The sequence below is a fragment of the Janibacter sp. CoH_79_TC_3 genome, from assembly GCF_058197955.1.
The window spans coordinates 1-57671 of sequence record NZ_JBXWIV010000001.1 but is presented as its reverse complement, the minus strand read 5'-3'; the positions used below and the strand labels follow the sequence as shown (position 1 = coordinate 57671).

The window sequence follows — 57671 nt, the reverse complement described above, 5'->3', positions numbered from 1 at the left end:
CTTAAAGAAGGCTTGTTACTCATGGTCATCTCACAAATTTTATAGGGAATGAAGGTCTGTCAGTAGAAAAGCGGATCGGTCGTGTTAATTTTGCAGATAGTGCGCGCATTATACCCAAAAATGACCCTTGCCCGCAAAGCAACTTAGCAATATTTGGCTGATATTTGAAGAAGATTGCTAATAAAGACGGTATCAGGCCCAATAAAAAATTAAGAAACAAAAAATGACTGCTTTTTTGTTGGACTCTGCGATAATAGAACGCCAAAGTCGTTGGCAAAACCTACGACAATGACGCTGCTAAATAACATAATAAATATAAAGTTGCTAACGACATAACTTGATTAAAAAACCATCATAAGCCAGCATTTTACATTGACTTAATCGTAGGGTTACCCTTAATGATAAACCAACCAATAGATCCCTTTTTCCGACGCTTATTCATCGTCGTTGCGATTGTTGTGACCGTGTTTTTACTGTATTTGATGATGCCGGTTATCGTACCGTTTGTCGTTGCCTTTGTACTGGCTTATTTATTCAATCCACTGGTCAAGCGTTTATCAAAATATATCAAGCGTTGGATGGCGATTATTATTGTTTATTCGACCATTACCCTTGGTATGGTGCTGCTGCTTTGGTGGTTAATACCAACCTTATGGCACCAACTGCAAGCGGCGTGGGAATATCTGCCCAAAGTATTAAATTGGTATAACCAAGTTGTGCGTGAGTGGTTTGCCAATAATAGCCGCATTCGTCTGCCAGAACTAGAAGCTAAAGGTTTTTCTGAAACCTTGGTTGATTATATGCAAACCAATTACAAGTTTGCTGATGCCAGTACCATGATGAGTCAAATACTGGCCTCTAGTATGAATTTTATTAATAATGCTGGCTTGATTGTATTAGTGCCGATTTTAACCTTTTATTTCTTGTTTAATTGGGACAAGCGTTTACAGACGTGGCGGCTCGCTATTCCGGCGGCTTATAATGAAAAAGTCGTTCAGATTGCCAAAGAATGTGATCAGGCGCTGATGGCATTTATTAAGGGTCAGCTGTTGGTCATGGTACTACTGGGCGCGATTTATGCGATACAGTTGCAGCTTATCGGACTTGAGCTTGGCTTGATTATTGGTATGGTCGCTGGAGTTGCTAGCTTTGTTCCGTACTTGGGTTTTGGTATCGGTTTTATTTCCGCGATTATAGCCTGTCTGTTCCAGTTTGGCTTAGACTGGACTTATCTAGCGTTGATTGTTGGGGCATTTTTAGTAGGGCAAGCGGCAGAAGGTTATGTTTTGCAGCCACTATTATTAGGTGACAAGATTGGTCTGTCACCGTTATGGGTTATCTTTGCGGTATTGGCAGGGGCAAGTTTGCTGGGCTTTGTTGGTATGCTTATCGCACTACCGGTGTCCGCTGTGCTTAATGTTTTATTCCGTCATCTGTATGCTTATTACCAATCTACTGACTTTTATAAAGGTCGTAAACAGTTGGCTTTATTTGAAGAAAAATAAATTTATAATAAATTAATCTTGTAGCGCTTTTTTTTGCTAGTTAAGTGTGAATTTTAGCACCTCATCAATCATTAAGAGTTTATTGTAAAATGGATAAATAGGGACTGATTGGGCTTAATGGGTAAAAGACTTGTCAGTCATTTTGCAAATATGTTATATATAGGCGCAGTATCAACGGTATTTGCCGTTACTAGGTTGGCTTTGATAAGTGTAAAAGTTAGCAAAGCCAGTTTACAGAATATTAGTCGTTTAGCCTTTTTAGTGATTGCGCTACGCAAACCGAGTTGATGATTCATGGCAGAAGCACAGCTAAGTCTCAATCTGGACATTAAGCATGATGCGAGTCTCAGCGACTTTGCCGGTCCGGGTTGGATGTCTATTATCGATGCAGTGCGGCAGCTCCATGTCGGCCTGATTGGTCAGCTGTACCTATTTGGCAGCCCAGAGACGGGCAAGTCGCACTTATTATCCGCCATTTGTGAGTCGTTTATTGAGATGGACAAATCGGCAATTTGTCTGTCATTGAATGAGCTGATTCATACCGATGTCAATGTTCTATCCTCTCTAGAGAATTTTTCCCTGATTGCGATTGATGATTTAGAGGTGCTTGAGCAAAGCAGTCAATGGCAAGAAGCATTGTTTCACCTGATTAATCGTAGCCGCGAAGGGCAGCGTCAGCTGATTTTTGCTTCTAACAAACCGGCGACCGAATTGCCATTTCAGCTAACAGACTTGCTTACCCGTTTGGCGCAATCGCCAAGCTTTAAAGTGCCGACAGGTCACGATTTGGCAGACCGTCAGGCATTGTTGCAGTCTATCTTACGAAGGCGTGGTTGGCAGTTCGATGAGCGCATTATTGATTATTTGCTTACTGAAGGCCCGCATCGTATCGGCGCTATGATGGACGTGCTGAACTATATTCAGCCGATGTTCTCTAATCTTGGGCGCAGTAATATATCCAAAGCGGTCATCAGTGATGCGCTGCGTACCATCGATGAGCAGACGCTTGCCGCCGAGCTTGCCGATATCGCCCAAGAAACGCAAGTAGATAATGATGTCGCCAATCAAGACCAACATACCATGCCGCTGGATTTTTAATATTTCATTTTTTAACAATCATAACCACGCCCTTTATACCGCCACCTTACTATCTCTGGAATAAATTATGAAACCAAACGCTTCTTTGCTAAAAAAACTGACTGTTGGCTCGTTACTAATGACTGCTGGCTCAGTATCGATGTTATCGCATGCTGCAGTGACCTTGCTTGTCGATGACCATATCAAAGTGACTGCGATTAATGGGCAAGAAATCCAGCAAAGCGCGTTTCAGCCATTGAAGAAGTCGTTTACCTTAGAGCCGGGTCAGCACGCGATTACCGCTAAATATGATCGTTTATATAACTTGCGCCGTGATGAGCATGATTATTTGCGCTCGGGTAATGTGAGTGTGACGGCAGAATTGAAAGACAATCAAACCTACCGTCTCACCATGCCAAATCAGCCAGAAAAATATGAAGCGGCAAGAGAGTATGCTAAGCGTCCAACACTGGCAGTGCAGCAGAATAACACTATCGTGGCAAGCCAGCAGAGTCTAGGCGGCAATCAAGGTAGTTTGTTGTCAGGTTTGGGTAAAACATTGGGCGGCGTATTTGGTGGCGCTGATGATGCCGAGCTACAAAACCAACGTGCGATAGCTGCTTTAGGTCAATCTACTGCCAGCACTGTAAATACAGGCGCAGTGACCACGGTTTCGCAAACCACAAGCGCTGCTGTATCTACCAATACTTTAGATCAGTTTATGCAAATTTGGCTCCAAGCAACCCCAGCTGAGCGCGAGAAAATGCGTCAGTGGATTCAAAAGTAAAAAATAATTAATTAGCAAACAAAGCACAAAAAAAGCACCTAAATTAGGTGCTTTTTTCTTACTTACTCATTCACTAATGACGTTTTTAGAAACGGTAATTTAGTGATAACTGATTATTTAGCAGTTATTTAGCCAAAAAAGCGTTATACATCCAAATCAGCTTTTCTTGCTGCTGTACGTACTCATCAACTAAGTCAGCCGTACCTTGGTCTTCAGCTTTCTGTGCTAACGCTGATACTTCACGTTGCTCTTCAATCAGCGCTTGTAGGCCAGTCACCACGCCTTTCACACAAGCATTACCGTCTTTTACGTTTTTATCTTCTTGAATACTGGTATGTTGGCTAAAGTCGCTATAAGCATGAAGCGGCGTGCCACCCAAGGTTAAAATACGTTCAGCGATTTCATCAATTTCTACTTGTAAATTGGTGTACAGCTCTTCGAACTGTGGGTGCAAGGTAAAGAAATGCTCACCTTTTACGTTCCAGTGATAGCCACGTACGTTGATGTAAAACATATGATAGCTTGATAATAGGCTGTTTAGCTTCGCAATCACTTCGCTCATATCTGCTTTTTCTAGACCGATTTGGTTGGTTGCATTATTAGTATTACTCATAATATTATCCTTATAGTTTGAGTGTTCATTTAATAGGCTGATTATTTTTATAAATGTAAACTTTAACAGCCTGACATAAATGTAGAAGCCTAAGAGTGTAGCAAGTCGTCTCCTGCATTGCTATGCTCGTTATATATCTTCTATGCTTTTTATTGCTTCTACACCTTGTCTGTTCATGCTTATTATAATAGCAAAGGAACCATTATAAGTTAAATTCAATTAATCTAAGTCTGTAATTGATTTACCTAAACTACGATATCTTTGCTATTCAGTCTATAGTGTATAATTCAAGCTATACAATCTATCCTATAAGACTAATACTTAATGCTAACAACCTAGCAGCCGATTTATATTTTTGCAGGTGGTTGCAAGTTTTCAGGGTTTAAGCCTTTAGCAGGAATCACTTCTAATAAATGCTGACGTACCGTATCGATGGGAAACTTCTGCGCTTGTAAGCGTTTCGGAACGATTTGGCTGCCTTGCTGACCTTTCATCTCAAACATCATAAAGATATAGTCATCAGTTTCATCCCAACTTTTAATTGCAGTCCATGGAATAACCGCTTGCTGAGTGCTACCCGGACGCATTTGCATGCCGCGCATCTGATTGCTATTAAACATATCAGGCTGATTGACAGGCACTGCCATCACAAGACCATGCTTTTGTACCCCCAATTTCATTTGGCGCATCTCATCGGGCATTTTTTGGTCAGCGACTTGTTTTTCAAACTCTCTTTTGACATACCATTTAAAGCCAAGGGTACGAACCAACAGATAAATAACCACAGACGCTAGCATGAGCCAAAAAATAATGGTCGAGTAACCGGTCAAAAAAACCAGACCAGCAAGGGCTAAAATGACAGCCACTGCCATAATAATCCACTCTTTCATCTTAATGCTTGACAGACCAAAAGACGGGCTAGCACTGGCAAATAGCTCATACTGTGCTTGGTGAAATTCAGCCTCGGTTAAGTTTAAGGCGACAGGTTGTAGCGTGTAGGGGTACAGGGCCATAAAGGTTTCTCAGATACTTAGATTAAAAGCGTGGGATGAAAAGCGCCAAAGCGAAGCTGCGATGCCGTGCTTGGCTGGCAGTAGAATAAAGATATGCGCTTATCTTACCGAAAACTGCTCTTAAATGAAACATATAAGCGGGTCTGTTGACGGATAGCAGGGTTATTTCTCAGATAGCATCGTTATTTATGGGAGGGTTAATCAGAGGGCTTGGTTAATAAGAGAATTATGCGGCTTATATTATGGCGTCTTTACTTAGCAAAGCTGCTGTAAAGAACAGGCGAGATTTAGCCGAAATATAGCCAAAACATGGTCAAATCTGCTGGGTCTTGGTATGATAGTGACTATTATTTATTCTTATGATTCACATGGCGTCATTGCGCAGCTTTATAACGATATTGTAAGGCTTTGCACGCTATTTTTTGTTTTACCTCATTACTTGGCTACTTAATATAGCTACTTATACTTTGCTACTATTTTTCTCTTTTAATTTCTTACTCACTTTTAGCGCTACAGGCAACTATTATGATTGACCCAAAACTCTTACGCGGTGATTTAACGGATTTACAACAGCAGCTTGCCACTCGTGGTTATACGCTTGATATGGCGTTTTGGCAAAATATTGAAAACGAACGTAAATCCTTGCAAGTCAAAACTGAAGAGCTGCAATCGCGCCGTAATGCGGGTGCTAAGCAAGTGGGTGCGCTAAAAAAATCGGGCGAAGATGCCAGTGAATTATTAGCAGAAATGCAAAGTGTCAGCGGTGAGATTAAGACAGCCGAAGATGAGCTGCGTACTCTACAAGAGCGCATTAGCCAAGCAGCAATGCAAATCCCAAATATCCCAGCAGCAGATGTGCCATTTGGTACGTCAGAAGACGATAACATCGAAGTGCGCAAATGGGGTACGCCGCGCGCGTTTGATTTTGAGATTCAAGATCATACTCATATCGGCGAGACACTGGGTATGCTCGACTTTGAAGCCGCAGCAAAGCTCACGGGTAGCCGTTTTAACGTTTTAAAAGGCCAGCTTGCGCAAATGCATCGCGCTTTGATTCAGTTTATGCTCAATACCCATACCATCAAATATGGCTACACTGAAACCTATGTGCCTTATATTGTGAACTCTGAGAGTTTAAAAGGTACAGGTCAATTACCGAAATTTGAAGATGATTTGTTTAAATTGACCAATCATACTAATAATGAAGGTACAGATTTTTATCTGATTCCAACGGCGGAAGTACCGATGACCAACTTGGTACGTGGTGAGCGCTTAGATATTAAAGAGCTGCCATTAAAATTTACTGCCCATACGCCTTGTTTCCGTAGTGAAGCCGGCTCACACGGTCGTGATACCCGTGGTCTGATTCGTCAGCATCAGTTTGAAAAAGTTGAGATGGTCAATATTGCTAGTGCTGAGCAATCAGATGAGTTGCTTGAGGCGATGACGGGACAAGCGGAGTATATCTTACAGCAGCTTAATCTGCCGTACCGCGTGGTCAAATTATGTACTGGTGATATGGGCTTTGCGGCACAAAAAACTTACGATATCGAAGTGTGGTTACCTAGCCAAGAGACCTATCGTGAAATCTCTAGTTGCTCTAACTGTGGCGATTTCCAAGCACGCCGTATGGGCACGCGCGTTAAAGATGGCAAGCAGACCAGTTTGGCGCATACGCTAAATGGTTCAGGTTTGGCCGTTGGTCGTACTTTACTTGCGGTGATGGAAAATCATCAAAACGCTGATGGTAGCATCACCATTCCAGAAGTGTTGCGTCCATTTATGGGTGGTATTGAAATCATTAGCGCTTAATAAGTCAGTTATCTATCATAATTTTAACAATAAGCGGCGAGTCACTAAGCGGACTCGCAGTTTGTAATTAGCAATCTAACATTGTTTGTCGTTTAACAAAACTGATAGGAGTGATTGCTAAATACAAACGCTCCTGTCAGCGCATTTTTAGTTTGGCTTATGGCAAATATGTTAAAATTGTCATTTAATATGGTCGTTTAATTAAATCCCTAATTCTTAAGAGCGTTTATCGCGTTCTTATTCTATCTATTATTCCATCGATTTTTTGTTTGTCATCCATACTTCTCATTTGAATATTAGGACACTCTATGCCAGCTCCAATTAGCGAACGTAAATTAGCCAATGCCATCCGTGTGTTGTCGTTTGATGCGGTTCAAAAAGCCAACTCTGGACATCCAGGCGCGCCGATGGGCATGGCTGATATTGCTGAAGTTTTGTGGCGTAAGTTTTTAAAGCACAACCCAGCCGATCCACAATGGCATAACCGTGACCGCTTTGTGTTATCAAACGGTCATGGCTCAATGCTCATTTATTCACTGCTGCATTTAACGGGTTATGATGTCAGCGTTGATGACCTAAAAGGTTTTCGTCAGTTGCACTCAAAAACCCCAGGCCATCCTGAGCTTGGCTATACCCCAGGTATTGAAACCACGACTGGTCCATTAGGTCAGGGTATTGCGAACGCCGTTGGTTTTGCAATTGCAGAGAAGACGCTAGCGGCGCAGTTTAACCGTGACGGTCATAACATCGTTGATCATCACACTTATGCATTCCTAGGCGATGGCTGCTTGATGGAAGGTATTAGCCATGAAGTCTGCTCGTTGGCTGGCACGTTAGGTCTTGGCAAGCTGGTATTCTTTTATGATGACAATGGCATCTCAATCGATGGGAATGTCGAAGGCTGGTTTACTGACGATACGCAAGCCCGCTTTGAAGCCTATGGCTGGCAGGTGATTAAAGTTGACGGTCATGATACCGATGAGATTACGCAAGCGACTGAACAGGCGATCAAAGAAACCACTAAGCCAAGCTTAATTATTTGTAAAACTACGATCGGTGCGGGCAGCCCAAACAAGCAAGGCTTAGCGGCTAGCCATGGTGCACCATTGGGTGATGATGAAATTGTCTTAACCCGCGATGCGCTATCTTGGAAGCATGCACCATTTGAATTAGATGACGAAATCTATGAAGCGTGGGATGCTAAAGCGAAAGGTGACGTACAACAAAAGAACTGGGATGCAGACTTTGACGCTTATAAAAAGGCCTATCCTGAACTAGCAGCTGAGTTATTACGTCGCTTAAACGGCGAATTGCCAGCTGATTTTGAAAGCCAAGCACAAGCTTATATTCAGCAAACGCAAGAGCAGGGCGGTGATGTTGCCAGTCGTAAAGCCAGCCAAAATGCCATTAATACTTTGCAGCCATTATTGCCAGAGCTGTTAGGCGGTTCAGCAGATTTGGCTGGCTCGAACCTTACGCTATTTAAAGGCGCGAAAGGTATTGAGACTGATACTGATGGCAACTATATCTATTATGGTGTGCGTGAGTTCGGTATGACCGCGATTGCCAATGGTATCGCGCTACATGGCGGCTTTATCCCTTATGTGGCAACCTTCCTGATGTTTATGGAATATGCACGTAACGCAGTACGCATGGGCGCATTGATGAAACAACGTATCATTCATGTTTATACGCATGACTCTATCGGTCTGGGTGAAGATGGTCCTACTCATCAGCCAGTCGAGCAATTAACCAGTTTACGTACCACGCCTAATCTACGTACCTGGCGTCCTTGTGATGCGACCGAATCTGCCAGCGCTTGGGTTGAGGCTATTAAGTCTGAACACAATCCATCGGCACTTATCTTTAGTCGTCAAAGCCTGCCACATCAAGCACGTGATAGCGAGCAAGTCGCTAACATCACTAAAGGTGGCTATGTCCTAGCGAAAGAGCAAGGCGAGCTACAAGCGATCATCATCGCTACTGGTTCAGAAGTTGGCCTCGCGATGGAAGCGTACGAAACATTGAGCGCAAATGGCGTTGGCGTCCGTGTAGTATCTATGCCGTGTGCAGAAATCTTCGTTGAGCAAGATGCTAGCTACCGTGAAGCGGTATTGCCAGCCAATATACGTGCTCGCGTTGCAGTAGAAGCGGCACATGTGGACTACTGGTATAAGTTCGTTGGTCTAGATGGCAAAGTCATCGGCATGACCACTTATGGCGAATCTGCTCCTGCAGACCAGTTATATAAAGAGTTTGGTATCACGACTGAAGCAGTGGTTGAGGCTGTGAATAGTTTGGTTTAATTCAGGCTTAGTTTTTAAGTCTTGAGTTAAAAAAAGAGCTGTTGGAGTAATCTGGCGGCTCTTTTTTTTGTGATTAATTTTTAGTTTTGAATGATTATAAATGAATCGATAGGTAGGTTGGTGTAGAGGTACGAGACCCAATAACTTATTTAATCGAAACGTTGGGTGTCGCAAGCTCCGCCCAACCTACACGCTTAATCAAGCAGAGTAACGGCTTCAATCAGGATTAAAACACGGCATAAGATAACTATTGTGTGTTAAATTGATTCGAACTAAATTCTAGTATTATCGATGCTCTAAGCTTACCTTACGTACTAATAGGAATAAAAGATGAAATCTCGTTATAAGCTAATGTTAGAGAAATCTATATCAGCTATGTTGTCAGCTATAGAAATATACAATAAACCTGACTTTAAATATCGGGAAGAAACTTTTTCTGTTCTATGTATAAATTCGTGGGAACTTTTATTAAAAGCTAAAGTACTTAACTTATCAAGCAATAGACTGTCATCTTTATATGTAAAAGAACGTAAGACTTTGAAAAATGGTAAAAAGTCTCAGCAATTAACTCCTAAGAAAAATCGTTCTGGAAATCCTATGTCAGTTAGTCTGCAACAAGCTTATAAAATAATAACTGAAGAATATGGTGTCAAAATTGATAAGGCTATCAATGATAACATTCTAGCACTAACTGAAATTAGAGATAACTCGATCCATTTTGTTAATAATGACTTGCTTCTATCACTGAAAGTTCAGCAACTCGGAAGCGCTTCGCTACAAAACTATTTACACCTAGTGTCTTTATGGTTTGGAGATATGCTGTCCAATTATAACTTCTATCTCATGCCGTTATCTTTTTTCAGGAATTTTGACAAAGCCCCGGGTGTTATATTGAACGCTAACGAAAAAAATGTTCTGACTTATATTAAGAGTATTGAAGAAAAGTATGACGATATTGATGTTAGTGACTATAACTTAACCCTTAACATTGATTTGAATTTTCAAAAGGTTAAAAGTGATTCTAGTATCCCCGTTCAATACTCGAATGATGAGAATGCATTAAAGGTAATCTTATCTGAAGAGGATATAATTGGAAAGTATCCTTGGGATTACGATGTTTTAAGTAAACAACTATCAAAGAGATATACTGATTTTAAAAGAAATGCCAAGTATCACGAGATACGTAAAAGTTTTGAAAATGATAAAAGTTTCACTCATATAAGGTTAATGAATCCTAGAAATCCTGAATCAGGGCAAAAAATTTTCTATAGTCCGAATATTCAAAAGGAATTTGATAAACACTATACAAAAAAATAGGCAATACTTCGCCTGAGCATCAACACTAAAGCTATACACGCGAGGGACGAGCGCCGAACGAAACTCTTAAAGAATACCGACCCATACCTCGCATATTTCCCCAATTTTAAAGTATTCATATCTAGAGGCTCATCTTTTTATCTCTTGGCTCCCCGTGATTTTCAAATAAATTAAACTTTTTATAGTTGCCGATGCTTTGCTTTTAAAAGCTTTGCGAAATAATTGATATTAATTAATTCTCGGTTTTAACCAAGCTTAATGTAATGTTCTATAGTGAGCCGTTATTAGTGTTATATCTGGTTTGTTAATTTAAAGCGAGCTTAAGGACGTGTACCTGTTTTGTACTGGGACGTTGATTAGACATGAAGATTGACTTACCATCAAGTATCTAAATGTCTTATATAATATGATTCAGGAGAGTTATCATGTCGAATAAATCTGTTAAAAAACAAGCGAAAGATGATATTACGTTAAGTAAAAAGGTTCAAAAAAAGCTAAGTAAGCTGAATCTGCAGCGTCAAAAAGAGCAAGATAAAGTAGACAAGGTGCGTCAAAAAGAGCTAGAAAAGTTAGATAAACAGCGTCAAAAAGAACAAGACAAAGTGGATAAGAAGATTCAAGGAATGATAGACGATATCAACCAAAAGGCAATTAAAAAGCAAGAAAAAATAGATACCAAAATTCAGAAAAGAAGAAATAAAATAGACAAAGCTGGTATAGCAGAAGATCAAATATGGCAGTACTAAAAATTTTAAAAAATATGGTTTTAATATTTAATAGGTTTTCGATTGATTTTTCAGGTCATAATGATTCTAAATAATAGAGCGTTTCTGTAAAAGAGCGTCTTAAAAATCTATTGTGTTATCTACCCAACTTAGAACTTCTAAGTTGGGTTTTTTTGTCACTTAATTAATTAGCAGCAATCAGCTTACCTGATATCTCAAGTGGGATGATATTACTAATAAGTTTTGGGAAGGCCGTCACCCCGTAGCTATAGCGATCGACCATACCTGTCGCGCGAAACTTTAACGTCGGTTGAGAGGTTGCAGGGTCAATTTCGACATCCGATAGAGTAACTCTCACCGTCAACGGTTTGGTTTGACCTAAAACCGTAAAATCACCGGTTACATTGGCTTCTTTAGGCGTAATCATCGTGACTTTTTTTGAGACAAACGTCATCGTCGGATATTGCTGTGTATTTAGCAGCTCTTTTCGGCGCAAAAAGGCATCGCGTAGACCGCGCTCGGTGTCGATACTATTGGTATGCACGGTAAAATTGATGGTCGTGCTTGCAGGTTTTTTGACATCATAATTGATGGCGCCATTTACCTTACGGAACTTACCATCGGTGGTCGCCTTGCCTAAGTACTTGACCTCAAAATCCACATTGGTCTTTGGTACATCCAGCTTCCACTTTTGTGGCATCGTGCTCGCGGCCAGCCCCATTACCGGTAAGGAGAATAATAAAGAGGTGCTTAACGTAATTTTAAGCCAAGAAGTGGCGCGTGTATTCATACGTATGATCCAAATGGTAGCAATAAAGTTGTCAGTATTGAAAGTGCTTTTAGAGCGGTTTTAAAGTAGTACTGAGCGTTATAGCTTAAATAATAATGCGATAGCGTACTACAACTGTGCTGTTTCAATGTATTATTAAAGTTATGGGTTGTTATAAAAGTAAGCATTAGTAAGGGATTATCGCTTAAAATAAATAATGTAATTCTCTATATAGTAGAAACAATCATGTCGCTAATGTCCAGCTTTAAAGGTGTTTTAGGCGAAACCGTCATTAACATTGCCATGTGGTTAAAACTTGAAAAAGATGTTTATCATCGCCTGAATAATATCACTTTGCCATTGGCAAATGGTGGCAGTACCCAAATTGATCATGTCATCGTCTCTATATATGGCATCTTTGTCATCGAAACCAAAAACTATAAAGGATGGATATTCGGTAATGAGAAACAAAGACAGTGGACGCAGGTCATCATGGGTCGTAAGTATAAATTTCAGAATCCACTGCGGCAGAATTATCTGCATATCAAAACATTAGCAGATTTGTTAGAGCTGGATTTGAGTTATTTCCATTCGATGATTGCGTTCATTGGTGAGTGTGAGCTTAAAACTCGCGATGAGTTACCAGAGCATGTATTGACGAGCGGCATGGCATCTTATGTTAAGAAAAAACAACATGAGTTATTAACCCAAGATGAAGTGAAAGCTATCGTTGAGCAGATTGAAAGCAACAGATTTAGTAAATCTTTGAAAACCAATAGGCAGCATAAAGCCTATTTAAAAGACAAACATAGCCCGTCAAATAAGCAAGCTAGTGATAAACCAAATGCTAAAGCAGTGACTAAACCAGCTAATCAGCCTACGTCTGAGCCATTAGTAAAAGAGTCTCCTAAAAAAACCATCCTTCAAAGCATAGGAGTGCCGCGATGGTCTGGTCAAACAGAAGTGGCGCAGGCTGCTGATATAGTTATTACGCCGTCTACCAGTATTCCGCCTAGCAATAAACAGCCTATCCACAAGCAGTTCAGCAAAAATGATGTTTTTCTTACACCGTTTGAGATTATAGAGTCGGAGCTAAAAACACATAAAACGGCGGCCATTGAGCTAATAGATTATGTAACTATTTTAGCTCAAGCGCCAAATTGCCCTAAGTGCAATAGCGAGATGGTTAAACGCGTTGCCAAAAAAGGTGCTCGCCAAGGTCAGACCTTTTTTGGTTGTAGCCAATTTCCTAAGTGTCGCGGTGTGGTGAATGGTAATTTGGATGTAGTTATCTAGTTATCCTAACCATAGATTTCTTCTAAGCGTAAACACGCAACCAATCGACCGTCCCACTCTCGCAGTTTTGGCTCTACTTCACTACATTGTGGTTTGGCATAAGGACAGCGCTTGTGCAGGGCGCAGCCACTTGGCGGATTAAGCGGACTCGGTAGCTCACCATGTAGAGTTAAATCATTTTTATGACCACTGACAGTCGGTGCGGCTGCCAATAAAGCAATAGTATAAGGATGCTTTGGTGCATTATAGATGGCTTCTTTAGACCCATGCTCAACAGCTTGACCGAGGTACATCACCATCACATCGTCGGCGACATGGCGCACTACTGACAAATTGTGTGAGATAAAAACGTAAGCGGTATAATATTCGTCCTGTAAATCCATAAATAGATTTAACACTTGCGCTTGAATCGATACATCGAGCGCTGAGGTTGGCTCATCAGCGACGACAATTTTTGGATTAAGCATCATTGCGCGGGCAAGCGCAATCCGTTGGCGCTGACCACCTGAAAACATATGTGGATAACGGCCCGCATGTTCAGGACGTAGACCGACATTTCTCATCATATCGTTTATTTTGTCACGCTTTTCGTCTTTAGATAGCTTGGTATGAATATCTAAGGGTTCAGTCAATTGATAGCCAATCGTATGACGCGGGTTTAGGCTGCCATAAGGGTTTTGGAATACCATCTGAATTTCTGTACGCAATTCTTTGAGCGCTTTTCTGCTGTAGCCGGTCGTTGCTTCATCGTTGATAAACAGCTCGCCGTTAGTCGGCTGCTCAATAAGCGTCAACTGGCGGGCAAGCGTTGATTTACCGCAGCCTGACTCACCAACGACTGCAAGCGTCTTTCCCGCTTCAAGCTCAAACGAGATACCATTTAACGCTTTAACATAAGCTTTAGGCTTGCCCAATCCTTGTGAGACGGGGTAATGCTTGTGTAGGTTGTCTGCTTTTAAAACCACTTTATGATTCATGCTGTGACTCCAAAGTAGCAGGGTGAGGGGTAGAGGTGCGAGTAGGTAGATTAGGCAATGCAGAGTGAATACAGCGCACTTTGCCATTGGGCGTATCTAAAATGGGCGGCGGTACTTCACAAGCCGGTTCTTTATACGGACAACGCGGAGACAATAAGCAACCGCTTGGGCGATCATATTGGCTTGGCACCACACCCGGCAAACTGTTGAGCCTGTCTTGTCCAATAGCCAGCTCAGGGATGGCTTGCAGCAAAGCTTCGGTGTAAGGGTGCGCAGGATGTTGAAAAATCTCCGGCACTGTACTGGTTTCGACCACTTGTCCGGCATACATGACGGCGACATCGCGTGAGTTTTGCGCGACCAAACCCAAGTCATGGGTGATAAGTACCATTGCCATTTGTTTTTCGCGTTGTAAACGGCTGAGTAAATCCATAATTTGCGCTTGCACCGTGACATCAAGCGCGGTGGTTGGCTCATCGGCGATAAGTAGTTTCGGCTCGCAAGCAATCGCCATTGCAATCATAACCCGCTGACTCATACCGCCTGATAGCTGATGCGGATATACTTTGAGTCGATTTTTGGCATCCGGCATCTCAACCAATTCTAACAGCTCTAAGATACGTGCTTGTACTGCTGAACCACGTAAACCAAGATGCTTGCGCAGTACTTCACCCAATTGCATCTCAATGGTGAAGCTTGGATTTAGGCAAGACATGGCATTTTGAAAAATCATAGAAATGTCTTTGCCAATGATGCCGCGTTTCTCTTTTGCTGACATACTCAGCATATCTTTATTGTCAAACATAACTCGCTTGGCGCGCACGGTGGCAGAAGGCGGCAACAGTCCCATTAAGGCCATCATAGTGACTGACTTACCTGAACCAGATTCACCAACGACGGCAATGACTTCGCCTTGGGTGATTTTTAAGGACACGTCATCGACGGCGCGAAAAGCACGCGCGCCTTGACCAAAGGTGACCGAAAGGTTTTCAATATCTAACAACAGTGGCGCTTCTCTTATTAACGAGCCATTCATGGAAGTATGGGTAAGCGCTGTTTTATTTAAGGTATCAGTCATCTTAGGTCACCTGCTTCAATTTAGGATCTAGCGCATCGCGTAGGCCGTCACCGGTCAGGTTAATTGATAAAGCAGCTAAAAAAATGGCAACACCCGGCCAAATAGCGAGCCAAACATTACTTTGAATATATTGCCGCGCTGTCCCTAGCATTGCGCCCCATTCTGCATCAGGTGGTTGTACGCCAAAGCCTAAGAAACCAATCGCCCCTGCCTCTAAAATAGCAGAGGAAAAAATCATCGTCGCTTGGACGATAAGCGGTGCCATACAGTTGGGTAAAATGGTGATAAACAATAAGCGCAGCACGCCAGCCCCCATGACTTGCGAGGCAACAAAGTACTCACGTTGTAGCTCTACCATGGCGGTAGCGCGTGTCAGACGGATAAAAGGTGGCGTACAAACCAAGGCAATGGTAATAATTGTATTGGTCATAGATGGCCCTAAGATAGCCGCAATAATAATCGCCAATAGCAAGCTTGGATAAGACATTAAAATATCATTGACTAGCATCACCGCTTTGCCCCAAACCTTTGGCCAAAACGCGGCGCTAAGCCCTAACGAGACGCCGACCAACATGGCAAGGGTCGTCGCGCTAAGACCGATAAATAGGGAATAACGCGCGCCATACATCACTCGAGACAAGGTATCTCGACCGGCATCATCAGTCCCAAGCCAAAACATCTTATCACCGCCACTTAAAAATGCGGGTGGCAATTGCTCTTGACCGGTAAACAATTCATAAGGGTCGTGTGGCGCAAGGGCAGGCGCAAGTATGGCGATAATCACCATCAAGGCCAATACAATAAAACCCAGTACCGCGCCTTTATTGCGGCAAAATGTCGATAAAAATAGCTGCCAAGATGACGGCGGTGTGGCGGCCATTAGCTTAAGATCAGAGGGAAGAACAGAAGGCTTCATGAGCATTTCCTACAGTGACTAGCGCTTTGCTAATATTTAAAGTTTTAGAGTTTTAGCCTTAATAAGTATTAAGAATTTGCTAAAAGATTACTCAAAACCATGCAAACAACAATAGCCACTATTTATAATATGAGTATTTATTAATGTTAAATTAAGAGGTATGTCGAATACGCGGATTGATCAGACCATACAAAATATCAATAAATAAACTAACCAAAATCAAGGCGGTGGCGACCAATAAGATACCGTTTTGCACAATAGGATAATCACGGGTAAAGAAGCCATCGAGTAGCCAATTACCAACACCCGGCCAACTAAAGATAGTCTCAGTGATAATAGCGCCAGCAAGCAAAGTTGCCATTTGTAAGCCAATCACCGTCACCACAGTAATCAGGGCATTGCGCATAACGTGTACCAATATCACGCGGCGCGGCGATAAGCCTTTGGCTCGCGCTGTTCGCACGTAGTCCTCATCTAACACTTCTAGCATGGCCGAGCGCGTCATGCGTGCAATCATCGCGAGTGGAATGGTCGATAAGGCAATAGACGGTAGGATAAAGTGTTTCACCACGTCCCAAAATGCGCCAGGTTCTCCTGACGTCAAAGACCCTAGTAACCATGAACCATATAAAGGTTTGACGTCTAAAAACTGCGCGACAGATATCACCCCAGCGACGGGTAACAGGCCTAAATAGTGGGCGAATATACCGGTTAGGATAGGTCCCAATAGATAGATGGGCATAGAATAGCCTGCTAGCGCGCCTGACATCAAGGTGTAATCAATCCATGTACCACGGCGTAACGCGGCAAAAATACCTAAGCTAACCCCAATGACGCTGGCAATGACAATGGCGCATACCGCCAGCTCTAAGGTTGGTACAAAATGGGCAAAGAAGTCTGGTAATACGGGGGTACGGGTGCGAAAGGAGACGCCAAAATCTCCGGTCAATATGCCGGTTAAGTAATCCCAATATTGGACAATAAGAGGTTTGTCCAATCCAAGTCTTTCTAATGCACGAGCATGTAGCGCAGGATCGACCATACGTTCGCCCATCATAATCTCGACGGCATCTCCAGGTACGAGACGAATCAGAGTGAAGGTCGATAGCGTTAAGCCAAGATAAACAGGAATTAGAATGGCAATACGACGCAAAATATAAAGTAGCATGGGCTGCTCAATAGTTGTGGTTTAATGATTGGAGTGTTAGCAGTGATGAGAGTGTCCGTGACAGAATGCTTAACAAAGCGTTTAACTCATATAAATACGGCTGGAGCAGAGAGTCTGACCCAGCCGAATACAAATTAAACAATCGTGCATGTCGTACCGGACTTAATTAAGCGACGCTATTCAATCTTCACACCATCGAAGCGTATGGCACCAAGCGGACTGATTTTATAATCGACAACATTTGGTGCAGTGAATACGGTTACTACCGAATGCGCCATTGTCGTCCAAGGCAATTGCTCTTTGAATATCTGCTGAGCTTTTACGTAGTCATTAATCCGATCATCTTGATTGGTAATCTGACGAGCACTGGTTACTAAACTGTCAAAGTCTTTATTACACCAGCGCGAGTAGTTATTACCCCCGACAGCATCACAAGACAATAACGAACCAAGCCAGTTATCTGGATCCCCATTGTCGCCCGTCCAACCAGCTAAAATAACATCGGGCTCACCTTTAGCAGCACGTTTTAGATACTCGCCCCACTCATACGTCACAAGTTTGGTATCAACGCCAATTTTTGCCCAATCTGCTTGTAGCATTTCAGCCATAAGTTTGGCATTCGGGTTGTACGGGCGCTGCACTGGCATATACCAGAGATTGATGGCAAGTTTGTCCGCGCCTGCTTCTTTCATAAGCGCTTTGGCTTTTTCGACATCATAAGGTGCATCTTTAATCGATTTATCGTAACCCCACTGCGTTGGTGGCATCGGATTGGTTGCTTTAAGCCCTTCACTTTGATAAACCGCATTAATGATGGCGTCTTTGTTGATGGCCATATCTAATGCTTGACGCACTTTAAGGTCGCTAAGCTTTGGTTTTTCAACGTTATAGCCGACATAACCGACGTTGAAGCCTGGTTGATCAAGAACCGTGACCTTACCAGATTTTTTGACGGAATCAATTTCGGCAGGTTTTGGGTAAGCAGAGACATGACATTCGCCAGCTTGGACTTTTTGCGCACGAACCGCTGAATCTTTGGTGATGACAAAGACTAGATTGTCGATATGAATGTCATCTTTGTTCCAATAGTCTGGATTTTTGGTATAACGAATTTGGGCGTCTTTTTGATAGGAAGTAAAGACGAAAGGTCCGGTACCTACTGGTTTGGTGTTGATATCAGCAGCGTTACCGGCAGCCATTAATTTGTCTGCATATTCAGCAGAATCGATGTAAGCAAAAGCCATCGCTAAGTTTTGCAAAAACGGCGCATTGGTCTCACTTAGGGTGATTTTTACGGTATTTTCATCGACTTTTTCGATATTAGAGATGAGATCAGGCAACCCCATGCCGACAGAGTACGGGAACTCAGCAGGATAAGCTTTATTAAATTCAAACTCAGGATTGGTGATACGTTCTAGCGTAAAGACAACGTCGTCAGCGTTAAAATCGCGGGTTGGGGTAAAGTAATCGGTTTTACCAAATTTGACGCCTTTACGTAGATTAAAGGTATAGGTTTTGCCGTCTTCGCTAATATCCCAGCTTTCGGCTAAGGCTGGCTGAATCTCAGTGCCATCTCTTTTGAATTCTACCAAGCCATTGTAGATAGGATAAGCGCTCGCATCAAAATCAGTACCTGCCGTATACTGTGCGGGATCGAAGCCAGCAGGGCTGCCTTCTGAGCAATAAAGTAATGTTTTTGCCGCTTTAGAGTCTGAGCTGGCAGCAGAGTCATCAGTGGTTTTGTTATCGCCGCTACAGGCGCTGATACCTAAGATAACCGTCGCTAACATGGTCAATTTGAAAAGTGATTTTTGCATTATTACATCCTATGTAATTATAATTAGTTGCCAATCATCTTTATAAGTTCGTTTGCGAACCATAAATATGCTTGACGTACTTTTAATTCCCTTTAAAGCAATTGTTTATATCGTATTATTGATAAGCAGATAAAAAATGCGTCAGGTTCTATAAACCTTCAGTCAGGTTTGCAAAAAATACTGATATAAATAAGTCGTTTAAATATACTCTTTTAATCAGTGTTAATGCAAGGCATCTATAAACTAATTTTGATAGAAAAAATTTCGTTTTAATATCTTTATTGCCGAATTTATTATTCGCCATTGAATTCAGTAAGCTAGCACAGCTTATCGATTTTTTCCGTATTCTAAAAACCAGAACATAGATTGCTAATATAGGATGGTCTAAATAAGTCCTAAAGATAGCAACGAAAAAATATGAGCCGCATTTTTATACAATCAGCTTATTTTCATTTTATCGAATATAAAGTTTTAAATAGATAAGATTGTTAAAGAAAAGCAGCCATAATAAGCTGCTTATCCCATCCTAACGTATTTTATGACGCGGCTAGCTCAATATGATTATGCTTTGCCTTAATCAGATCTGCCATTCTTTCAGCAATCATAATCGTTGGCGCATTGGTATTGGCGCTTATCAAGGTCGGCATCACAGACGCATCAATGACGCGTAGTCCATTGACGCCGCGTACTTTTAATTCTAAGTCGACTACTGAATCGCTATCTGAACCCATACGGCAGGTACCAACAGGATGATAGATAGTATCTGACTTATTGCGAATATACCCGAGCATGCTGTCTTTTTCGATATAAGGGGCAGGGTAGTCTTCAGTAATATATTTGGCGATGGGCGCTTCTTGCATGATAGCCCGCGTACGCTCAGCGCCCGCCACCATATACTCTACATCTTTTGGATGTGAGAGATAATTTGGATCAATCAGCACCGCATCAGAAGGATTTGCAGAATCAAGCCTGACGGTGCCACGGCTTTCAGGGCGCAGATAGCAGCTATGACAAGAAACGGCAAAGCCGCGTCTAAGATCACGACCATGCTCAATCACGCGCGATATGACAAAATGCAACTGAGTATTTGGCCATTCTTTTGGATCATCACCGACACTAAAAAACGCGCCCGCTTCTGCATAGTTGGTAGACAGCAGGCCCGTGCCATCCTTTCTCCATTGGCGAATACTTTTGGTTAAGGTTGAAATACTTGCCATGCCAATACCGATGACATCAGTAGTATTGACCTCGTAATCAAAGACCACGTCTAAATGGTCTTGTAGGTTACCACCAACCTCAGGTGCATCGACTAAGACATCGATATCATGAGACTGCAAATGCTCAGCAGGACCAATACCCGATAACATCAGGACTTTGGGTGAGCCAAAGGTGCCACCTGATAAAATCACTTCATGGTTTGCCATCACTGTATGCTCGACGCCATCTTTTTCATAAGCGACGCCAACGGCTTGTTTGTCTTCAAAAATAACTCGGTTGGCTTGGGCATGGGTAATGACAGTCAAATTGGGTCGGCTTTGTACGGGATGTAGATAGGCGGCCGCCGCAGAGCAGCGTTGACCTTGTTTTTCGCCATGAAAATGGGTGACTTGATATAAGCCGGCGCCGTCCTGTTTTTTGCCATTGAAGTCATCATTTTGATCTAAACCATTGGCAACGGCAGCTTCTACAAATGCTTTTGATATCTCACGCGGACTCAGTAAGTCACTGACGTGCAAAGGTCCACTGTCACCATGTAGTTCATCCGCGCCATGGCTATTGTTTTCTGATTTTATAAAGTAGGGCAACACATCGTCAAATCCCCAACCTTCACAGCCTTGCTCAACCCAGCGCTCGTAATCAAGCGCACTACCACGAGTATAAATCATGGCGTTAATCGCTGATGAGCCACCCAAGCATTGCCCACGTGGTTGGAAGCCGCGCCGGTTATTGAGATGCGCTTGCGGGGTAGTATGAAAGCACCAATTGTTTAATTTCAGCGGCTTGCCTGGTACCAGAAGTATTAGACCTGCCGGGACACGAACGGCGAGGTCTTTGCCTTCACCGCCATATTCCAATAAGCAAACACTGATGTCTGGATTTTCTGTCAGTCGGCTGGCAAGCACGCAGCCTGCAGAACCGCCACCCACGATGACGTAATCAAACTTTGGATCAACTTCCATGTTATCTTCCTTATAGCATCCATGCTTATTAAAACGCGCTTATTAAAGCGAGTCTCTAAAATAGCTTCCGTCTTACAGTATCTATTATTTTGCTCAAATAATGCAATAAAAATGACCAAGTGGTATTTGGTAAAGTTATATTGTTCAAAATGTTATGAAAGATTCAACGGCCAATAAAATATAAAAATGTTCTGATATGACACTGATGGCCTATTGTGAATAAAGTAGCACTTTATACCGCGCATATTTCTGAACGGACGATAAAGCGCTTACCTTCAGGTATCTCTAACGAAAAACTGGCACCGCGTCCATCGATCACGTCTATGGTCAAATCCGTATGTTGCCAGAGTTTATGCTGCGCTTTACCCATATAAAAAGGACAACCAACCAACTCACCGATGAGCACGTCTTGGCCGCCGACTTTAAATTCACCCAATGGATAACACATGGGTGAGCTACCATCACAGCAGCCGCCTGATTGGTGAAACATCAGCTCGCCATGCTTAGATTTTAAAAGCTCGATTAGCGCTTTACAGGATTCTGTCGCCGTGACTTTCATAATTAACTCCTTTCAATTTATGAATCGCTCATTGTTATTACTGCTTTATTAAAGCAAAAATGCAACCTACCTAGCGATAGATTGCATTGATTCATTTATAAAATAACCAAAGACAGATTTAAAAGAAGCCCATCGCTTTAGGACTGTACGATACGAGCATGTTTTTGGTTTGCTGATAATGATCAAGCATCATCAGATGGTTTTCACGACCAATACCAGACTGCTTATACCCACCAAACGCTGAATGCGCAGGATAGAGGTGATAACAGTTCGTCCAAACGCGACCGGCTTTAATGCCGCGACCAAAACGATAAGCGCGAGTGCCGTTACGCGTCCAGACACCAGCACCTAGACCGTATAAGGTATCATTGGCAAGCGCCATCGCTTCTTCATCGTCTTTAAAGGTAGTGACGGCAAGCACAGGACCAAAGATTTCTTCTTGGAACACGCGCATATCATTAGTGCCTTCAAAGATGGTGGGCTGTACATAATAGCCGTTTGCCATATCGCCATCATGTTTGGCAATTTCACCGCCGACAAGGACTTTTGCCCCTTCTTTTTTACCGATATCGAGATAAGAGAGGATTTTTTCTAATTGATCTGAGCTGGCCTGAGCGCCAATCATGGTATCGGTATCGAGCGGGTTACCCATTTTGATGGCTTTAACGCGGGCGATACAGCGTTTCATAAATTCATCATAAATGCTTTCGTGCACGAGAGCGCGTGATGGGCAAGTACAGACTTCGCCTTGGTTCAGCGCAAACATCACCAAGCCTTCAACGGCTTTATCTAAGAAGTCATCGTCTTCATCCATAATATCGGCAAAGAAGATGTTTGGACTCTTACCACCGAGCTCTAGCGTTACTGGAATGATGTTTTCACTGGCGTATTGCATAATTAAGCGACCAGTAGTGGTCTCACCAGTAAAGGAAACTTTATCGATACGGGGGTTAGAAGCGATTGGCTTACCAGCTTCAACACCAAAACCGTTAACGACGTTTAGTACGCCTTTTGGTAAAATGTCCGCCGCGCCTATTAAGTCAAGCATGTACAGAACAGAAGCAGGAGTTTGCTCGGCAGGCTTGAGGACGACACAGTTACCCGCTGCAAGCGCAGGGGCAATTTTCCAAATCGCCATCAGAATAGGGAAGTTCCAAGGAATGATTTGACCGACGACACCTAGTGGCTCATGGAAATGATAGGCGACCGTGTCTTCATCAATTTGGCTAATGCCACCTTCTTGCGCGCGGATAACGCCAGCGAAGTAACGCAAATGGTCGATAGCGATCGGGATATCAGCGGCGAGGGTTTCGCGAACTGGTTTACCGTTTTCATAGCTTTCAGCGATAGCGATTGCCTCTAAATTGGCTTCGATACCGTCGGCAAGTTTGAGCAACATATTAGAGCGTTCAGTGACACTGGTTTTGCCCCAAGCGTCTTTGGCAGCATGAGCGGCATCTAGCGCGGCTTCGACATCTGCTTCTTTTGAGCGTGCGATTTGACAGAAGACTTTACCGTCGATAGGACTTGAGTTGTCAAAGTATTCACCATCGAGTGGCGCGACCCACTCACCATTGATGAAGTTGTCATATTTTTTGCGGAATTGGACGGGACTTTTTTCAGTATTGGGATAGGCGTATAACATGAACGATTCCTTGTTGTGTACTATGGTTATGTAGATAAACATACCTGGCCTTCCTGACCAAGCTATGACTCTATCGTACTGAGCTTTGGCTTTGAGCGATAATGACTTTTTATAATGATATATTTTGTATCACATAACTTTAGGTTATGTAAGCTTGGCGGGTTAAAGTGGTTCGCAAAACCGGCGTAGCTGTTATAATTGTGGACAGCTTTTCCCTCATAATTTGTACTTAAGCTCCTTTTCTTATTACTATTAACTAAATTGGTTTGGATATATGCGTCAATCTTCTGCTCTTGATATCTTAAAAACGGGTCAAAACGTGTTTTTGACTGGCTCAGCAGGTTCAGGTAAGACTTATACTCTCAATCAATATATTGATTATCTGCGCGCGCGCCGGGTACCGGTTGCTGTGACTGCCAGTACGGGTATCGCTGCCACGCACATGAACGGTACGACCATTCATAGTTGGTCGGGCATTGGTATCAAGGATGAGCTAACGGATCGCGACTTAAGCAATTTATCACGTAAGCAGTTTTTGGCAGACCGTTTAAAAGATACGGCTGTACTCATCATTGATGAGATATCAATGCTGCATGCTAAGCAGATTAATTTGGTCAGCCAAGTCCTTAAACATGTACGTAAAAATGATAAAGCATTTGGTGGTATTCAAGTCGTCGTTGCCGGTGACTTTTTCCAGCTGCCACCGATTGGCAGTAAAGGCGAGACCAACCGTGAGAAATTTGCCTTTATGTCTGAAGCTTGGCTCGATGCTAAGTTTCATATTTGCTACTTGTCTGAGCAACATCGGCAAGTCAGCGAGGCTGCGAATGGCGGACTTGATTTGGACGATATTCTCAATCAAATTCGCCGTCAAGAAGTGACGTTTGAAGCGATTGCAGCTTTAGAGGCGACCTTTGATCAAAATGTTGATATCAAACGTACCCGTCTGTATACCCATAATCTCAACGTTAATAGCATCAATGATAAAGAGCTTGCCGCGTTAGATGGCGAAATGATGCGTTTTACCGCCACATCTACGGGCGACACTAAACTGGTTGAGACGCTAAAAAAGACCGTCCGTACCCAAGATGATTTGGTATTAAAAGTCGGTGCCAAGGTAATGTTTATTAAAAACAATACCGAGCTTGGTGTCTCTAATGGCACAATGGGCGAGCTGATAGGCTTTGCCGCGGTTAAAATTGATGACAGTAAAGACAACAGTGATGATTTAATTGAAGATGATGACAGTGCTGAAAGTGATACTGATAAGAATATAAAAGGCAAAAGTAAAAAGACTACCAAAGACAAAGATAAACCAAAAGTTAAAAAACCAAGCACGCAAAAAATGCCTGTGGTTAGGCTAAATTCTGGTCGTGAAGTCATCGCTGAACCGGAAGAATGGATTATCGAAGATGAGACTGGTGACGTGCTGGCAAGCTATGAGCAAGTGCCATTATGCTTAGCTTGGGCGATTACCATTCATAAATCGCAAGGTATGACCCTTGATGCAGCGGAGATTGATTTGTCACGTACCTTTGAGTTGGGTCAAGGTTATGTGGCATTGTCACGACTAAAGTCGCTGGCAGGTCTACAGCTGCTCGGTATGAATGACATGAGCCTGCAACTCGATCCGTTAGCACGCGGCGCGGACAAACGCTTTTTAGCATTGTCTGATGAGGCTGATGCCAATTATGCCATGCTCGATGAAGAAAGCATGACGCAGGCGCATGAAAAATTTATTTTAAAGTCAGGCGGAACTTTGAGCAAGTCGGTGATTGATGCCTATGCCAACCTGCAGAAAAAACGCCGTGAGCAGCAGCAAGCGCAAATAGATAAAAAACAAACACTTGGCAATCAAGTCTCTGATAAGTCGGACAGCACCTTGCTCGCAACCCGAATTTTATTGGAAGAAAGCTTATCTATTGCAGAAATATCGCAAGCGCGTCAGCTGTCGCAATCGACCATTATGCGCCATATTGGCGATCTAAAATCTCAAGACCCAAGCCTTGCCTGTGATCATCTGCGTCCCGATGCTGAGGTGATGACAGGAGTGGGTAATGCCTATGTGGCGATTAAAGTCGCTAACAATCCAAATGACTTTAATGATGATGGCAGTATTAAGCTGCGCCCAATCTTTGACCATCTTAAGCAAACGATTGACTATAATACCATTCGTTTGGCATTGATTTTTATTACACCATAGCACCAAGTCAGTGAGAAAAATCTCTAAATAAATACTGTCACCACGCTGATAATGTTCAATGTAGCGCGCCACTCTTTTTTATATCCCTTTATAGCGATACTTTTTATAGCGATGCTTTGTTATGCCCAATGTTATACCCGACGTTATGCCTGATTTTTCTAGCGCCACCTATCAATTGGACGCGATTTCGCAAGCAGCAACACTTTTGCACGCGACTGGCGAGCACACACGGCCACTGAGAGTGGCTATCAATGGTTTTGGTCGTATAGGGCGCAATGTACTGCGTGCCTTGCTAGAGCGCTTTGAGGTGTTAGGGCGCGCTATTCATGTGGTGGCGATTAATGATTTGGCACCGGCTGATATTCTGCTGCATCTATTAAAATTTGATAGTACGCACGGTCGTTTAAGCCGACTTGGTGTCAGCGCTGATATTGTAATTGGTGAAGTTGATACTGATAAAAATGATAGCAATACCACTATTAACAAAGACACTCAGCTGTGTCTGACTAAAAACAACTTAATGTACTGCATTAAAATGCTCTCGGAATCTGACCCAAAAAACTTACCGTGGCATGAATTAGGCGTCGATGTGGTGCTAGAGTGTACCGGACATTTTCGCTCTTATGAACAAGCGCAATTGCATATCGAAGCTGGCGCGCAGCAAGTCATCATTGGTGCAGCGCCCTTTGATGATGTCGATGCTTGTATCGTTATGGGCGTCAATACTGACGAGCTAACGCGTGCGCTACCGATTATATCGAGCGTTTCTTGTACCACGCAGGCATTGGTGCCGCTGATTGATAGCCTTGATAAAGTGTTTGGCGTCAAGTCAGCGATGATGACTGAGATTCATGCCGTGACTGCGGATCAGACCGTACTAGATCAAGCACATCGCGACCCAAGGCGTGCGCGTGCGTCTGGCCATAATATCATTCCAACCACCTCCAGTAGTATCGCAGCGACTGAACGGGTATTGCCAGCGATGATAGGCAAGATAAATGGTCACTCGATACGTGTGCCCACTATCGACGTGGCTGCGATTGATGTTACTTTTGTCTTTGATACAGCTGGCATCAGTATAGAAGCGATTCGTGAGGTGCTTAAAGCTGCTAGTAAAGGTTATTTGCTTGATATCATGGCTTATACTGATGAACCCTTGGTCTCAAGTGACTTTATCCATCAAACGGAGTCACTCATTATCGATGGACAACAGCTTATGCACGTAGGCGACCAGTATAAAGTCTTTGCTTGGTATGATAATGAATGGGGCTATGCTAATAGGCTGCTTGATATGTGCTTACACTTAGCTTCAGGTAAATAAAATAGCTTTGAGTAAATAGTTTAAGGTCAAAAGCTGAGTAAGGCGTTTTGAGCAAACGGTAAGTCATTGATTTAAAAACATCTGCGAATTAATTTCATTTTTTTAATATGAACCGCTTGCATTATCTAATGATATCTATATAATGATGCACCAATGGAGACGTGGCAGAGCGGTTGAATGCACCGGTCTTGAAAACCGACAAGGGTTAATAGCCCTTCGAGAGTTCGAATCTCTCCGTCTCCGCCAAATTCGGAAAAAGCCCTAATCAGTAATTGATTGGGGCTTTTTTTATGCAATGTTTTTACAGGTTTTATAACCGTCGGCTTATTTCGTTAGCAGCTCATCAAACTCAATTTCTTGCCCATCCACTAACACTATCTTACCTTTACTAATCTCAATGCTTATCCCTGTATTATTTTTAATCGCACGCATGACATTGATGTCTTCAATACTGCTTTCAATGATTATTTTGCCAGATTGTTCCGGCTCGATTGGTGGTTTGAACTGAGTTAACGGCACATTAAAGCTTTTACTTTTAGTCAAATGCTCTTCTTTCATGGTGAGCTTGCCTTTAAAGCTTTTAATCGCTACTTTACCGTGGTTTGAGAGCATAAACGGTAGCTTCACTTGATTTAAGCTATCACTATCACTGGTTTTGACAGGTAGCAAAGCAACAGGGTAATTCTGCGCCTTAGCAGTATCTAATTGTGGACTGGTTACAATCGGGCTTTTTTTGCCGGTTGGATTATTTGGATGTAGGCGCTCATACTCACGCTGTTGGATAAGTGCTTGCTTAATGGTGATACGGGGCATTGCTCCCGATTCATAAGCCCCGCTGAGCTTCATACGCAGCATATAGCGGCTTAGCAGCTGTCTATCACCTTCAGGCAAACGCTCAAACGTATCGCCCAGCTTTTTTTGCCATTGGTCAGAGTTGGTCGGTATGGTCTGCTTGCTTGGATCCGCTGGCGGCTGTGAGCAGCCATTGATAACAGGTAGCATCGCCAAAGTAAATGCCAATAACATGGCTTTTCTTGTATGGCGTGCACGTTTATATAAACCAATCATCATATGCCTCCTTCTCAACCCATATAAATACTAATAACTTTTATACCAATATAGCGCCTATGATAATTTTGTATGTTTGTTTATCGCTAATAGCTACTTGACGTTATTAGGTCCATTGAGGAGGGTATATCTTAAATAGCAAATTAAGTAATAAAAAAAAGACTAAGCGCTATTAAGCAAACTTAGTCTTTTTATTCTGTATGTATGATCAGCCAACCATTAGCGTTACTATTTATCTTGCAATTCAGACAACGGGTGAGTAGTGTTATTATTATGAGTCACTACAATCGCCTCATCAATAATACGTTGGCTGACACCGCGCTTACGCAGACTTTCGATAAAAACTTCATCATGAGCTAGAGTATAATCCTGATGATCGCGATCCAGTCCTTGACGAATATAAAGACGAATTAGTCCTTGAATACGTTTAAAGCCCAACTCTGACGAGGTAGACTCTAATAATCTAATCATCTCTTCAGACAAGCGAATACTGATCGGACGCGTGATTTTTTGCGGGTGATCAGAGAACTTATTTTTTATGCGCACAGGTATCATAATAAACCATTACTTTTAGTGAGTAGGAGTAAAGCACTCAGGGAAAAACTGACTCAGTCATAGCTAACCTTACCATACAACAAAAGCCGCTAAAAGAACACCATGGCCGTATTAATATTGTGCGGCCTTAGACCGATGCGATTAGTGGCTAAAAGCTACGACCATAAAAAAACCTCCATCAGATAAGTGATGAAGGTCTTTTATAATATGGCTCTCCAACCTGGGCTCGAACCAGGGACACACGGATTAACAGTCCGTTGCTCTACCAACTGAGCTATTGGAGAATAAGTTGTTTATAACGGTTACTATCGCAAGTTTTACAAAGGCTTTGGTGAGCGCGATTGCTTGTCTTGTTTGCGTTATGTGGGGCACATTTTAGCCAAGTAGTTACGGACTGTCAACCTTATTAGACGATAAATTATAAATATAATCAAAATCTATAGAAAGTTGAGCATAATTACTTTTAAAGTAGATGCTTTATTGAATGTTTTTATAAACAACCCTAATGCAATACATCTAGAATATATAAAAAATCAAATTGTGATAAAGATTGTAAAGCTTCACTCTTTTAGCCGGTTTAATTAAACCATCTCATTGAAAATAAATAAAATTTTTGCATTGCTTTAAACCTTAAAAACGCTATTTCAAGCACTGATATAAACCTATAAAATAGCCAGCCGAGCGTTTCTTTAGTGTTTTGGCTTTAATTGGCTGTTTTTTAACTTTATTTGCTATCAAGCAACACGTTTTAACCAATGTTTTAACTGATATAGGTACCTTCAATATGAGTCCAACCACGATTGCTTACGGTTACCTTGCTATCGCTATTGTTTGTGAGGTGATTGGCACCACTTTTTTAGTCAAGTCAGAGCAGTTTACGCGCTTTATTCCCACGCTTATTATGACGGTGCTTTATGCAATTTCGTTCTATTTATTAACCCAAACCATAAAAACTATACCCATCGGTATTGCTTATGCGTTATGGGGCGGGCTCGGTATCGTGTTGACCTCATTGGTGGGGCTGTTCTTCTTTAAGCAAACGCTTGATACCGCTGCCGTGGTTGGTATTGCGATGATTGTTGGCGGTGTGGTGGTGATGAACTTGTTGTCTGATTCGGTGGCGCATTAATCATTGATCATACAATATGAGAGCGTGCGCACGACTTAAAAGCAAAAAACATCTATAACTCACAATTTAAAAGATAAAACGTCAAAGATAAAAACGGTGACATATTGACCACATTAAAGTATATCGCTCATTACTCTGAGCAGATTCAAAGCCAAGCGGCGACTCTTATTAGTAGTGGCAGATTGGGCGATTATTTGGATAAGAATTATCCTGATCGCCATCAAATACAAAGCGATAAAGCGCTGTATCATTATATTAACGACATCAAAAATCAGTATATGCGTAAAAGTAGCCCGCTGTCGCAAGTGACTTATAATAGTAAACTTGCTGTGCTCAAACATGCACTTGGCATACATACTTATCAATCACGCGTGCAAGGCAGTAAGCTGAAATCGCACAATAGCATCACGGTGGCAAGCCTATTTAAGGAAGCACCGCCTGAGTTTTTGCGTATGATCGTGGTGCATGAGCTGGCACATTTTAAGGAGCAAGAACATAACAAGGCCTTTTATCAGCTATGCTGTCATATGGAACCTGATTATCATCAGTTTGAGCTTGATACCCGTTTGTGGTTGCATTGGCGTGAGCGCTAATCTATCTTGGTGACATAAAATTTATCCAACTGTTTGAACGCTAGGCCAAAATAATGGGGCTGACTATGATGAATCAAATCGCTTTTTTAAGGTTAAGGTAGTCTATGAATGAGTCAGCGCAGCAAGGTATGGCTGAGGGTAAAAAAGCGTGGCTCATTCCTGTGTTATGTCTCATCGCTGGTGGTGGATTGATCGGTATTTCTACCAATCTAGCAAAGTTTGCCGGCGAAGTAGGTCTGACGCCGCTAGCATTTCTGTTTTGGTCCATTACTGGCGCGGCGTTTATTTTATTTAGTTATGCATTTCTACGTCATGAGCTGCCGCCTTTAAGTAAAGCAACGCTGAGCTATTATTTGGTTGCCGCATTAGTCAGTGTGGCAGGCTCCAATCTAATCTTTTTCTCCGCTATTCCACATGTTGGCGCAGGTTTTGTCGCGCTGATTATTTCGCTGCCGCCGCTCCTGACGTATCTGGCAGCCATCATCTTAAAAGTAGAGCGCTTTACTAAGCTGCGCGCACTTGGCGTGTTCGCTGCACTTGCTGGAGTAGGGGTACTAGCGGCGCGTAAATTTTCCACGCCTGATGCCAGTGTCTTTTGGATTGGTCTTGCGCTTTTTGGCCCGGTACTGCTGGCGATTGGCAATATTTATCGCACCTTATATTGGCCAAATAATCTTTCGCCAAGCGCGCTTGCACCCGGTATGCTCATAGCGGCCTCAATGCTCCTGGGCTTAGTCAGTATCATGCCGCACTTTTCACTGGCAGTGCCGCCGACAGAGATATTACCGTTAGGGTTGATTGTGGTGCAGGCATTCGTTTTTTCTGGTCAGTTCTTACTATTATTCTTACTACAAAAAACGGGCGGCCCAGTGCTACTCAGCTTATTAGGTTCGGTCGGAGCGGTCGTTGGTGTACCTGTTGCCATTTTCTTGCAAGGGGAGAGTCCGCCAGAAGGGCTGTTTTTAGGCGCTTCATTGATAGCGCTAGGTGTCGTATTAGTCACATATGGCGGAGTAAAAATGGCGACATCTATACCAGATAAACGCTAAGATAGTGATATATTAACTAACTTATGTTGGTATTATTAACCACTTATAAAGGTTCTCAGTCTCTTCATTTGCTTTCAAAGCTTTTTACCTGCAAACGTAATGTTCAATAGGTGACATATGGATGTGTTTTCATATTGGCAAGGGTTTTATAACGACCCTTGGTTTTGGCAGTTCCCCATGGCGACGCTTGCAATCAGCACGGTAGCCTTTCTAGCAGTCGCTATTCCGTGGACAATAGTTGCTTGGCGCGACCCCATATCCTTGCGTAAGTATAAGATTCAACAAAAACCGTTTGAGATGAAACAGTTTTTATTACCTTCTATCGGTCGCATCATTGTTAATAACATTGTTTTAGCCGCACTATTGGTGCTGGCTTGGCCGCTATTAGAGCTGACCGGCGTTCATAATGGTGAGATGCCGGTTTGGTATATTATCATCGCCCAGTTGATTTTTTTCGTGCTGCTTGATGATTTTTTATACTATTGTATGCACCGTTATATGCATGAAAATAAATGGCTGCTAAGAAATATCCATAGTGTGCACCACCGCATTCGTAATACTTGCGGTATCAATGGCAATTATATGCATTGGGTTGAGTATTCATTGACGGCGTCGCTGACGTTAGTGGGTCCAATCATTCTAGGGACGCATATCTATGTGGTCTGGATGTGGGTGATTCTACGTCAAATCGAGGGCGCGGATGGGCATATTGGCTACGATATTCCGTGGAATCCCGCGCATTTATTACCTGTGTACGAAGGCCCTGTTTATCATGACTTTCATCATGCCAAATTTAAAGGCAATTATGCGGGGTTTTTACCTTACTTGGATAAATACTTGGGCAAGACCCATATCCCCGCTTATCTTAGCTATCTTAAAGGTAAGAAAAATGGTTTAACGCCGCTAGAAATTGAGCAAAACGAGTTAGCCGCTAAAAAACGCAAAAAGCAGATAAACCGTTGAGTTTTTGGTTTTCAGAAATTATGTTTAAATATTAGTAGTCTTTACCATACGATTGAGCATGGCTGCTAAGCGCGCATTGTTATCGGTGATATATTTATCGCCAAGCGCAATTATCTCAGCCGCTGATTGTACCGTTTTGGGATAGGTGACAAGCCCTTTTTGGATGGCGTTGTTGCCATTTGCTACCATCTTAACAATGCTTTCTTTAGTCACCTCAAAATGACATTGCCAGGCCATGACCCAAGTACCGAGCGCTTTATGCCGCGGCGTTTGATAAAGAAAGCCTTGATTGGGCCATGCTGCTGACGTCGCTAAAGGAATCGCTCCTTGTGGATATTTAAAACCATCGCCATGCCAATGAAAGACGGTAAAGGGCTGTTTTGGCAAGTCTTGTAATAAAGGATGCGCTTGAGCGTCTTTAGTCAACTGAATAGGTAGCCAGCCGATTTCTTTTACGCGCGCTGGCTGCACGTTGGCGCCCAAACAATGCGCAATAAGCTGGGCGCCTAAACACACACCAATCACTGTTTTCCCGCTGTCTATACTTTGTTTAATCAGCCGTTTTTCATCTATCAACCAAGGATGGTCGTCCTCATCATGGACACTCATTGGCCCGCCCATTACGATTAACCAATCAAAACTGTCGCGCGCTGGTAAGGCGTCTTGATTATAAGAGCGGTTGTAGGTAATCGTATGCTGATGATTATTTGCCCAGTGCTTAATATAACTGAGGTCTTCGTAATCTGTATGAAATAAGGCGTGAATGCGTAAAGTCATGTGATAGTCTTTATTAAAAAGTTATGTTTTTATGATATTAAAAATCTACAAGGTATGAGATATCTTAGATAGTGGCGTTTCTATTTAGAAACGCCTGATTTTCTTAAGTGCTTCATTATAAAGCTTAAAATTAAGTATTCTAATAATAACCTAATATTGTGATAGAAAAGGCTTGCAAAGTTTTAAAAACTTGCTAAAATGCATGACCTAAATAGGCGTATAGCTCAGTTGGTTAGAGCGCTACCTTGACATGGTAGAGGTCAGCAGTTCGAGTCTGCTTATGCCTACCAAATTTAGAAAGCCCCAGTTTAACGACTGGGGCTTTTTTTGTCTATAAAATATAGGCTGTAGCAGAAAATCTCTGCTCGTATCACTCTATATTCATAATTCTTTAATCAGCTCTGAATGACTCAAAAAAAGAGGCAGTGACCAATACAGTGGTTTTGAATGGGGTATTTAAAGGGTATACATTGCTCGATGTAAAAAAACGGCGGTCATACATAGAGCACAACCACCGCAGGTAAAGTATTTTTATAATAGAATAGCTAGAACCTAAACAGCAGGCTTAAATTTTCTGCGGTAGATACTGCGTATCACAGGCATAAAGACCATTAAAATAGCCAATAACCATAGTACGACAGTAATAGGACTGCTCCATAGAATACTCAGCTCCCCTTGAGAAATAGACAAGGCGCGTCTTAAATTAGATTCCATTAGCTCACCCAATACATAGCCCAAAATAAGCGCTGACAACGGGAAGTTTAATTTACGTAAGAAATAACCGAAGATACCAAGCGCTACCATAAATACCAAGTCAAAGGTTGTGCTATGGATTGAATATACCCCAACGAAGCTGACGGCAGCGATGCCTGGTATTAATATATAATTTGGCACATCAAGTAATTTGGCAAACAAACCAACCAAGGGTATGTTCATAATTAACAAAATGACGTTACAGATAAACAAAGAGGCGATAAGACCCCAAACGATATCTGGCTGCTCAGTAAATAACTGCGGACCTGGTGTAATGTTATATAAAGTTAGGGCACCCATCATGACCGCTGTTGTACCAGAACCTGGTACGCCTAACGTCAGCATTGGCACAAATGATCCACAAGCTGAGGCATTATTTGCCGCCTCTGGTGACGCGACGCCACGAAGATCACCGTCACCGAAGGTACCGGTATCACCAGCGATTTTACGTTCACTGGCATAGGTCATGGCACTGGCAATGGTAGCCCCTGCACCTGGTAAAATACCAACCACAAAGCCCATTAGGCCACTACGTATCATAGCGCCTAGTGTAAAAGTAAACTCTTTAAAATTTAATAAACTGCGCTTACCTTGTTCAATGACCTTGTGACCAGTAGTAGTTTTTTCGAGCAAGATTAAGATCTCACTCACACTAAAGAAACCAATAACAATGGTGGTAAATTGAATACCATCAGACAAGTTGACAGAATCAAAGGTAAAGCGGTAAATACCAGTCACGGCATCGACACCGACCGTTGCTAGACCAAGACCAATTAACGCGGCAATGCCCGTTTTAACAGGTTGATCACCCACCAAACCGCTTAGGCAGGTAATCGCAAATACCATCAATACAAAGTATTCAGCGGGTCCGAATGAGATTGCCCACTTGGCTAATAAAGGGGCAAATAGTACCACACCGATTGTCGCGATAGTGGCGCCAACAAAAGAGCTAACAGCCGATAAAGACAAGGCAATACCAGCCTTGCCTTGCTTTGCCAGTGGATAACCATCCAAAGTCGTCATAATAGCACCGGCATCACCGGGTACATTAATGAGAATGGCAGAAATACGACCACCGTATTCACAGCCAAGGTAAACGGCTGCAAGCAGAATGAGCGCGCTCTCTGGTGGTAAGCCAAGTGCAAAGGCGAAAGGCAGCAATATTGCCACACCGTTGATCGGACCAAGACCCGGCAACATGCCCACAATCGTACCTAAAAAAGCACCGATCAGTGCAATCAGTAAGTTCTTTGGGGTGGATGCGATAGCAAAGCCATGCATCAAAAAATCGAAAGTATCCATATTGGCTATCCTATTATCCCTGACAACAATCCGAGTGGTAATTTGACATCTAAAAATATGTCAAATAAGACATATAGGCCAATACTGATTAAAACTGAGAAGACAAGACTTTTGAGCGGATTACCTGCAAACAGCAAACCTACTGCAAAAGACATTATGATAGTAGAAAGAATAAAGCCTAAGTCTTCAAAAATAAGACCGTAGACTAATAAAGCGAGTGCACAAAGCACTAGATTTTTGATGATTGGTTTAGTAAGCCCCAGTTCAATAGGCTTAGTAAAACGTGCTGGACGAAAAGCGACCACTAAAGCGCCAAATGCCAGCAATGAAAAGATTAAAATAGGGTAAGGACGAGGACCAATCGGATCATAAGCAATAGGGGCTACATAACCGATCGCTAAGTATATTAAGAATAAACTAACCAGGGCCATTATCCCAGAAAACAGACGTTCCATTGTCATAAGGAGACTCCTTGAATTTTGGGGCAAAAAGGCTGACATATTCATCTTTTGTCAGCCTTTTAAAAGTACGATAAAGCTTTAATAGTCAATCAATTAAATAATTGAGTCTTAATATTGCTATTTTGCTTCAGCTTCAACAAGACCATATTCAGCAGACAATTCACGTAACTCACCCGTCTGCTTATAAACGTATGCTTGTAGCTCTTCGCCAGTCATAGCAAATGGTAGTAATTCTTGCTGCTCACGTATCTCAGCGAATTTTGGATCAGCAAGCATTTTATCAAAGGCCTGTTTCCACCAATTATAAGCGCTAGGGCTAACGTCTGGTCCCATATAGAAGCCACGGACAACTGGCCAAGTTACATCGTAGCCTTGCTCTTTTGCAGTAGGAATATCGGCCATAGAGCCACCCAACCTTTCATCTGCAAATACGGCTAGTACACGCAGCTTACCAGCAGTGGCTTGTGGCATAATCTCAGCAATACCCGCACTAACGGCTGTAATATGATTGCCCATTACCGCTGTTATGGCCTCACCGCCACCTTCCATCGCAACATAAGTCATATCACTAGGATTGACGCCAACTGCTTTGGCTAAGATAGCGGTTTGCATCCAATCTTGACCACCAACACTACCGCCAGCACCAAAGCTGATAGCTTTAGGGTTCTTTTTGAGCTCAGCTACCAAGCCTGCTAGATCTTTAATCGGTGAATCAGCATTGACGGCGACTGCGCCATAATCAGTACCGACACCCGCCAGCCATTTCACATCTTTTTCAGTGAATTTACCAAATTTACCCTGCGATAAATTGAGGATAGAACCAGTGGAGAACGCAATAATGGCATTGCCGTTAGCGCGATCATTAGCAACAATCTTGTTATAAGCAACAGCACCTACGCCACCTGGCATATAGGTAACCCGCATAGGATCTTTTAGGATACCCGTCTCTTTTAAGCCCGCCTGAGCAAGCTTACAAGTCAAGTCAAAGCCGCCGCCTGGTTTGGCAGGTGCAATACATTCCGGACGTGAAGGTGCGGTTAGCTCACTTGAGCCGTCTGCGGCAGTCGCATCTGTACTGGCAGTTTCGTTTGGCTTGTTACAAGCGGTCAAAGATAGGATAGACAGGCCAAGAGCCAGATAAGATAACTTTTTCACACGACACTCCTTGTGTGTATTTTCACAGTAAAAATTCAAGAGGATTTTGATCAAAATAAATAGAGTTATTACAGGTCAAGCTACGACCTCATTAACGAGGTTACTAAACTTCGTCAAAATATGTTTTTTTGTCACTATGTAAAAGTAACAGAATATTTTGTAAATGACAAGAAACATATGTATGTATATATGAATTTTATAGTAATATATTGACTCAAAGATTAATTATTGGTCTTCTTTTATCAATGTGAAAGATAAAAGAAAATATCCTAATTTTCATTAACGGAGATGGTTTTGTTAATGAAAACAAGTAAATATGGAAAGGTATCGGCGGTATAAAATATCCAAATATACTGAGAGTCACATTGATATCAGTATCATTATGATGCTGTGATAAAGATTTAAGTAGTTATGTATTTAGTGGGAAGAATAGATATTTTGGGATCAAGCTATAGCAAGCAGGTGTAAAAATATTAAAAAACCACGGTATATTTTACTTATGAGCCGTTAAAAAATGAACTGGATAATTAGAATTGCGAGTATTCCAATACCAATATCTAAGGGCACAGCCCTGAATAAGAGCGCATTAAAAAGCTTGCCTTTGTCTATAACGACTTGAGAGGCGCCTAACATCAGACTACCTCCTGATGAGAAAGGGGATAGTGATGAGCTTTGTGCTCCCACAACGATACAGGTAAATAGTAATAAAGGGCTTAGTCCAGAGGCAACGGCTAGAGGCAGCACCATAGGAAATAAGGTAGGAGCGACTACCCCGAGTGTACTGGCAAATATCGACATAATGGCGCTAATAACAAAGACTAAAATCGGTATCATCCAGATGGGTACGTTGGTACTTAGCCATTCTGTCAGCTCATAAATAACGCCTATTTCCACTCCGAGGCTGATTAACATACCGACACCACAAATCATAATGAGGGTATTCCAAGGTATTAAAGCAATCACTGCTTTTTCATCGCCTAGCTTCAAAAATAAGCTCACTAAAGCAAAAAAAATGGCGATAAAACCAATGTCAATCCGAGCGTTCAAAAATTGAACCGCTGATACTTGTGGCATGAGTAGATTTAAAATGGGCACAATAAGTACAATAGCCATCATAATAAAAATCAGTATAAGAGATTGTTTTTGCTTACTATCAAAGGGTTCTGGTACGGTCGTTTGAATCGCGATTTTGCTGTTTTTGGCATTGATCAAGCTGTAACCGCCCAATACAATCACAGGCATTAAAAAAGTAACAGCGAAGATTCCCAATACATAAGTAAAAGTATTATCATTTGCGACGCCTGCGCCGCGCATAAGCTCTCTAAAAATAACACCGCTTTGTGAGGTGATAAAGTTAGCGCCAGCTAAAGCACCATAGTTAACCGATAAAGTAGCAATGACAAGATTCAAGTTAGTGCGTTTAGACAACAGCAAGATCATCGGTGCCATAGTAGCTAAGACTGTATAATAACCAGCCCCTAAGCCTGCAATAATCGTGGCCACAAAGAAAATAATTAACGGTAAGAATGCGGGAAAGTGACGGCACTTATAGATTAAATGATTGGATAGCTTTTCTAAAGCACCATTAGCTAAAGGAAAATTGTAGAAAAGAGTCACGGCAAAAATAACGAAGAAAATCTTGATAGGCCATAGCTCAATAATTTCATATGACTTCAGCCCCATACCAAAACAACCGATAAGGTATGAAAAGGCAATAGCAAATAGGCCAATATTGATTTTAGTGATATAGCCCAAAATGATACATATTACGATGGCGGCTAGAATATAAAGAGTCACGACTACCCCTTGACCTGAACTGTATGAATTCTATAAAAAACCATAGCAGTTTTTACAGAGTAAAGAGCATTACGCTAATATTGACGGATAGCTTTCTAGATTAGAAGCTTATCTAAGCTTTAAAAGTGTATCTGATTGAGTAGAATGATAGCAAAAAAGATGACGTTAATTAGATAAAATTGACCACCAGTACATAGGTGAATATTAATATTAAAGTGATTCGGTATGTCCTGATTTTTACAGTAATAGCAACGCTTGACGAGATTGAGACAATTAATAAAAACCTTTCCATTGTGGTGAAAAAAAATGTTAAATAATTTTAAAGATTTCAAAATCCCACGCTATGAGCAAGTGCGTTGGAACATACAGACGTTATTGACAGAGAGTAAATGGGATGAAAGTACGCCTTTACCTACGGAACAGGAGTTTGCAGATAAATATGAGGTATCGGTAGGAACTGTTCGTAAAGCTGTCGAAAAATTAGTAGAAGAGGGGGTTTTAATAAAGCAGCAAGGCAAAGGCACTTTTTTAAAGCGTCCAGATTTTGAAAGCTCATTATTAAGATTTTTTAAGTTCCGTGATAAAGACGCTTGCTATGACACACCGACGGGCGTAGTCAAAAAAATCATGGTAATAGATGGTATTGATGATATTAATGAAAAACTAAATATAGGTAAAAACGAAGCTTTAATTTATATAGAACGTATGCGTATGGTTGAAGATAAAGTCTTGTTGAGTGAAAGGATTTGGTTACCTAAGAGTCGTTACGAAGCCTTTGCAACCTTAGACACTGAAGATTTTGAGAATCTTCTCTATCCGTTTTACTATAAAAAGTGTGGCCAGTTTGTGTCGTCTGCCATAGAGATACTGTTTTTTATAACCGATCACAGTGACCCTTATTTAGGCAATGCTGAGCAAGAAAGCTTGGTTAAGGTATGCCGTATCGCTAAAAATCTAGAAGGCGATCCTATCGAATATAGAGAATCCTATGGGCTAGCAGAGAAGTTCAGTTATAAAATTAATATTATTTGATGGTCGCGGCGTGTCATCGGTTAAGCTAAGCGACATAAGATAGCAGGCAGTAAGTAAGGGTCCTACTTTAGCGACTGCAAAGCAGTTAGGTATAGCAAGGTAGACCTTATGTTATGGGCAAAATAAGGCCAAGCAAGGCAGTCTTGTCAGCACTAAGCAATATAATCCTAAGATCATAGTAGCGGCCAACAAAGTAAGTTTCTAGAGTGCGTGGGCTATATACTCTATGCCATTCTTAATACATACGTAGAGCTCCACGTTCAGCAAGCATTTATATCTATTGTACTTTCAGGGTTTTTGTATCTAATTAGGTATCTATATCAAATCAATGGTGTATTAGAACAACACATTGACGTTTCTTATTATCATTACTATGCCACTGATGACCATTAGAATGAGCAGCATTATCCTAAACTGACTAATACTCATTCCCGCCAAAAAGCGTTTACCAATGACATTGCCAACAACGGCACCTAGCCCTAATACCAGACCATATATCCAAAGCTTGGCAGTGATTACGCCAAAAAAACTGTAGCTAGCTATTTGTACAATACCTACAAAAAAAGAATTAGCGGTTTTAGTGGCAATAAGGTTTTCTTTTTCTAGTCCGGCATTCATATAAAAAGGGTTAAGGATAGGACCGAGACCACCCACCAATGTACTCATAAACGCAACGACAAAGCCCAAAGGAATAAAGCCTGCTTTTGGCATATCAAACGTTTTATTTACCTTACCAAACTTATATTGGAAAATAGTAGACACTAAAAATACGCCAACCAATAACTGAATCCAGTTTGCATCTAAACGACTAAAAACTAATGCTGCTAGCCACGCGCCTACGATGGCGCTTGGTACATAGTATTTGGTTAATGACCAATCAATATCATTCCAGAATAGATACAGCCGCGAAGCATTACTAATGAAGGTAGCCAAATTGATCACAGGTGGTGCAACTGCTGGTCCTATCATCCAAGAGGTGGTCGGTATCAGTAGCATAGCACCGCCACCACCCGATATAGTAGAAATGATAAAAGCAACCATGCCAGCAGTAAACAAGCCTACTAAGTGCCAATTCGGGATGGCTTGTAATAGATCTAAAACAAGGGACACTATAAAGTCCTATTTCATAAATTATATCAAGTAATGATTTTTCCCATAATCAATACATAGCTCATAAAAGGCTTGAAATGGCGGTAGGATGTATTTATTCGCCCGTTTAAAGACACCAGTTTGTCTGTTCAAAGAAGGGTAAAGTAATGCTATCCAGGCCAGCTCTGGTTTAGTAGAAAAAAAAGAGTTTTGGTAAGGTGGTGATGCTAAGATCATACCGCAATAATGAAAACAGTGAAGCAATATTTTCTACCGTGTATCGAGTGACCCCTGCGTCAAATCCGTACAGCTAAACTTGGGAGATTTTAGTTACGCAGCCTGACAATAAAGTCAAATCACATCTGTCTTTAAAACAGACTGTTATAAGAGGTTCCATTAGATCAGTCTATTAGTAGGTTTAAAGGGTGAAATGACTGGTTTCCTTGGGATCTACCCTAACTGAACCACTAAAAACTGACTTTTTCTATCTAAAATTATTTGTCATAACGCTTTTTATAGGAACACTAGAATTATTAAAATGTTTAATTCTAGATGGTAAGTTATGCATTTTGCCTATCTAGAAATTACAGATATTTAATATTTATTTTTTTAGTAAAAGTTACTGGTGGACGGTTTTCTTTAAAACGCAGCAAACGCAAAGCATTAAGCGTGACTAGCACCGTTGCGCCAGTATCAGACAACACCGCGATCCATAAACTAGTGATTCCTAGTACAGTAGTAATTAGAAACACTGCTTTTAGGCCCAGCGCAAAAATCACATTTTGATGAATGTTAGAGAGCGTCGCTCGTGACAGTGCAATCAAATGAGCGACGTCGGCCACGCGACTTTTCAATAGTGCAACATCAGCCGTTTCAATGGCTACATCAGTACCACCGCCCATCGCGATGCCAACATCTGCCGTTGCTAGCGCTGGCGCATCATTAATACCATCACCAATCATCGCTATTTTATTATTGTCTTTCATCTCATTGAGCAAGCGCAGTTTATCTTCGGGTAACAGCTCAGCTTCCCATTCTATGTCTAAATGATTGGCAAGCGCTTGAGCGGTTAGGCAGTTGTCGCCTGTCAGCATAATGGCGCGAACACCCATTGCTTTGAGCTGAGCCACACCTTCTTTGGCATCGTCTCGCAGCTCATCTCGTAGTGCCACTATTCCAAACACTTCACTCCGTAGGTATGACCCAAGCTCAAGCGGAAGAAGGTCATGACTGCATTGTTGAGATCATAGATTACACTGCGCTGCCGCGCGCCGTTATGGATGCGCGAACCGACGGATTCTGCAAAATTATCATCGATAAAGATACGCAAGAGCTACTGGGCGCGCATGTCCTCGGCTCTTACTCTGTCGATGTGATTCAGGTTGCAGCCACTTGTCTGGCGGCTAAAATGAAAATTAACGAAATAGCTAATTTAGAATTGGCATTTCCGACGTTTACAGAAGCCTTGGGTATGGCGGCTCAACGCATCTGTAGAGATTTACGTGTAGAGAATAAAGAAATTAAAGAATAACTATTTATTTACTTTTCTATAGCAATAATAGCGATACTCTCCATAACCTCAAACAATATCACTCAAACAAATACTCACTAAAATAAGGCTTTCAACGCGGTAGACTAAAGGTGGTAGGTAAGATCGAAGTCTTTTTAGTTTCAGCTTTAGTCATCATTGGTATGATCGCTGCTATTGTTCTAGGAGTGGTGAATTATTTAACGCTGCGTGAATGTACTTTAGTAGAAAGATATAAGAGCGGAAGCTATTAGACCAAGGAATTATTAAAGTTCAATTTACTATGGCTATTAGGCTCATCAGCAACTTGCTTTAAGTTCCTTCAACTTTTAATTGTGTAGTAAATTGAGCCTACTATAAAAGCAAGCGTTTGGTGCTTTGGTTTAAATTCAATAAAAATTTATAATCAAACAAGAAAGGATTATTATGAAAAATTTAAAAGATCATGTCATTATTGTTACTGGTGGGGCGGCAGGAATTGGTGGTGCAATAACCACTGTCCTAGCCCAAAGAGGCGCATCTGTTATAGCGGTAGATCTTGATGACGCTGCCGGTCAGCAGAAAGTTGACAGTAATCCTGATCATATTGCATTTCTTAAGGGCGACATCTCTAAACCCTCAGTTGCTGAAGAAGCGGTAAAGATGGCTGTTTCAAAGTTTGGAAAACTTACGGGTGTGGTAAATAATGCACACGCCTCCAGACAAAAACCTTTAATGGAGCTTACCGAAGAAGATTGGTCTTTATCTATGGATACCGGCTTAAAAGGAACTTTGAACTTTATGAAAGCCGCCTATCCAGAACTTAAAAAAACAAAAGGTTCTATCGTTAATTTTGGCTCTGGTGCCGCGCTTAATGGTCAAGAAAACCAAGGCAGTTATGCTGCTGCTAAAGAAGCGATTCGAGGATTGTCACGAGTGGCGGCAAACGAATGGGCGAAAGAGGGCATTCGTGTCAATATTGTTTGTCCATTGGCATTAACCGAAGGTGTTGCAAACTGGAAGGAAGCCCATCCTGACCAGTACGAAGAAATCGCTAAAAAGAATCCCATGAATCGTTTTGGCGATCCCAAAACAGATATCGCACCAGTAGTGGCGTTTCTTTTAAGTGAGGATAGTCAATATATGACTGGTCAAACGCTGATGGCAGATGGTGGTGATATTAAATTAAGATAAAAGTTGTATAACTAATATTGGACAAACGATTATCAAGCAGTCGTTTGTCCTTTTTTTTGTAATCTAGGGCGCGGCATCACTCTTTAATAAATAAAAAACTGACTCCTGTTGAGCCTTGCTCACTGGTTATGATAGCGTGTTCAAGCTCAACAGGAGTTAAGAATTTGATATGCTGAAGTTCTCGTCTCGGTCTAACCAAGATGCTTTTAACCTGAAAAAAAGATGCGGTACTATCAAGCGCTAGCATATGTTTTAGATCACCACCAAATTTTTTAATACTGAATGCTATCGGTCAGTAATAGTAGGGCGTGTTGAAAATTGATGATAAACTGCTGACAAAAAACCAGCGCTGGTTTCGCAGCAACAAGCTCGTTGCGCTGTCTACTTTGTTAATCAAAGACTCATACTGTGAGTGGGTGTTTAAGATGGTACTCATGTTAAAGCACATCAGCATAGGATTCAAAAGAGTTTGGGCTATAGAACTCCAAGACAGGTGTGGTTTGATTTTTATCGTCATGCTGCGTAATCAAAATCTCCCAAGTTCAACTGTACGAATTTGACAGCAGGGGTCATAGAGAGTGGGATGAATTTCATAATAGAGAATACATTTACGATTGAATCTGTCCAACATTTAATGACTGCATCTACTGCAGCACTAGGTTGTGGACTACTCATTGGTCTAGAAAGAGAGCGTAGCAAACAACGTGAAAATCAACATAGCTTTGCAGGTATTAGATCTTTTGCAATTTGCTCTCTATTAGGGACAATTTGCTTTGCTTTCGGTTTATTTATGGGACTCATAGGAGCATTGATAGTAGGTGGTATCAGTATCATCTCTACTCATAAACAAATTGAAGATCCAGGTGTAACCACTGAACTTGCTTTTATACTCACCTATTTTATAGGTGGACTGTGTTTATGGCATATTCCTTATGCAGCTGCACTTACAGTAGTCCTTACCTTCCTTCTAGTGACAAAGCATTCAATGCATGGAGTAGCGGTTAGATGGATTACTGAGCGTGAATTCAGAGATGGCATCTTTTTACTTGCTTTACTTTTAATTGCACTTCCTTTAACCCCCAATAGAGCTCTTTGGGGTTCAGTACTAAATCCTTATATTATTTTAAAATTATTGATATTGATTTTAGCCATTCAAGCACTGGCACATATGGCAAAGAGGCTTTTACCATCACGCCACGCTATGTTTTTATCTGCTTTAGCATCAGGATTTATATCTAGTACAGCCACGGTTGCAAGCCTTGGAATAGAAGTTCGTCATGGTCGTGCAGATGCAAAAGAAAATGCTGGAGCTGCCCTTATATCCTGTGTCGCAACAGTGGTACAACTTCTTATTATTGTTGCAGGCGTAAGCTTTAGTTGGCTTAAAATTTTATTATTCCCATCTATTATTGCCATGATAGTTTTAATTATTCCTGGAATATGGTTGATGAGAAAAACTCGATCCGAAGAGAAAGCTAAGCTAACTGATACACCTATGTTTAGTTTAAAAGAGGCAGGTATCATTGTAGTCACACTTACTATTATTCAAGTACTTGTTTATGGCTTAGGTTTATGGATGGGTGACGCGGGTCTTATTGCAGGAACCGTAGTTAGTTCTATGTTTGAGGTGCATGCAGCAATGGCTGCCGTAGTCATGCAAGGGAACCCAACTAACCCTATTTTATTACTCGCCTTATTACTAGGTTTAGCGACACATGCAATTTCTAAATCAATTAATGCGGCAATTACGGGTGGTTTTCAATACGCACTTGCTTTTGTTCCAATCCAAATTATTCACATGACTGTTTTAATTATCTTGATATATACCATGACGAATAATTAAAACATTTCTCTCATTTATTGGTGTAATGGAAATTTTTCATGCTGATACAGGGTGAACTGCCCCGACTATGTCGGAGTTTGATTTACTTGAGTCAGGCAGCTTCACCTAACAGATTAAGATTATTATTTAAACTATAGAGTATTTGAGAAACAAACAAAGCTTAATGGCTACGCAACATAGAAATGTTATTATAAATTTCTAAACTTAATCATTATGATTTTGATAATCATTTAATACTGCTTGTTTGATAGAAGTGATTTTTAATAGTAGTCATTTTTAATAAAATATATTTAAAACTAAAACAAAACGGAGCAAAATATGGGCTTATTGGTCGATGGTCAATGGCAAGATAAATGGTATGACACCGAGGCAAACGGTGGACGTTTTATGCGAGAAGACGCCGGTTTTAGAAACTGGGTCACGGTCGATGGCAGCGCAGGTCCATCAGGTGTCGGCGGCTTTAAAGCCGAAGCCAATCGTTACCATTTATATGTGTCGCTCGCGTGTCCTTGGGCGCATCGCACTACGATTTATCGTAAGCTAAAGGGTTTGGAGGACATGATTTCGCTGTCTGTAGTGCATCCATTTATGGGCGATAAAGGTTGGACGTTTGCAGAGGGCGCAGGCGTTATTGCTGATCCAATTGTCAATGCAGGTTACCTATACGAAGTTTATGTTGCGGCTAAGCCTGATTATACTGGACGCGTGACGGTGCCAATCTTATGGGATAAAAAAACCAATACTATCGTCAGTAATGAATCTTCTGAAATTATTCGTATGTTTAACTCAGCCTTTGATGAGATAGGGGCAACGGCATTTAACTTTTTACCAAAAGAGTTGCTAGCAGAAATCGATGTGGTTAATGAGTTTGTTTATTCAGCGGTGAATAACGGGGTTTATAAAGCAGGGTTTGCAACGACCGAGGCCGCATATAAAGAAGCGGTAGTGGCGTTATTTGAGGCGCTCGACACGTTAGAAGCACGTTTGACTGACCAACGTTATTTGCTCGGTGATACGATTACTGAGGCGGACTGGCGCTTATTTACCACGCTGGTGCGCTTTGATGCCGTATATGTTGGGCATTTTAAATGTAATATTCGCCGCATTGTTGATTATCCCAATCTTTGGGGTTATCTGCGTGATTTATATCAGGTGCCGGGTATTGCCGAGACGGTAAGTATCGAGCATATCAAGGCGCACTATTATACCAGCCATGCCAATATCAATCCTACGTGTATTATCCCTGTCGGTCCCGTTCTTGACTTTAACGAGCCGCATGACCGTGCGCATTTATAGATTTTATTAAACTTTTTAAATACTGCTAATAAAAAACCGCGCCAGCTTATGTATTAGCTGGCGCGGTTTTTTTATATACAAAGCCGTTTAAGGCATATTAAGCATTATTTAACTGACGAGACGCTTCTAGGGCGAAATAAGTCAAAATTCCATCAGCGCCTGCACGGCGGAAACCAATCAAGGATTCCAAAATTACTGCATCGGTTAGCCAGCCATTTTGAATGGCAGCCATATGCATCGCATATTCACCAGACACTTGATACGCAAAAGTTGGTACGCCAAAGGTATTTTTGACTTCGCGGATAAGGTCTAAATACGGCTGACCGGGTTTAATCATCACCATATCTGCGCCCTCGTTGATATCCATAGCAACTTCATGCAGCGCTTCGGCGCGATTACCAAAGTCCATCTGGTATTGCTTTTTATGACCGCCTTTTAAATTACCGGCACTACCAACGGCATCACGGAACGGACCGTAGTAAGCAGAGGCGTATTTTGCAGAGTAGGCCATGATAGCGGTATTGACAAAGCCTTCGGCTTCAAAGGCGTCACGCATGGCTTTGATGCGGCCATCCATCATGTCGCTAGGCGAGATGATATCAGCGCCAGCGCGGGCGTGGACGAGCGCTTGTTTGACCAAGACTTCGACGGTTTCATCATTCACCACATAGCCGCTATCATCGAGCAGGCCGTCTTGACCGTGTGAGGTATAAGGGTCTAGCGCCACATCAGTCATCACTACCATTTCTGGCACGGCATCTTTGACCGCTTTGACGGCGCGTGCGCTAAGGCCATTTTCGTCATAAGCCGATTTGCCATCAGGTGTTTTTAATGAATTATCAATAACAGGGAAAATGTCGATCGTGGTGACACCCTCTGTTAATAATTCTTTGGCGTAATTGATCAGCAGATCAATCGATAGACGCTCAACACCGGGCATACTAGCGATTGCTTCACGCTTATTTTTGCCTTCTATAACAAATACAGGGGCGATAAAGTGCTTTGGATGCAGCTCAACTTCGCGAATCATTGCGCGGACATTGTCGTTATAACGCAAGCGACGTAAGCGTGTTTCAGGAAATTGGCGGTTAAAAGTATAAGTCATGATTTTTCCTTATTTGATTTTAAGCATTGTTATTCATCAGCTTTATGGAATTATCTGTTTTAAAGTATAGGTTTTTATAAAATTGGCACAGCGAAAATGATAAAAGTGTCGTTAATATAATGTTCTACTATACCCAGCACTACTATAACGAATAGCCACTATAACCAATAGTCACTGTCGAAAGCAAAAAGCCCTACCAAGTCGGTAGGGCTGATTGTCGTTATCGACTGTCTATGTGAGGAACTTTATCTCACAACATCTAGGAATGCTTAAGGCTCAACAATCTGCGTGACCGGCACTTGCTCAACACTGGTCTCATTAAAAGTAGTCTTTTCAGTGACCACGCCTACCGCAGCATCTGTCTTGCCATCATTATTGACATCGACGACTGCGGTTGGATTAAAGGTCGCTGTTTGTGTTGGTTGCGCACGCTTAATCGCTTGCGCTTCTTGCACAGAAGCAACCCGCGCTGAGCTAGCTGCATCGATGGCATCGACCGCTTTTGCTTTATTGCTATTGGCAGGTAGATTGACCAATTGCACTAAGTTTTTACTTGGTACAGGAATCGCCGTCGGTACATCAAGATTGGCACCGCCACCTAGCACTTGGTAAAGCTCAACTTGGCTGACAATTTTTTGTAGCTCTAAGTCCAAGATACCTTGCTGCGTTGAGAACAACGAGCGCTGTGCATCGAGCACGTCTAGATAGTTTGCAATACCTGCTTTAAAGCGTGCATCGGCAATCTGATACGTTTGCTCAAAGTTATCTTGCAGACGGTACTGAGCTTCAAGCTGATCGCCCAATGTAGCGCGTGTAGCCAAGACGTCGGATACTTCGCGGAATGCCGTTTGGATAGATTTCTCATAGCCTGCAAGCGTTTGTTCACGCTCGATTTTAGCCACATCGTAATTGGCATCCAAGCGACCAGCGTCAAAGATAGGCACGCTAATACTTGGGCCAAATGACCAGCCAACCGAACCACTTTTAAATAAGTCATCTAAACTGCCGCTACTAACACCCACACTACTGGCTAGGCTGATAGATGGGAAGTAAGAGGCGCGGGCCACTTCGATATTGGCACCAGCGGCTTTTAAATTATACTCCGCTTGTAGTACGTCTGGGCGATAGCGTAAAAGCTCACTTGGTAAACCGGCGTTAAATATCTTTTGGTTGGTGATATTGCTGACCGCAGGCGTCGGAATAAGGTTAGTCGGAATAGGTCCACCAACCAAAAACTGCAAGGCATTACGCGCTTTTAAAATACTGCTTTGCGCACGTAGGACAGCAAGTTTGGCATTTTCTAATGAGGCACTGGCTTGCAGAGACGGCAGCTTAGGATCAATACCAGCTTCAAAGCGTTTATCAGCAATAAATAGTGATTTCTCACGACTTTCAACTGTCGCTTCTGCCAGTTTTAACTGCGCTAAACTGTAGCTTAAATTGGCATAACTTTGGGCAATATTACTAATCAGGCTGATTTGGGTTGAATCTTTCGCCGCGGTAGTGGCTAAAAAATTCTGCAATGCTTGATCTTTTAAGCTGGCGATTTTACCCCAAAAGTCTAACTCATAGTTAGCAAGACCAAGATTGACGCTATATGAGCTGTTAGGGTTTTTATCGCGGCTATTTTGCGCTTGGCGCGTATAACCGCCACTACCATCAATTCTAGGTAAATCATTAAGATCGGTGATTTGATATTGGGCGCGTGCTTTTTCAATGGCTAAACGCGCACTTTCAAAGTCTTTGTTGTTCTCTAACCCTAAAGCAATCAGACCTTTTAGGCGCTCGTCGCTATAAAAGTTCTGCCAGCGTTGACCGGCGATACTTGGCTGATTGGCGCTACTCACGGTTTCCTTATCGAACGCGCCATAGGCTTGCTCGATAGGCACGTTTGGCTCTGCAAGGACAGGACGCATATCAGCTTTAGGAATAGTATTACAAGCAGCCATGCTTAATGCTAAAGCGGTTAAGCCGATTAGACGACCACCATTTTTGCGCAGTATTGCTAGCGCTGGTTGCGCAGTGGTAGCAATATTTGCTACCGCCGCTGAGTTGGTTGTAAAAGTTTTTTGGGCACTCATTGTGTATTATCTCCAAAGCTTGCAGGCTGATAACTCTCAGAAGGCGTTGGGTCAGAAGGCATAGGGCCTTGCGGGTCAGGCGAACCGTCGTTGCCATTATCTCTATCGTTAGGCTTATTGTTCTCGTATTTGTGCGGGAACATACTACGTACCCAAATATAGAACATCGGAATAAAGAAGATACCTAGTAATGTCGCAGTCACAACACCACCAACCACACTGGTACCGATGGCGTTTTGGCTACCAGAACCAGCACCTGTGGCGATGAATAATGGCACAACACCGAGACCAAAGGCAAGTGAGGTCATAATGATAGGACGCAAACGCTGACGCGCGGCGGTCATAACAGCCTCTTTTAGGGTATAACCTTCTTCTTGATGGTCCCTTGCAAACTCGATAATCAAGATGGCGTTTTTGGCTGACAAGCCGACCACCGTGAGTAGACCAACTTGCAAGTAAATATCATTCGATAAACCACGGAACCAAGTAAACAGCACTGCTCCCAATACACCAAGTGGAATCACTAGCAACACTGAGAATGGAATTGACCAACTCTCATACAAGGCGGCAAGACATAAGAATACGACTAAGATTGAGATAGCATACAGCATCGGCGCTTGTGCACCTGACTTTTGCTCTTCTAATGACAAGCCTGTCCATTCATAACTGATACCGTCTGGTAACTGTTCAACCATCGCTTCCATAGCTTCCATCGCCTCGCCAGTACTTAGACCAGGAGCGGCGCTACCTTGGATATTCATTGAGGCCAAACTATTATAGCGCGTGAGACCCGGTGAACCGGTTTCCCACTTACTACTAGAGAAAGCATCAAATGAAATCATATCGCCCGAATTGTTACGAACATACCATTTACCGATATCATCGGGATTAGTACGGCTACTAGGCTCACCTTGTACAAACACGCGTTTGACACGACCACGGTCGATAAAGTCGTTGATATAACTTGAACCCCAAGCGGTAGAGATGACGCTATTGATATTTGCCATAGACAAACCATAAGCAGCGGCTTGTTCTTGGTTAATATCAACTTTAAGCTGCGGCGCATCTTCTTGTCCGTTTGGACGTACACCTGCAACTTTATCGTTTTGAGCAGCCATGCCAAGTAGCATGTTGCGTGCCTCTAACAGACCTTCGTGCCCGACGTTACCAGAATCCTGTAGCATCAAGTCAAAACCACTAGAGTTACCAAGCCCACTAATTGCTGGTGGGATGATATTAAAGACAGTCGCTTCATTAATCTGGGTAAAGAAATAACCCTGTGCACGATCAGAGACTGCCCGTGCTGTATTCTCTTCACCCTTACGATCTGCCCAGTCGCTGAGTTTTACGAAGGCGATACCGACGTTTTGTCCTTGTCCTACAAAACTAAAGCCTGCGATGGTAAATGCTGAAGCCACATTATCAGGTTCTTGGCCACTATAATAAGCGCTTACTTTATCTAGCACCGCTTGCGTTTCATTCAGTGTCGAACCAGCGGGTAGCTGTACGGCGGTAAACATAATACCCTGATCTTCTTCTGGTAAGAACGAGCCGGGGATACGTAAGAATACCACTGCCATGATACCGATGATGGCAGCATAAATAATGAGATATACCCACTTAAGGCGGAAACTTTTGCCGACGGACTTTTCATAAGAGCGGCTGGCTTTTGTGAAAGAGCGGTTAAACCAACCAAAGAAACCTTTTTGATCCTCAGAGTTGCCTTTTTCATGACTTTTACTACGTTTTAGTAAGGTCACACATAGGGCAGGGGTAAAGATAAGCGCCACTAGCGCCGACAGCACCATACTGGTAATTAAGGTAATGGCGAACTGGCGATAAATTACCCCAGTTGAGCCACCAAAGAATGCCATCGGTACGAATACTGCTGATAAGATAAGTGCGATACCAACAACGATTTTACTGATCTCACCCATTGATTGGATAGTAGCGTCTTTGATAGATATATTTTGATCTTCTTCCAATAGCCGCTCGACGTTCTCTACCACCACAATCGCATCATCGACCAATAGACCAATGGATAGTACCATCGCAAACATAGTTAGGACGTTGATACTAAATCCTGCGATATACAGGACTGCAAAAGTACCCAGTAGTACCACAGGTACAGCAAGGGTTGGAATGATAGTCGCGCGCCAGTTCTGCAAAAAGACGAACATGACGATAAATACTAATATAATCGCTTCGATTAAGGTTTTGACCACTTGCTCAATAGACAAGCGCACAAACGGGGTCGTGTCATAAGGAATGACTGATTTCAGACCGATAGGGAAATTGGCTTCTAGCTCGGCGACGCGGTCACCAACCAATTCGCGAGTTTCAAGCGCGTTAGCACCACTTGCCAGTGAGACGGCAAGGCCAGCTGCCTGTTGGCCATTAAATAAGGCAATGGTACTATAGTTTTCACTACCAATTTCTACCTTTGCAACATCCCCTAAGCGTACTTGTGCCCCTGAGCTGTCGGTTTTTAGTAGAATATTTTTAAATTCGTCAGGTGTCTTTAGATAGCTTTGTACTGTGACTGTTGCGTTAATAACTTGTTCATCGACCTCAGCAGGTGCTTGACCTAATTGACCGGCAGATACTTGTGCGTTTTGCTCTCGCACAGCATTAACCACGTCGGATGGCACCAAGCTATAGGCACGTAAACGTTCAGGATCGAGCCAAATACGCATGGCGTACGAGGCGCCGAATGCTTGGACTTGACCAACCCCTTCGACACGGCTGAGCTGATCGACAACATTAGAGTTGATATAGTCACCGATATCAGCAGGATCCATACTGCCATCTTCGGACACAAAACCAAATACGGCTAAAAAGCCTTCAGAGGCTTTATTAACGTTGACGCCTTGACGCTGTACTTGCTCGGGTAATGAGCTCATGGCAGCTTGCAATTTATTTTGTACCTGAACCTGCGCGGTATCAGAATCGGTACCGTTCTCAAAGAACAGCTGTACAGAGGCGCTACCGTTTGAGGCACTTGACGACTTCATATACATCAAGCCATCAAGCCCTTTCATGCGCTGCTCAATAATCTGTACGACTGAGTTTTCAACAGTCTCAGCGTTAGCACCAGGATAGCTGGCACTGACCGTGACGGTTGGCGGCGCAATTGCTGGATACTGCTCAATCGGTAAGTTGATAACCGATATTATCCCGATAAGCATGACTAAAATAGCCATCACCCATGCAAAAATAGGGCGATCAATAAAAAAACGTGACATAGTAAATCCCTAAGTCTTCCTAGCTTTGAATGGAATTATTTGGCGGCTGGTTGTGCCGGTTTGTTGGCAGTTTTACCATCGGTAGACTTATCCATATTCTTTGCAGCTTGCTGCGGCGTTTGGGCATTAGCTGCTCCTGGCTTAGCGGGTGCAGCATTGGCATCTGGTAATGGTTTAGCGACCACCTCTTGCTCAGGCTTCACTTTTGCACCGCCGATAACGACTACTTTGTCGCCAGCTTGAAGACCGTCAGTGACTACCCACTGTCCTTTATACGTGCCATTAATAGTAACCGGACGAACTTGGATTTTGTTATTTGCATCAACGATATAAACTTGCGTTTCACTCTTGGTAGAGCGCATCACCGCGCTTTGTGGGACGAGTGCCGCATTAGTAATCACGCTTTGGGTTAAGCGGGTGCTGACATACATACCTGGTAATAAGATATTGCTATTATTGGGGAATACCGCACGTAAGGTGACAGCACCGGTTGATTCATCAACTTTTGCTTCAGATAACGCAAGCTCACCGCGTACTGGATAAGTTGAGCCATCCTCTAACACCAGTTCAACTGAGCTCATACCTGCCTGTGCTTTACCTGCAGAGATTTGTTGGCGCAGTTTTAGTAGCTCAGAGGAAGATTGACTGATATCGACATAGATAGGGTCTAGGCGCGAGATGGTCACTAGCGGATCCGGTTGACCGGCGCTGACCAATGTACCTGCAGTTACGCTAGAGCGATCCGTACGACCTGAGATAGGCGCGCGTACGATGGTACGATTTAAATCCAACGTACTTGCTTGTAAGCCTGCCTTCGCCGTTTGGATACCTGCTCTGGCGCTTTCAATACCGGCTTCAGTTTGTCCGATAGCCGCACGCGAACTTTCGACCGCCGCTTGAGCCGTACGAACTTGAGTAACCGCTTGGTCATATTGCTGCTTTGAGATAGCATCAATTTCAATCAAACCTTGCAAACGTTGCAAGTCACTTTGCGCTTGTGATAACGACGCTTGGCGACTGACTAACTCAGCTTTGGCATTGGCATTATTCGCTACTGCTGTCTGATAGTTGGCTTCAGCTTGTTGAATAGCTGCCTGTCCACTGGTGATAGACGTCGCGTAGTTATCGGTATTAATGCGATATAAAGGTTGGTCTTTTTTGACGTTGCTACCCTCACGGAATAACACCTCGTCAATAATGCCATTTACCTGTGGGCGAACGTCTGCGGTTTGATAAGCCGTTGTACGTCCAGAAAAAGTCTGTACTTGTGGTACGTTCTCAAGGGTGACAGTCTGAACGTTGACGACGGCAGGAGGCATCTGCTGCTGTGCCGCTGCGCCAGCTGCGTCCTCTTTTTTGTCACAGCCAACCAGTACAGCTCCAGATAGTACAGATGCTATTACAAGCGCAAGAGTAGAGTGCTTCATCAATGTCCTCGGCAATATAAATATCATATAATAAATAATTACAGTATAAAAAGTTTAGGAGTAAATCTTAACGTGGTGGATATAAAAAATAATATGCATTTACCGTTGCCAATATATTACTCGCTAAACGCGTAATAATCGGATAGGCAGATTTAAAGTAATGGATGATTATAAACTATAGGGTATACCCCACAGTCAAGGTGCAAAAAAGCGTTTTTGCCCCTCATAATCGTATTTCGGCTCAATAACTGTCTAACAACCCTTGATAATACAAGCGTAACGTTAAAAATACCTTGTAAGATTCGTAATGAATGCTGAGCCACAATATTGTTAAATTTTGTTTTTTTGAAATAGATTTAAAGATAGTAGCAAGAAAACCATATAAAAATACAGTAGAAAATGGCATGCACAGAAAAACTGTGTTTTAGCAATACTTAAATGCGAACGCTAAAATTTTGGGGAGAAATGAGTTCTATTAAATCGAAGATGTTATCAATAACCAGAAGGCTGCTGATGTCGCAGCCATAATATTCTGATTTTCTATTAATTGTTATTATAAAGAAAAACTTAACTTAAAATTTAATGATAAGGTGTTTTTTTGCTAAAAGCTGATAATTAAACTGTCAAGAATAAAATTAAACTTTTAACAATAATAAGTTGTTAACAATAAATAGTGTCTATTCTAACAAGATTTATACTAAACGAGCGCTGGCAAGCTCCGTCAATTCATACAGTCCTTGGCGGTAGCGGTTATCAGGTAAGCTGCTCAGCGCTTGCTGTGCAAGCTTAGTCTCTTCCAAAGCGCGCTGCTTACAGTATTCAAGTGAGCCTGAATGTCGTACTAGCTCGATAAGCTGCTCAGCATTTGGTGTTTTACCGGTTTGCACAGCAATACGTAATTGCTCATAGCCCGCTTTGTCGCTGTCTTTTAGTAATTCAAGCGCCTTGATGGTTGGCAGTGTTGGTTTGCCTTCCGCCAAATCATCACCGAGATTCTTGCCCATCAGTTCACTATCGCCACTATAATCAAGCACGTCATCAACGATTTGGAAAGCATTACCAAAATGTTGACCAAAATCAGCCAACGCTTGCAGATGCTCAGTTTTGTTTTGTAAAATTGCAGCACCTTGGGTCGCCATCATAAATAAGCGTGACGTTTTTCCATCGATGATATTTAGGTAGTCTTGTTCCGTAGCTTCAGGATTGTGCTGATGCTGTAGCTGTAATACTTCGCCCTCAGCGATATCACAAGTACCATCTGAGAACACTTGTAATAATGGCAAGCTTTGAAAACCAACCAATAAATTAAAGGCACGGGCAATCAAATAGTCACCGACCAGTACTGCCGTGGCATTATCCCAAGTGGCATTTGCCGTTGGCTTACCACGGCGCTGACCTGATTCATCAATCACATCATCATGTACTAAAGTTGCAGTGTGCAGCATCTCAGTAATAGCCGCCAAATGCATTGCTTGCTGTGATGGTTCATCATTAAACATTCGCGCGCATAATAGGGTAATCAGCGGGCGCATACGTTTGCCACCCGCATTAATCACATGCTGTGAGACACTCATGACCAGCTTAACTTTAGAATTCAAACTGCCAAAGACTTGTTTGTCCATGATATCAAAGTCATCAGCAACGATGCTTTGGATGTCGGCATAGCTTGGCGTGCTTGCTAAAGTCGTTAATGGTGTGGTTGATACCACAGCGGCGTTAGATAAAGAGTTACTGGTCATAATGAGTCGTCATACCAAGGAAAATAAAATGGGTTTGGATAGCTGCCTATTTATAATAGTGCTTATAGCAAATAATAGTGAAGCTATCGTTTGACGCATAATAGCATAGCTATCTGGGTCCATTGTTGATTTAAGTATAGCAAAAATTAAGATAAGCCTTGCAATCTAGTGGCGTATTGCTTCTTTCGTCCTATAATAAATAAAATATATCTGATTAGATTATATTAATCCATGATTAACGTTAGCAATATTTTATTAATAATTATTGTCAATAAAGCCTATATTAACAAAAAACTGTAAGTAACTGATTATATAAGTTATAATAGCCGCTGTTGGATTTTAACCAATGATGGTTCAATGTATTATACTTAAATAAATCTTTTGGTCTTAACATCGATGCTTCATACCCTTGTTAGTCAATCACATCACTTTATGTAAGTAATTATAGATAAAAATTTGAGCCAATATTATTGATATTACCACCTTCAAAACAAGAGATGCGACTTGCTTTTATGAGCAAAAAGCCGTAAAATCTTGCCTTTAATTTTTCCCTGTCGTGTTCGTCGTAAAAGCGTTGGTATGATATCAGCCACGGCACACGGGTTAAACGGAGTCATACAATGTACGCAGTAATCAAAACTGGTGGTAAACAGCACCGTGTAGTCGTCGATGAATTGCTTAAAGTTGAACTACTAAAAGCAGAAACAGGCGCAACGATTAAATTCGAAGACGTATTGATGATTGTTGACGGCGAAACTGTCAAAATCGGTCAGCCTATCGTTGAAGGCGCTAGCGTTGAAGTTGAAGTGGTTGAGCATGGTCGCGGCGAAAAAATCCGTATCGTCAAGCACAACCGTCGTAAGCATTATCACAAAGAGCAAGGTCACCGCCAATGGTATACCTTGTTAAAAATCAAAGCTATTAATGCCTAATTATCCACTTAGCAATTATTGCTAAATAGCGCACTAAATGCTTAAGAGTTATCGCATTAGCGATAAGTCACATTAACAAGGAGATTTTCTCATGGCACATAAAAAAGCTGCCGGTTCAAGCCGTAACGGTCGTGATTCAAACCCAAAAATGCTGGGCGTAAAAATCTTTGGCGGTCAAGCCATCGTCGCTGGTAACATCATCGTTCGTCAACGTGGTACAGAATTCCATGCAGGCGAAGGCGTTGGCATGGGTCGTGACCATACTTTATTTGCACTAAATGATGGTGTGGTAAAGTTTGCGACCAAAGGTAAATTCAACCGTCGTTATGTTATGGTTGAAAGCGCATAATTGCCCATCTGGGTTATTTTAATCGAAGACTAAAATAACTTGATGACTAAAAAAGCCCTTATTACCGTTTTGAACTGACCCCCTAAACTTAGACAGTTTAAGTTTGCATCAAGGACTGAGCTTTGTACTTAACAGGGCTCAGTCCT

Annotated in this window: 47 protein-coding genes and 3 tRNA genes (1 of these 50 running past the window's edge); 23 read left to right on the top strand and 27 right to left on the bottom strand. The window is 42.2% G+C overall.

Annotated elements, in window-relative coordinates:
- Positions 1-23, bottom strand: the 5' end (the start) of a protein-coding gene (gene purM, locus AC2FA3_RS00250; protein WP_201544903.1) for a phosphoribosylformylglycinamidine cyclo-ligase. 1027 nt of this gene lie to the left of the window's left edge; 23 of the gene's 1050 nt are visible here — the first part of the coding sequence; its start codon is at positions 21-23; its stop codon lies beyond the left edge, outside the window.
- A gap of 375 nt (positions 24-398) precedes the next feature.
- On the opposite strand from purM, the gene AC2FA3_RS00245 reads away from it, so the two are divergent.
- The 3 genes from AC2FA3_RS00245 (at position 399) to AC2FA3_RS00235 (ending at position 3369) form a co-directional block, all read left to right on the top strand.
- On the top strand, positions 399-1505 hold the full coding sequence (locus AC2FA3_RS00245; protein WP_201544905.1) for an AI-2E family transporter: 1107 nt from the start codon (positions 399-401) through the stop codon (positions 1503-1505).
- Positions 1506-1799: 294 nt separating this feature from the next.
- Positions 1800-2603 carry a DnaA regulatory inactivator Hda gene (hda, locus tag AC2FA3_RS00240; protein WP_201544906.1) on the top strand — a complete coding sequence of 268 codons (804 nt, stop codon included), beginning with the start codon at positions 1800-1802 and terminating at the stop codon, positions 2601-2603.
- A gap of 67 nt (positions 2604-2670) precedes the next feature.
- The gene (locus tag AC2FA3_RS00235) at positions 2671-3369 is read left to right on the top strand and encodes a DUF2057 family protein (protein WP_490507783.1); all 699 of its coding nucleotides are present in this window, start codon (positions 2671-2673) and stop codon (positions 3367-3369) included.
- 124 nt (positions 3370-3493) lie between these two features.
- On the opposite strand, the gene AC2FA3_RS00230 is transcribed toward AC2FA3_RS00235, so the two are convergent.
- Together AC2FA3_RS00230 and AC2FA3_RS00225 are read right to left on the bottom strand one after the other, a co-directional pair.
- Entirely contained in the window at positions 3494-3982 is a 489-nt protein-coding gene (locus AC2FA3_RS00230) for a Dps family protein (RefSeq protein ID WP_490507782.1), read from the bottom strand.
- 347 nt (positions 3983-4329) lie between these two features.
- On the bottom strand, positions 4330-4995 hold the full coding sequence (locus tag AC2FA3_RS00225) for a YcxB family protein (protein WP_490507781.1): 666 nt from the start codon (positions 4993-4995) through the stop codon (positions 4330-4332).
- A gap of 525 nt (positions 4996-5520) precedes the next feature.
- Between AC2FA3_RS00225 and serS the strand changes: the two genes are divergently transcribed.
- From serS to AC2FA3_RS00205, 4 genes are all read left to right on the top strand, one after another.
- On the top strand, positions 5521-6807 hold the full coding sequence (serS, locus tag AC2FA3_RS00220; protein ID WP_490507780.1) for a serine--tRNA ligase: 1287 nt from the start codon (positions 5521-5523) through the stop codon (positions 6805-6807).
- Between the two features lie 308 nt (positions 6808-7115).
- A complete protein-coding gene (gene tkt, locus AC2FA3_RS00215) occupies positions 7116-9113 on the top strand; it encodes a transketolase (RefSeq protein WP_490507779.1) in 1998 nt (665 codons plus the stop codon).
- Between the two features lie 330 nt (positions 9114-9443).
- Positions 9444-10430 (top strand): DUF3644 domain-containing protein, encoded by a 987-nt coding sequence (locus AC2FA3_RS00210; RefSeq protein WP_490507778.1) that lies wholly within the window; start codon positions 9444-9446, stop codon positions 10428-10430.
- Between the two features lie 425 nt (positions 10431-10855).
- Complete coding sequence (locus tag AC2FA3_RS00205) at positions 10856-11176, top strand: hypothetical protein (protein ID WP_490507777.1); 321 nt, start codon at positions 10856-10858, stop codon at positions 11174-11176.
- A gap of 163 nt (positions 11177-11339) precedes the next feature.
- On the opposite strand, the gene AC2FA3_RS00200 is transcribed toward AC2FA3_RS00205, so the two are convergent.
- On the bottom strand, positions 11340-11945 hold the full coding sequence (locus tag AC2FA3_RS00200) for a YceI family protein (RefSeq protein WP_490507776.1): 606 nt from the start codon (positions 11943-11945) through the stop codon (positions 11340-11342).
- Between the two features lie 225 nt (positions 11946-12170).
- Between AC2FA3_RS00200 and AC2FA3_RS00195 the strand changes: the two genes are divergently transcribed.
- Positions 12171-13220, top strand: a complete 1050-nt coding sequence (locus tag AC2FA3_RS00195) for an NERD domain-containing protein (protein WP_490507775.1) — start codon at positions 12171-12173, stop codon at positions 13218-13220.
- Between the two features lie 5 nt (positions 13221-13225).
- Here the strand turns inward: AC2FA3_RS00195 and AC2FA3_RS00190 are convergent, their stop codons facing one another.
- From AC2FA3_RS00190 to exaC, 8 genes are all read right to left on the bottom strand, one after another.
- Positions 13226-14197 carry a peptide ABC transporter ATP-binding protein gene (locus AC2FA3_RS00190; protein ID WP_490507774.1) on the bottom strand — a complete coding sequence of 324 codons (972 nt, stop codon included), beginning with the start codon at positions 14195-14197 and terminating at the stop codon, positions 13226-13228.
- Positions 14187-15275 carry an ABC transporter ATP-binding protein gene (locus AC2FA3_RS00185; RefSeq protein ID WP_490507773.1) on the bottom strand — a complete coding sequence of 363 codons (1089 nt, stop codon included), beginning with the start codon at positions 15273-15275 and terminating at the stop codon, positions 14187-14189. Before AC2FA3_RS00185 ends, AC2FA3_RS00190 begins: the two co-directional genes overlap by 11 nt.
- Position 15276: 1 nt before the next feature.
- A complete protein-coding gene (locus AC2FA3_RS00180) occupies positions 15277-16191 on the bottom strand; it encodes an ABC transporter permease (RefSeq protein WP_490507772.1) in 915 nt (304 codons plus the stop codon).
- Between the two features lie 151 nt (positions 16192-16342).
- Entirely contained in the window at positions 16343-17359 is a 1017-nt protein-coding gene (locus AC2FA3_RS00175) for an ABC transporter permease (RefSeq protein ID WP_490507771.1), read from the bottom strand.
- 176 nt (positions 17360-17535) lie between these two features.
- Positions 17536-19176: an ABC transporter substrate-binding protein gene (locus AC2FA3_RS00170; protein ID WP_490507770.1), complete on the bottom strand. Its 1641-nt coding sequence runs from the start codon at positions 19174-19176 to the stop codon at positions 17536-17538.
- Between the two features lie 536 nt (positions 19177-19712).
- The gene (locus AC2FA3_RS00165; protein ID WP_490507769.1) at positions 19713-21356 is read right to left on the bottom strand and encodes a GMC family oxidoreductase; all 1644 of its coding nucleotides are present in this window, start codon (positions 21354-21356) and stop codon (positions 19713-19715) included.
- A gap of 232 nt (positions 21357-21588) precedes the next feature.
- On the bottom strand, positions 21589-21915 hold the full coding sequence (locus AC2FA3_RS00160; RefSeq protein ID WP_490507768.1) for a DUF779 domain-containing protein: 327 nt from the start codon (positions 21913-21915) through the stop codon (positions 21589-21591).
- A gap of 118 nt (positions 21916-22033) precedes the next feature.
- Positions 22034-23560 carry an acetaldehyde dehydrogenase ExaC gene (gene exaC / locus AC2FA3_RS00155; protein WP_490507767.1) on the bottom strand — a complete coding sequence of 509 codons (1527 nt, stop codon included), beginning with the start codon at positions 23558-23560 and terminating at the stop codon, positions 22034-22036.
- A 274-nt stretch (positions 23561-23834) separates the two neighbouring features.
- On the opposite strand from exaC, the gene AC2FA3_RS00150 reads away from it, so the two are divergent.
- The 3 genes from AC2FA3_RS00150 to AC2FA3_RS00140 all read left to right on the top strand — a co-directional run bounded on the left by AC2FA3_RS00150 (position 23835) and on the right by AC2FA3_RS00140 (position 27330).
- The gene (locus tag AC2FA3_RS00150) at positions 23835-25763 is read left to right on the top strand and encodes an AAA family ATPase (protein ID WP_490507766.1); all 1929 of its coding nucleotides are present in this window, start codon (positions 23835-23837) and stop codon (positions 25761-25763) included.
- A 121-nt stretch (positions 25764-25884) separates the two neighbouring features.
- Entirely contained in the window at positions 25885-27084 is a 1200-nt protein-coding gene (locus tag AC2FA3_RS00145; RefSeq protein ID WP_490507765.1) for a type I glyceraldehyde-3-phosphate dehydrogenase, read from the top strand.
- A gap of 155 nt (positions 27085-27239) precedes the next feature.
- Positions 27240-27330: transfer RNA gene (locus AC2FA3_RS00140), tRNA-Ser, on the top strand.
- 78 nt (positions 27331-27408) lie between these two features.
- On the opposite strand, the gene AC2FA3_RS00135 is transcribed toward AC2FA3_RS00140, so the two are convergent.
- From AC2FA3_RS00135 to AC2FA3_RS00125, 3 genes are all read right to left on the bottom strand, one after another.
- The gene (locus tag AC2FA3_RS00135; RefSeq protein ID WP_490507764.1) at positions 27409-28155 is read right to left on the bottom strand and encodes a hypothetical protein; all 747 of its coding nucleotides are present in this window, start codon (positions 28153-28155) and stop codon (positions 27409-27411) included.
- 225 nt (positions 28156-28380) lie between these two features.
- Positions 28381-28698 carry a hypothetical protein gene (locus tag AC2FA3_RS00130; protein ID WP_490507763.1) on the bottom strand — a complete coding sequence of 106 codons (318 nt, stop codon included), beginning with the start codon at positions 28696-28698 and terminating at the stop codon, positions 28381-28383.
- Between the two features lie 217 nt (positions 28699-28915).
- Positions 28916-28991, bottom strand: a tRNA-Asn gene (locus AC2FA3_RS00125).
- 500 nt (positions 28992-29491) lie between these two features.
- Here AC2FA3_RS00125 and AC2FA3_RS00120 point away from each other — a divergent pair.
- From AC2FA3_RS00120 to AC2FA3_RS00105, 4 genes are all read left to right on the top strand, one after another.
- On the top strand, positions 29492-29836 hold the full coding sequence (locus AC2FA3_RS00120; protein WP_201544929.1) for a DMT family transporter: 345 nt from the start codon (positions 29492-29494) through the stop codon (positions 29834-29836).
- 104 nt (positions 29837-29940) lie between these two features.
- Complete coding sequence (locus AC2FA3_RS00115) at positions 29941-30429, top strand: M48 metallopeptidase family protein (RefSeq protein ID WP_490507762.1); 489 nt, start codon at positions 29941-29943, stop codon at positions 30427-30429.
- A 104-nt stretch (positions 30430-30533) separates the two neighbouring features.
- Positions 30534-31478, top strand: coding sequence for a DMT family transporter (locus AC2FA3_RS00110; RefSeq protein ID WP_490507761.1), 945 nt, complete (start codon positions 30534-30536; stop codon positions 31476-31478).
- Between the two features lie 117 nt (positions 31479-31595).
- On the top strand, positions 31596-32441 hold the full coding sequence (locus AC2FA3_RS00105) for a sterol desaturase family protein (protein ID WP_490507760.1): 846 nt from the start codon (positions 31596-31598) through the stop codon (positions 32439-32441).
- A 24-nt stretch (positions 32442-32465) separates the two neighbouring features.
- Here AC2FA3_RS00105 and AC2FA3_RS00100 read toward each other — a convergent pair whose 3' ends face one another.
- Complete coding sequence (locus AC2FA3_RS00100; protein ID WP_490507759.1) at positions 32466-33218, bottom strand: type 1 glutamine amidotransferase; 753 nt, start codon at positions 33216-33218, stop codon at positions 32466-32468.
- Positions 33219-33431: 213 nt separating this feature from the next.
- Here AC2FA3_RS00100 and AC2FA3_RS00095 point away from each other — a divergent pair.
- Positions 33432-33508, top strand: a tRNA-Val gene (locus tag AC2FA3_RS00095).
- 262 nt (positions 33509-33770) lie between these two features.
- Here AC2FA3_RS00095 and AC2FA3_RS00090 read toward each other — a convergent pair.
- From AC2FA3_RS00090 to AC2FA3_RS00075, 4 genes are all read right to left on the bottom strand, one after another.
- Positions 33771-35273 (bottom strand): tripartite tricarboxylate transporter permease, encoded by a 1503-nt coding sequence (locus AC2FA3_RS00090; RefSeq protein ID WP_490507758.1) that lies wholly within the window; start codon positions 35271-35273, stop codon positions 33771-33773.
- Positions 35274-35278: 5 nt separating this feature from the next.
- A complete protein-coding gene (locus tag AC2FA3_RS00085; protein ID WP_201544934.1) occupies positions 35279-35734 on the bottom strand; it encodes a tripartite tricarboxylate transporter TctB family protein in 456 nt (151 codons plus the stop codon).
- 117 nt (positions 35735-35851) lie between these two features.
- Positions 35852-36889: a tripartite tricarboxylate transporter substrate binding protein gene (locus AC2FA3_RS00080; RefSeq protein WP_201544936.1), complete on the bottom strand. Its 1038-nt coding sequence runs from the start codon at positions 36887-36889 to the stop codon at positions 35852-35854.
- Positions 36890-37396: 507 nt separating this feature from the next.
- Complete coding sequence (locus AC2FA3_RS00075; protein WP_490507757.1) at positions 37397-38686, bottom strand: SLC13 family permease; 1290 nt, start codon at positions 38684-38686, stop codon at positions 37397-37399.
- A gap of 306 nt (positions 38687-38992) precedes the next feature.
- Between AC2FA3_RS00075 and AC2FA3_RS00070 the strand changes: the two genes are divergently transcribed.
- Entirely contained in the window at positions 38993-39718 is a 726-nt protein-coding gene (locus AC2FA3_RS00070; RefSeq protein ID WP_490507756.1) for a GntR family transcriptional regulator, read from the top strand.
- Positions 39719-40054: 336 nt separating this feature from the next.
- On the opposite strand, the gene AC2FA3_RS00065 is transcribed toward AC2FA3_RS00070, so the two are convergent.
- Both AC2FA3_RS00065 and AC2FA3_RS00060 read right to left on the bottom strand, forming a co-directional pair.
- Entirely contained in the window at positions 40055-40828 is a 774-nt protein-coding gene (locus tag AC2FA3_RS00065; protein WP_227679435.1) for a sulfite exporter TauE/SafE family protein, read from the bottom strand.
- Positions 40829-41391: 563 nt separating this feature from the next.
- Positions 41392-41991, bottom strand: a complete 600-nt coding sequence (locus AC2FA3_RS00060; protein WP_490507755.1) for an HAD-IC family P-type ATPase — start codon at positions 41989-41991, stop codon at positions 41392-41394.
- Between the two features lie 14 nt (positions 41992-42005).
- Between AC2FA3_RS00060 and AC2FA3_RS00055 the strand changes: the two genes are divergently transcribed.
- From AC2FA3_RS00055 to AC2FA3_RS00040, 4 genes are all read left to right on the top strand, one after another.
- Positions 42006-42338, top strand: a complete 333-nt coding sequence (locus AC2FA3_RS00055; RefSeq protein ID WP_490507754.1) for an oxidoreductase dimerization domain-containing protein — start codon at positions 42006-42008, stop codon at positions 42336-42338.
- A gap of 423 nt (positions 42339-42761) precedes the next feature.
- Positions 42762-43508, top strand: coding sequence for an SDR family NAD(P)-dependent oxidoreductase (locus AC2FA3_RS00050; RefSeq protein WP_490507753.1), 747 nt, complete (start codon positions 42762-42764; stop codon positions 43506-43508).
- A 583-nt stretch (positions 43509-44091) separates the two neighbouring features.
- Positions 44092-45351, top strand: a complete 1260-nt coding sequence (locus AC2FA3_RS00045; RefSeq protein ID WP_490507752.1) for an MgtC/SapB family protein — start codon at positions 44092-44094, stop codon at positions 45349-45351.
- A gap of 318 nt (positions 45352-45669) precedes the next feature.
- Positions 45670-46647, top strand: coding sequence for a glutathione S-transferase family protein (locus tag AC2FA3_RS00040; protein WP_490507751.1), 978 nt, complete (start codon positions 45670-45672; stop codon positions 46645-46647).
- A gap of 97 nt (positions 46648-46744) precedes the next feature.
- Here the strand turns inward: AC2FA3_RS00040 and hemB are convergent, their stop codons facing one another.
- The 5 genes from hemB to AC2FA3_RS00015 form a co-directional block, all read right to left on the bottom strand.
- Positions 46745-47752, bottom strand: a complete 1008-nt coding sequence (hemB, locus tag AC2FA3_RS00035) for a porphobilinogen synthase (protein WP_490507750.1) — start codon at positions 47750-47752, stop codon at positions 46745-46747.
- A gap of 269 nt (positions 47753-48021) precedes the next feature.
- On the bottom strand, positions 48022-49833 hold the full coding sequence (locus AC2FA3_RS00030) for an efflux transporter outer membrane subunit (protein ID WP_490507749.1): 1812 nt from the start codon (positions 49831-49833) through the stop codon (positions 48022-48024).
- Positions 49830-53078 (bottom strand): efflux RND transporter permease subunit, encoded by a 3249-nt coding sequence (locus AC2FA3_RS00025; protein ID WP_490507748.1) that lies wholly within the window; start codon positions 53076-53078, stop codon positions 49830-49832. Before AC2FA3_RS00025 ends, AC2FA3_RS00030 begins: the two co-directional genes overlap by 4 nt.
- Positions 53079-53113: 35 nt before the next feature.
- The gene (locus tag AC2FA3_RS00020; protein WP_201546975.1) at positions 53114-54505 is read right to left on the bottom strand and encodes an efflux RND transporter periplasmic adaptor subunit; all 1392 of its coding nucleotides are present in this window, start codon (positions 54503-54505) and stop codon (positions 53114-53116) included.
- A gap of 692 nt (positions 54506-55197) precedes the next feature.
- Positions 55198-56244: a polyprenyl synthetase family protein gene (locus AC2FA3_RS00015; protein ID WP_490507747.1), complete on the bottom strand. Its 1047-nt coding sequence runs from the start codon at positions 56242-56244 to the stop codon at positions 55198-55200.
- Between the two features lie 620 nt (positions 56245-56864).
- Between AC2FA3_RS00015 and rplU the strand changes: the two genes are divergently transcribed.
- Positions 56865-57176 (top strand): 50S ribosomal protein L21, encoded by a 312-nt coding sequence (rplU, locus tag AC2FA3_RS00010; protein WP_010199185.1) that lies wholly within the window; start codon positions 56865-56867, stop codon positions 57174-57176.
- 91 nt (positions 57177-57267) lie between these two features.
- Positions 57268-57525: a 50S ribosomal protein L27 gene (gene rpmA / locus AC2FA3_RS00005; RefSeq protein WP_010199200.1), complete on the top strand. Its 258-nt coding sequence runs from the start codon at positions 57268-57270 to the stop codon at positions 57523-57525.
- Positions 57526-57671: the final 146 nt, after the last annotated feature.

Bases quoted from the DNA above. Each gene is read 5' to 3' on its own strand.
- AC2FA3_RS00245 (WP_201544905.1), top strand. From the start codon at position 399: ATGATAAACCAACCAATAGATCCCTTTTTCCGACGCTTATTCATCGTC.
- hda (WP_201544906.1), top strand. From the start codon at position 1,800: ATGGCAGAAGCACAGCTAAGTCTCAATCTGGACATTAAGCATGATGCG.
- AC2FA3_RS00235 (WP_490507783.1), top strand. From the start codon at position 2,671: ATGAAACCAAACGCTTCTTTGCTAAAAAAACTGACTGTTGGCTCGTTA.
- AC2FA3_RS00230 (WP_490507782.1), bottom strand. From the start codon at position 3,982: ATGAGTAATACTAATAATGCAACCAACCAAATCGGTCTAGAAAAAGCA.
- AC2FA3_RS00225 (WP_490507781.1), bottom strand. From the start codon at position 4,995: ATGGCCCTGTACCCCTACACGCTACAACCTGTCGCCTTAAACTTAACC.
- serS (WP_490507780.1), top strand. From the start codon at position 5,521: ATGATTGACCCAAAACTCTTACGCGGTGATTTAACGGATTTACAACAG.
- tkt (WP_490507779.1), top strand. From the start codon at position 7,116: ATGCCAGCTCCAATTAGCGAACGTAAATTAGCCAATGCCATCCGTGTG.
- AC2FA3_RS00210 (WP_490507778.1), top strand. From the start codon at position 9,444: ATGAAATCTCGTTATAAGCTAATGTTAGAGAAATCTATATCAGCTATG.
- AC2FA3_RS00205 (WP_490507777.1), top strand. From the start codon at position 10,856: ATGTCGAATAAATCTGTTAAAAAACAAGCGAAAGATGATATTACGTTA.
- AC2FA3_RS00200 (WP_490507776.1), bottom strand. From the start codon at position 11,945: ATGAATACACGCGCCACTTCTTGGCTTAAAATTACGTTAAGCACCTCT.
- AC2FA3_RS00195 (WP_490507775.1), top strand. From the start codon at position 12,171: ATGTCGCTAATGTCCAGCTTTAAAGGTGTTTTAGGCGAAACCGTCATT.
- AC2FA3_RS00190 (WP_490507774.1), bottom strand. From the start codon at position 14,197: ATGAATCATAAAGTGGTTTTAAAAGCAGACAACCTACACAAGCATTAC.
- AC2FA3_RS00185 (WP_490507773.1), bottom strand. From the start codon at position 15,275: ATGACTGATACCTTAAATAAAACAGCGCTTACCCATACTTCCATGAAT.
- AC2FA3_RS00180 (WP_490507772.1), bottom strand. From the start codon at position 16,191: ATGAAGCCTTCTGTTCTTCCCTCTGATCTTAAGCTAATGGCCGCCACA.
- AC2FA3_RS00175 (WP_490507771.1), bottom strand. From the start codon at position 17,359: ATGCTACTTTATATTTTGCGTCGTATTGCCATTCTAATTCCTGTTTAT.
- AC2FA3_RS00170 (WP_490507770.1), bottom strand. From the start codon at position 19,176: ATGCAAAAATCACTTTTCAAATTGACCATGTTAGCGACGGTTATCTTA.
- AC2FA3_RS00165 (WP_490507769.1), bottom strand. From the start codon at position 21,356: ATGGAAGTTGATCCAAAGTTTGATTACGTCATCGTGGGTGGCGGTTCT.
- AC2FA3_RS00160 (WP_490507768.1), bottom strand. From the start codon at position 21,915: ATGAAAGTCACGGCGACAGAATCCTGTAAAGCGCTAATCGAGCTTTTA.
- exaC (WP_490507767.1), bottom strand. From the start codon at position 23,560: ATGTTATACGCCTATCCCAATACTGAAAAAAGTCCCGTCCAATTCCGC.
- AC2FA3_RS00150 (WP_490507766.1), top strand. From the start codon at position 23,835: ATGCGTCAATCTTCTGCTCTTGATATCTTAAAAACGGGTCAAAACGTG.
- AC2FA3_RS00145 (WP_490507765.1), top strand. From the start codon at position 25,885: ATGCCCAATGTTATACCCGACGTTATGCCTGATTTTTCTAGCGCCACC.
- AC2FA3_RS00135 (WP_490507764.1), bottom strand. From the start codon at position 28,155: ATGATGATTGGTTTATATAAACGTGCACGCCATACAAGAAAAGCCATG.
- AC2FA3_RS00120 (WP_201544929.1), top strand. From the start codon at position 29,492: ATGAGTCCAACCACGATTGCTTACGGTTACCTTGCTATCGCTATTGTT.
- AC2FA3_RS00110 (WP_490507761.1), top strand. From the start codon at position 30,534: ATGAATGAGTCAGCGCAGCAAGGTATGGCTGAGGGTAAAAAAGCGTGG.
- AC2FA3_RS00105 (WP_490507760.1), top strand. From the start codon at position 31,596: ATGGATGTGTTTTCATATTGGCAAGGGTTTTATAACGACCCTTGGTTT.
- AC2FA3_RS00100 (WP_490507759.1), bottom strand. From the start codon at position 33,218: ATGACTTTACGCATTCACGCCTTATTTCATACAGATTACGAAGACCTC.
- AC2FA3_RS00090 (WP_490507758.1), bottom strand. From the start codon at position 35,273: ATGGATACTTTCGATTTTTTGATGCATGGCTTTGCTATCGCATCCACC.
- AC2FA3_RS00085 (WP_201544934.1), bottom strand. From the start codon at position 35,734: ATGACAATGGAACGTCTGTTTTCTGGGATAATGGCCCTGGTTAGTTTA.
- AC2FA3_RS00070 (WP_490507756.1), top strand. From the start codon at position 38,993: ATGTTAAATAATTTTAAAGATTTCAAAATCCCACGCTATGAGCAAGTG.
- AC2FA3_RS00055 (WP_490507754.1), top strand. From the start codon at position 42,006: ATGACCCAAGCTCAAGCGGAAGAAGGTCATGACTGCATTGTTGAGATC.
- AC2FA3_RS00050 (WP_490507753.1), top strand. From the start codon at position 42,762: ATGAAAAATTTAAAAGATCATGTCATTATTGTTACTGGTGGGGCGGCA.
- AC2FA3_RS00045 (WP_490507752.1), top strand. From the start codon at position 44,092: ATGAATTTCATAATAGAGAATACATTTACGATTGAATCTGTCCAACAT.
- AC2FA3_RS00040 (WP_490507751.1), top strand. From the start codon at position 45,670: ATGGGCTTATTGGTCGATGGTCAATGGCAAGATAAATGGTATGACACC.
- hemB (WP_490507750.1), bottom strand. From the start codon at position 47,752: ATGACTTATACTTTTAACCGCCAATTTCCTGAAACACGCTTACGTCGC.
- AC2FA3_RS00030 (WP_490507749.1), bottom strand. From the start codon at position 49,833: ATGAGTGCCCAAAAAACTTTTACAACCAACTCAGCGGCGGTAGCAAAT.
- AC2FA3_RS00025 (WP_490507748.1), bottom strand. From the start codon at position 53,078: ATGTCACGTTTTTTTATTGATCGCCCTATTTTTGCATGGGTGATGGCT.
- AC2FA3_RS00020 (WP_201546975.1), bottom strand. From the start codon at position 54,505: ATGAAGCACTCTACTCTTGCGCTTGTAATAGCATCTGTACTATCTGGA.
- AC2FA3_RS00015 (WP_490507747.1), bottom strand. From the start codon at position 56,244: ATGACCAGTAACTCTTTATCTAACGCCGCTGTGGTATCAACCACACCA.
- rplU (WP_010199185.1), top strand. From the start codon at position 56,865: ATGTACGCAGTAATCAAAACTGGTGGTAAACAGCACCGTGTAGTCGTC.
- rpmA (WP_010199200.1), top strand. From the start codon at position 57,268: ATGGCACATAAAAAAGCTGCCGGTTCAAGCCGTAACGGTCGTGATTCA.